The following is a 57,671-nucleotide window of genomic DNA, read 5'->3' as shown; positions in this document are numbered from 1 at the left end:
GCGGTCGGCGCCGTGCCTGGCGTCAACCTGCTGATCAATGCGGCGGGCACCAACCATTTCGCGATGCTTGAACAGCTGTCAGCCAGCGACATCGATTCCATGCTGACCCTTAATGTGCATGCCCCGATCCAGTTGACCAGCCTGATGCTGCCGGTGCTCAAGCAGGCCAGCGAAGCCATGGTGGTCAACGTCGGTTCTACCTACGGCTCCATCGGCCATGCCGGGTATGCCACCTACTGCGCCAGCAAGTTTGCGTTGCGAGGGTTTTCCGAAGCGCTGCGTCGCGAGCTGGCCGACACCCGGGTGGGCGTACTGTACGTCGCCCCGCGCGCCACCCGGACCAGCATGAACAGCGCCGCAGCACAGGCACTGAACGACGCGCTGAGTTCGGCAGTCGACGACCCGCAAGACGTCGCCCAAGCGGTGCTCCAGGCCATTGCAGGTAACCGCAGAGAGCTTTACCTGGGGTGGCCGGAGCGTTTTTTCATCAGGCTCAACAGCCTGTTGCCGACCCTCGTGGACTGGGGCCTGCGCAAGCATCTCCCGTTGATCCGCCACCACAGTTCACCCATTGCGCAAGAGAAGCACATACCATGAAAAGAATCGCTTTCGTCGTCATGAGCCTGATCAGCCTGCCGCTCTGGGCACTCGATGCACCCGACCAGCAGCGTCTGGCCGGTATCCAGAAGGAATGGGCGCATATTCAGTACGGCCTGCCCGAGAAGCAGCGTGTCGATGCATTCGAGAAGCTGGCCACGCAAGCCACGGCCTTCACTCAGGATCGTCCTGACGCAGCAGAAGCGTGGATCTGGTCGGGCATCGTCACCAGCAGTTGGGCCGGGGCACAAGGCGGCCTTGGCGCGCTGGGCAAAGCCAAACAGGCAAAGGCCGACCTGGAAAAGGCCATGACCCTGGACGCCAATGCCTTGCAGGGCTCGGCCTACACCAGCCTGGCAGCGCTGTATGACAAGGTTCCGGGTTGGCCGATAGGCTTCGGCGACTCGGCCAAGGCCGGGCAATTGCTGGAGCAAGCGTTGAAAATCAACCCGAACGGCATAGATACGCTATTTTTCTCGGCGCAACATCAGTTCGATCAGGGCAACTATGCTCAAGCACAGCAAGCTTTGAACAAGGCGTTGCAGGCACCACCCCGTCCGGGCCGTGAAGAGGCCGACGCCGGGCGCAGGAAAGACATCCAGTCGCTGCTCACCAGCGTGAACAAGAAGCTCAACTGACGGAGACACCATGCGTCTGCTGCTTATCGAAGACGACGTTGCACTGGGCGAAGGCATTCAGCAGGCACTCAGCCGGGAAGGCTACACCGTTGACTGGATCAAGGACGGCAGCAGCGCCCTGCATGCCCTGCTCAGCGAGAGCTTCGATCTGGCCATTCTCGACGTCGGCCTGCCGACGCTGAGTGGGTTTGAAGTACTGCGTCGACTGCGTCACAGCGGCTCGACGCTGCCGGTCATGATCCTGACCGCACGCGACGCCACCGAAGACCGGATTATCGGCCTGGACAGTGGCGCTGACGATTATCTGGTCAAACCCTTCGATGTGTCCGAGCTCAAAGCCCGCTTGCGCGCCCTGCTACGCCGCAGTGCCGGGCGTGCCAAGGTGCTGATCGAACACAACGGCATCCGCCTGGACCCCAGCACGCAACAGGTCAGCTATCACGATGCCGCAGTTGCCCTGACGCCCAAGGAATACCAATTGCTGTATGAATTGCTCTCGCCGCCAGGCAGGGTCATGACCCGCGAACGGCTGATGCAGCTGCTCTATGGCTGGAACGAAGAGGCCGAAAGCAACACCCTCGAAGTGCACATTCACCATCTGCGCAAAAAGTTTTCCAGCACCCTGATCCGTACCATTCGAGGCGTGGGTTATCTGGTGGAGGAGCGTTCTTGAAGTCGATACGCCGCCGCACACTGACCCTGATCATCGGCCTGCTGTTGAGTGGTCTTCTGGTACTGACGCTGTTCAACGTGCATGACAGCAATCACGAAATCGCGGAAATCTACGATGCCCAACTGGCGCAGAACGCGAGGCTGCTGGAAGGCGTGATGCGCATGCCCATGGAGCGCAAGGAACATGCGCAGCTCTATCAGGCCTTCAATCAGGCCCTCGCCCAGGCCGAACCCCGTGTGGACGGCCACCCTTACGAGGGCAAGATCGCCTTTCAGGTCTGGGACAAGGACAACAACTCGCTGGTACACACTGCCAGCGCCCCGACCTTCACTCATCCGCCACAGAGCACCGGGTTCAGTGATTTCAACGACATGGCCGGCCATCAATGGCGAGCCTTCGTGCTCAGGGACGAGCAGCATGGTCTGCTGGTCTGGGTCGGTGAGCGCGATGACGTGCGCTCGGATCTGGTCAATCGCATTGTGCGTCACACAGTCTTGCCGAACCTGATCGGCAGTCTGGTGCTGATGATCGCCATCTGGCTGGCGATCCGCTGGGGGCTGAGGCCGCTGGCCGATTTCGCCAATACCCTGCGCGGCCGTAACGCCGGTGCTCTGCACCCCCTGCAGCTCAACGCCCTGCCTACCGAACTGGAACCCATGCAGGCCGCCCTGAACCGCCTGCTGGGACAGATTCAGGACCTGCTCAAACGCGAGCGGCGCTTCATTGCCGATGCGGCCCACGAAATGCGCACGCCTCTGGCGGTCCTGCGTGTGCACGCGCAAAACGTACTGGAAGCGCACAACGAAGCGCAGCGGCAACAGTCGCTGGGCTACCTGATCATCGGCGTGGACCGCACCACGCGGCTGGTCAACCAGTTGCTGACCATTGCGCGCCTGGAACCCGGCCCGTCGCCAGCGGGCAAGGTGGCGGTGGATCTGGTCAGCGCTGTGCGCGACAGTCTGGTGCAATTGACCCCGTGGGTGCTGAGCAAGCATCTGGAGTTGTCCTTTGAGTGCAGTGAAGCCAGCCGCGACGTAACGGTGGACTTCCCCGCGCTGGACATCGCCTTGCACAACCTGATCACCAATGCCGTCAACTTCTCACCCGAGGGCGGCCAGGTCACGGTGGGGCTGACGTTCAGTGAGCATTGCTTCCGGCTCAATGTCGACGATCAGGGCCCCGGTATCGATGAGCAGGAGCGCGAACGCTTGTTCGAGCCGTTCTACAGCCGTGGCAACGATCAAGGGGTAGGTCTGGGGCTGGCCATCGTGGAGAAAGTCGCGCTGCTGATGGGCGGCAACGTGAGCCTCGACAATCGTCCGGAGGGCGGGCTCAGGGCCAGTCTGCAGGCGCCGTTGCGCTGAGCATTGAGCAACGCGCCGAGGGACGGCCATCGAGTGCCGTCACGACACCGGCAGCAGCACATCGACCACCAGACCGCCGCCCGGCCGATTGCGTGCGGCGATCTGCCCGCCGTGCATTTCGATAGCCCGCAGGGCGATGGCCAGGCCCAGGCCAAAGCCCTGCGCGGCATTCTCCGGACCGCGCTCGAAGGGCTGGAAAATCCGTTGCAGGCACGCCTCGTCCACACCCGGCCCCTGATCGATGACATTGACCATCAGGCACAGCGGCTGGGCCTGAACGTTGGCGACCACCACCACATCCGTGCCGACCGCCGTGTGGCGAACGGCATTGCGGATCACGTTTTCGAAGGCCCGGTAGAGCAGTTCGCTGTCGACCTGTGCGACGAAAGACCCGGGAGCCTGCAGCCTGACCCGACACTGCTTCAGTCCGGCCTCGAATTCGGCATCCTCGACGATGGCCGCCAGCAGGCTGATGACATCGACCTGGTCGCGGGTCAGGCTTTCGACATCGCTCTGCATGCGCGCCAGGGTCAGCAATTCTTCGATCAGTGAGTCCATGCGCTCCGATTCGCGCTCGATACGCTCGAGCATGTCCAGCTGGGTCGGCTCCTGGCGCAACAGGCCGATGGCGGCACTCATGCGCGTCAGCGGCGAACGCAGCTCATGGGAAATATCATGCAGCAGTTGTTGCTGGGAGTCGGCCATGACCTTGAGCTGATTGGCCATGCGGTCGCAATCCTCGGCAAGGTCGACGATTTCATCGCGCCGCCGGCCCATGTCGGGTTTTACCCGTGTGTCGAAACGGCCTCTGGCGACCTTGCCCATCGCCTCACGCAATTTAATCAGCGGTGCCACCAGATAGCTGCTGAGAAACCAGCTGAACAGCGCACTCATGACCGTGCCGGTGATCAGCGGATTGAGGTGAGAGGGTTGATCGTCATGGTTGGGGCGCTGGGTAGAGCGGATATGCACGAGTGCACCTTCGCGCGTACGCACGGCGAGTTCGAAGCGAGGGTTTTCCAGCGAATCGCCCGCCAGCAGCATCCCCTGGCTGTCGTACAAACCGACCTTGCTGTGACCCTCCGGCTGCCAGGCATCAAGCAACGCCTGCCCTGCGGCAATGCCCGAGCGCTGCAAAATGCGCACTTCGTTGTCGAGCACCGTGCTGAACGAGGGATCGTCCCGCCCTGCCTGGGTGAACATGAACAGACCGGCACCTACCATGAAGGTCAGGCTGGTCGCCAGCCAGAACGCCAGGAACAGCTTCCAGAACAACCGGCTCGGCCTCATGGCGTGATCAACATATAGCCCAGATTGCGCACGCTCTGTATCCAGCTCTGGTTATCGTTGCGCGGGCCGAGCTTGTGGCGAATGCTGCTGATGTGCACGTCGATACTGCGATCGTAGCGAGCCAGCGGCCGTCCCAGCGCGTTCATCGACAGGTTCTGCTTGCTGACCAGTTGCCCGGCATGCCGCGCCAGCTCTTCGAGCAGGCAGAACTCGTTGCCGGTCAGTTCAAGCGTCACGCCCTGCCAGCGCGCTTCACGCTTGCCTGGCCAGAGCATCAGCTCTCCGGCCTGAATCACATCCCTGACCGCATCGACTACCGACACCGCACGCACCCGGCGCATGATCGCCCGCAGACGCGCCACCAGCTCACCCGGCGAGCTGGGCTTGGGCACGTAATCGTCGGCGCCCAGTTCCAGCCCGGAAATACGGTCGATATTGTCGCCGCGGGCGGTCAGCAGAATCACCGGCACCTGGCTTTGCGCGCGGATCCGCCGCAGCACTTCGATCCCGGAGATGCGCGGCATCATGATGTCCAGCACGACAATGTCGTGACGCCCGGACAAGGCTTCAATCTCGCCCTCTTCAGCGCTGTTGGTGCAGGTCACGTCGAAGCTTTCACGGGTCAGGTACTGGCTGAGCATTTCCGTCAGTTCCCGGTCATCGTCGACAAGCAATACGGAAGTCATGGCAGGCCCTTGATTGGTGGTTGCCGATTATCCCGGCGCTGCTGCGGCGTGTCAGCCGGGCTCGATGATCTTTACCTAACCTTACACGGCGTTAACCGTCCCCAACATGCCCTCGCCCTATGCTGCGCAGCCAACAGCGCCCGCCGGACCGGCCCTTTCTGGCGTGTCATCGGCAGCGCTCAAATGCCTTTGTCGCAGCTTTCTGGAAAGGGTTTGATGATTTCTTCGCGTCTGCTTCTATCGTTCTGCCTGTTAATCAGCGTCCCGCTGGCACACGCCGACACTTTTTCCATCTCGGACATCCGCGTCAACGGCCTGCAACGCGTATCAGCCGGCAGCGTATTCGCTGCGCTGCCGCTCAATGTCGGCGACCAGGCCGATGAGCAGCGCCTGGCCGACGCGTCGCGCTCACTGTTCAAGACCGGTTTCTTTCAGGACATCAACGTTGCACGCGATGGCAATGTGCTGGTGATCAATGTAGTCGAACGCCCCTCTATCGCCAGTATCGAGATTGTCGGCAACAAGGTCATCAGCACCGACGACCTGATGAAGGGGCTCAAGCAGTCGGGGCTCAGTGAAGGCGAGATATTCCAGCGCGCCACGCTGGAGGGCGTGCGCAATGAACTGCAACGCCAATATGTCTCTCAGGGCCGCTACAGTGCCTCGGTCGATACCGAGGCGCTGCCTGCACCACGTAACCGCATCGCCCTGAAAATCACCATCGACGAAGGGACGGTGGCGTCGATCCAGCACATCAACGTGGTCGGCAACACCGTGTTCTCCGATGAACAGCTGGCTGATCAGTTTCAGCTCAAAACCAGCAACTGGCTGTCGTTTTTCAAGAACGATGACAAGTACGCCCGCGAAAAACTTTCCGGCGACTTGGAGCGACTGCGCTCCTGGTACCTGGACCGCGGCTACATCAACATGGATATCAACTCGACTCAGGTGTCGCTGACGCCTGACAAGAAAGGCGTGTTCATTACCGTCAATATCACCGAAGGCGACCGGTATACGGTAGGCAGCGTCAAACTGGGCGGCGACCTGAAAGTGCCGAAGGACCAGCTCGAACAACTGATTCTGGTCAAACCGGGCCAGGTGTTTTCACGCAAGGTCATGACTGACAGCAGCAACCTGATCACCCGCCGTCTGGGCAACGATGGCTACACTTTCGCCAACGTCAACGGCTTGCCGAAAGCCAACGATGCCGATCACACCGTTGATATCAGTTTCGTGGTCGACCCCGGCAAGCGCGCCTACGCCAACCGCATCAACTTTCGCGGCAACACCAAGACCGCCGACGAAGTGCTGCGCCGTGAAATGCGCCAGATGGAAGGCGGCTGGGCCTCGACCTACCTGATCGACCAGTCGAAGGTGCGCCTGGAGCGTCTCGGTTTCTTCAAGGAAGTGAACGTCGAAACGCCAGCGGTCCCCGGCACCGACGATCAGGTCGACATCAACTACGCCGTCGAAGAACAGGCCTCGGGCAACATCACCGCCAGCGTGGGCTTTTCGCAAAGCGCCGGGCTGATACTCGGCGGCTCTATCTCGCAGAACAACATTCTCGGCACCGGCAACTTCGCCAGCCTCGGCATGACCCGCTCCGAGTACCAGACCAAGTACAACTTCGCGTTCACCAACCCGTACTTCACGCCTGACGGGGTGAGCCTGGGCTACAACGTTTTCTACAACGCGACCGACTACAGCAAGTATTACGATGACGACGACGAGGTCTCCTACTACTCGCTCAACAGCGTGGGCGCAGGGGTCAACCTCGGCTATCCGATCAGCGAAACATCGCGCCTGACCTACGGGCTGTCGATCCAGCGTGACACCCTCGACGCCGGCAGCTACAGCGCTGACGAGATCTATGACTTCATTGAGCGCGAGGGTGATGCGTTCACCAACCTCAAGGCCAGCGTCGGCTGGTCGGAATCGACCCTCAACAAGGGCGTACTGGCCACCCGCGGGCACTCGCAAAGTCTGACCCTGACCAGCACCGTGCCGGGCAGTGACCTGCAGTTCTACAAACTAGACTACAACGGCCAGACCTTCCTGCCGCTCAGCGACACCACCTCGCTGCGCCTGCATACCAAACTCGGCTACGGCAACGGTTACGGCGATACCGACGGCCTGCCTTTCTACGAAAACTATACGGCGGGCGGCCAGGCCACGGTGCGCGGCTTCAAGGACGGCACGCTGGGGCCGCGCAATACCCCGGCCACCGGCACCTACGCCAGTCAGGGGCAGATCTACTATTCCGACCGCGACACCGAAGCCCTGGGCGGCAACATCCTGATCACCGGCGGCATGGAATACCTGTTCCCGATGCCCTTCGTCAAAGACCAGAAATCCCTGCGCACCTCGCTGTTCTGGGACTTCGGCACGGTTTACGCCGACAAGTGCTACCTGACCACCACGCAGAACTGCGGCAACATCAATATCGACCAGATGGCCAGTTCGGTCGGCGTCGGCGTGACCTGGTACTCGCCGCTCGGCCCCCTGAGCTTCGACCTCGCCGTGCCGATCAAAAAGCCCGAAGACGCCGAGACCCAAGTGTTCCAGTTCTCGCTGGGCCAGACCTTTTGAGGCGGAGCTTTTACAGCATGAACAAGGCGGTCTTTACCCAGCATTACCTGGCCCGGACCGCGCTTTACATCCCGTCGTTGAATACTGCCTGCACTACTCATCAGGTCAGGAGTCGTTACATGAGCCGCGAAGTCAGACAGATCACCCCCGATGTGCAGGAAATCATCCAGCACGCCTTGCGCTCGCTGCTGGGCAAAGGTTTCGTCATCGCGCTGTTCGGCAGCGAGGATGCAACCGGGGCCATGCACTACCATTTGCGTATCGACCACGACGCCACGGGGTTGGGCATCGAGCATCACGACAACGTCGAAGACGGTTTCATCGACGATATCTTCATGCTCGCCACCCGCATGAAAGCCATGCTCAAGCAGCGCGAAACCCTGTCTCGCATGCATGGCGGCAGCCAGGCGACGGGTCAGGTGCGGCTGCTGACCTGGATCACCGAGGACAACAGCCAGACGGTCATGCAAACCGCCGAGGCTGCGGGGCGCGAGTGTTTGAGTGCGTTGCGCGAGCGGCGGCTGCGGGCTTGAATCATGAGCGTCGCACGGCTCAATCAATGGCCGAGACCATCAGTTCTCGCAACCACCTATGAGCCGGATCGCGGTGCAAACGCTCTGGCCACAGCATGAGCATTTCAAACCCCGGAATCGAAAGCGGCGGTTCCTGAACCACGAGCGTCGGCTGGCCGCGCACCAGCCGTTCAGGCACCACGGCAACCAGATCGCTGCTGGTCAATGCCGACACCAGCGAGCCGAAATGCGGCGCCGACAATACGACCCGCCGACTTAAACCCAGCGCCGCCAAGGCCTGGTCGGTGCTTCCGGCAAAGCCGCCGCCGTTGGGAGACATGACCGCATGCTCCAGCTCACAGAAACGTGTCAGCGACACGGGTCGTGCAAGGTCCGGATGATCATGCCGGGCAGCAAGCACATAACGCTCATGAATCAACGACCGCTGGCGCAGCTTGGGCGGCGCCTCCTCGCGGGTGTGCAACGCCAGATCCAGCCGACCGTTTTCAAGATCCGCGGCCAGGCTGACAGGGTGCTTGTTCAACATGGCCAGGCGCGTACCCGGCGCACTGCTGCGCAACCTGCCGAGCGACGGCCATATCAATGCGATGGTCGCGTAGTCGCTGGCAGCGACGCGCCAGGTGTGATCGGCCGTTGCCGGATCGAAATCCCGGCCGGGCAGTAACGCAGACTCCAGCGCTGCAAGTGCCTGACGGAGTGGTTCGCGCAGTTCTTCAGCCCGCGCGGTCGGGGTCATGCCCCGCGGCCCCGGCAACAACAACGGATCTTCCAGCACCTGCCTCAGCCTGCCCAATTGCAGGCTGACGGTGGGCTGGGTCAGGTTCAGCCGATGCGCCGCGCGGGTGACGTTCTGCTCCGAGAGCAATGCATCCAGCGTGACCAGCAGATTGAGGTCGATACGCCGCAAGGTATTGTTCATGCACATACCAAGTGTTTGGGAGATTGATTTCCAGCATACCCGATCGAGTCTGTAGCGTTGCCTCATGACAGACAAACCGGAGTCCCTCATGAACATACTTATTGTCTACGCCCACCCAGAACCGCGCTCGCTGAACGGGTCGTTGAAAGACTTCGCAGTCGATCATCTGCAGAACAACGGCCATCAGGTGCAAGTGTCCGACCTTTACCAGATGGGCTGGAAGGCGATCATCGACGCCAACGATGCACCCGGTCTTGAGAACAACCGCCGCTTTGACCCTGCCCTTGAGTCGCAACGCGTGTTTGCCGCCGGTATTCAGCCGCCGGACATCGAGGCCGAACAGGCCAAACTACTCTGGGCAGACGCCGTCATATTTCAGTTTCCACTCTGGTGGTTTTCGATGCCCGCGATCATGAAAGGCTGGATAGAGCGGGTGTACGCCTGTGGTTTCGCCTACGGCGTGGGCGAGCACAGCGACCAGCACTGGGGTGATCGATACGGTGAAGGAACGCTGGCAGGCAAGCGCGCCATGCTGACGGTGACCATGGGCGGCTGGGAGTCCCACTACAGCGAGCGTGGCGTAAACGGGGCGCTGAACGACGTGCTCTTTCCTATCCAGCACGGCATCCTGTTCTATCCAGGTTTCGATGTGCTCGCGCCCTTCCCTGTGTACCGGGCAGGCAAAGTGGACAGCGCAACCTTTGCGCAGATTTGCGCCGACTACGGCGACCGCCTGGATAACCTGTTCACCCTTGAGCCCTTGCCCTTTCGCAGGCAGAACGACGGCGACTACGAGATCCCGGCACTGACATTGCGAGCGGATCTTGCACCGGGTCGGCAGGGGCTGGACATTCACCTGCGCGATCAGTGACTGATAACGAAAAGACCCTGCTTGTGCAGGGCCTTTTCATACGCGTTGTCTTCCGGCGGATTACTTCAGGTTGTTCTTGAAAAACTCGCCCAGCTTGTCGAACGGGATCAGATCGACCCGATCGTAAAGATCCACATGCCCGGCCTCCGGCACGATGATCAGTTGCTTGGGCTGGCCGGCCAGTTTGTACGCTTCCTCGCTGAACTCCAGAGAGTGCGCCTTTGAGCCGGCGATGAACAACATCGGGCGTGGCGAGATGGTCGCGATGTCGTTGAACGGATAGAAGTTCATGAACTTGACGTTGCTGGTCAGCGTCGGGTGAGTGGTCAACTCGGGGGACTGGCCTTCGGGCGTGAACTCGCCCCGTGGCGTGCGATAGAAATCGTAGAACTCGCGTTCGATCGGGCCGGATTTTTCAGTCAGTTTGTGTACGGTGCCGCTGGTATACGCGGTGTCGCCGCCGCTGTATTCCACGTCGCGCTGCAGTGCCGCCTGCTCGATGATCGTCTTGCGCTGAGCCAGCGTCTGCGAGTGTTTCAGGCCGTTACGGTTGGCGGCGCCCATGTCATACATGCTCACCGTGGCAATGGCTTTCATGCGCGGATCGATCTTCGCGGCACTGATGACAAAGCTGCCACTGCCGCAAATCCCCAGCACGCCGATTCGTTTTTTGTCCACGAAGGTCTGAGTGCCCAGGAAGTCCACTGCGGCACTGAAGTCTTCGGCGTAGAGATCGGGTGAAACGGCGTTACGCGGCTGGCCTTCGCTCCCGCCCCAGAACGACAAATCCAGCGACAAGGTCACAAACCCCTGCTCGGCCAGTTTCTGCGCGTACAGATTGGCACTTTGCTCCTTCACCGCCCCCATCGGATGGCCAACGATAATTGCCGGAGCTTTAACGTTCGGGTTCGAGCCTTTGGGTATAAACAGATTGCCCGCGACTTTCATCTTGTACTGGTTGTTGAACAGTACTTTTTGCGCAACGACCTTGTCGCTTATGTAGAAATTATCGGCACCGTGAGACATGTCTGCTCCTGTCGCAGCGTATGAGCTGATTAAAAGCCCAAGCATCAAAAGAATCTTTTTCATGGCGTGTTACCTCGTTGAGAAATTGACCCGCGTTTACCTGCCCGGCCCTGACCGGTGTTGCTTTCCTGCAGGGACGCGTTGTCGCGTGCCGTCCAGGCCAGCGCGGCCGAACACGCCAGTAACACGCCACCGAATGCGAACGGGCTCCACCAACCGAGGCTGTCGAACAGCACGCCGCCGATGCCGGCCCCGGCGGTGATCGCCAATTGAATGGTCGCCACCATCAGGCCGCCGCCCGCCTCGGCATCGTCGGGCAGCGTGCGGCTCAACCAGAGGCCCCAGGCGACTGGTGCCGGCGTGGCAATCAGGCCCCAGACGGCAAGCACAATGGCGACGGACTGTGGCGAATGCCCCAGGCCGGTGAGCGCCACGGCCAGCACCGCCATCAGCAGCGGAATGGCGATCAGGCAGGCATACAGGCCTTTGTGCAGCAGCCTGCCGATCAGGTAGGTGCCGACCAGCCCGCTGGCCCCCAGCGCCAAAAGCATCAGGGACAACGTGTTGACGCTGACCCCGGTGATCTCTTCCAGAAACGGGCGCAGGTAGGTGAAGACGGCGAACTGGCCCATGAACAGCAACAGGATCGCGCTCATGCCGACGGCCACTTGCGGGTTACGCAGCAGGCGGAACGGATTGCGTGCCCGGTTGTTCGGCTGGCTGCGCATGGCCGGCAGGCTCAGCCACTGCCAGGCAAACGCCAGCGCGGCGAGCGGGATGACCAGGAAAAACGCGCCGCGCCAGCCGATGTACTGGCCCATGAAGCTGCCCAATGGCGCGGCGACCGTTGCAGCCAGCGCATTGCCACCGTTGATCAGTGCCAGGCCCTTGGCGACCGATTGCTTCGGCACCAGCTTCATCACGGTAGCGGTCGACATCGACCAGAAGCCACCAATGGCGATCCCGAGCAGTGCACGGCCTGTCATGAACAACCAGCCGTTGGAGGCCAGCGTAACGATCACGCCAGACACCAGCAGCAACAGGCTGAAGCCCAGCAGCACAGGCTTGCGATCAAGATGCCCGGTCAGTGGCGTGTTCAGCAGGCTGGTCAGCACGGCAAAAAAACCGGAGATCGAAATCGCCTGCCCTGCCTGCCCCTGACTGATGCCCAGGTCCTGCGCGATGGGTGTCAGCAGGCTGACCGGCATGAACTCCGACGCAATCAGCACCACCACACACAGCGCCATCGAAAACACGGCGCCCCAGGCTGGCGGATGTGCGGTCGTCTCAGCCCCATTTAGCGTTGAATCGAATGCTTGCATGCGTCCTGACCTGGCGATGTTGAAAATAGTCGGCACAGGTTAGGGCAAAGGCATTAGGATGATTAGACACCACAATTTAAACGCGCTTGTGAGGAGGATTCAGCAATGAGCACACCCAAACTCAATGATCTGCAAGCCTTTCTGCAGGTAGCACGCGATCAGAGCTTTACCAAGGCGGCCACCAAGCTGGGCGTTACGCCTTCAGCCCTGAGCCACACCCTTCGTGGCCTTGAAGAGCGCATGGGCCTGCGCCTGCTGGCGAGAACCACCCGCAACGTGGCCCCGACCGAAGCAGGCGAACGGCTGATGCGCTCGATCGGGCCGCTGCTGGACCAGATTGCCGCAGAAGTCGAAGTGCTGGGCGAACTGCGCGACAAGCCCGCCGGCACCATTCGCGTCACCTGCTCCGATGACGCCGCAGAAGGCATCATCCGCCCGATGCTTGCAGGGTTTCTCGCGCAGTACCCGGATATCCAGATCGAGATCTGCATCGACTACGGCTTCACCAATATTGTCAGCGAACGCTTCGATGCAGGCATTCGCCTGGGGGAGTCCATCAGCAAGGACATGATTGCCGTGCGCCTGGGCCCTGACTGGCGCTTGTCAGTGGTCGGCTCGCCGGCCTACTTCGAGCGACACCCCGTCCCGCTGCAACCTCAGGACCTGACCCAACATACCTGCATCAACATCCGCCACTCGCCGAACGGCAGCTGCTACGCCTGGGAGTTCGAGAAGGGCAGCCGCAAGCTCAACATACGGGTCAATGGGCAATTCACGTCGAACAGCATGATCCATGTGCTCAACGCCGCACTGGACGGCGTGGGCCTGGCCTACGTGCCGGACTCCATGGCCGAACCGCACATCGCCAGCGGCCGCCTGAAAGAAGTGCTGGTCGACTGGAGCCCGTATTTCGAAGGCTTTCACTTGTACTACCCGAACCGGCGACAGGCGTCGCCGGCGTTCAGTGCGTTTGTCGAGGCGGTGAGGTATCGGGGCTAGCCCCCCGCCGCCTGATTACTGCGCGGCTTTCAACGCATCCGCGACCTTGTTCAGCGAACCTTGAGCGGGTTCGGCCAGCAGCTTCAGCTCGGTGGTTTTGCCACGCACCACCACTTGCATGGCGGTGGGCGCACCCTTTGCGTCACCCACGATCCGGTAAACGGTGTCGCCGCGCACGAAGCTCAATACGTGACTGGTAGCGTCGTACTTCAGTTGCTCACCGTCAGCCTGGGGAAACAGCAGCCCGACCTGATTCTTGCTGTCCACGGCCGCGTAGAAGACCGGGCTTGCGTCCCCTGAGCGGAACAACACAATGCGCTTGCCGGACGGCGCGAGCCTGAACGACAAGAGAATCTCACGCTGCTGGTCTTCCTCCCAGACGATGCTGGTGGTGTGCGTCATCTTGCCATTCTGATTGCGACTGACTGTTTCAGTCGGCAGTCCCGACCCACCGGTATGGTCAAGGACCGTCTGCGTTTCCAGAACCGGCTCGCCATTACGGATGCTATACGTAGACGTCTGGTGCCAGCAGCAACCGTCCTTGGTCATGGTCTCGATCTTGCGGGCTTTCTCATTCACGCTGAACAGGCCGCAGTTGTTTTGCGCCAGTTGGGTAAACGAATCGCTGTGCCGGAAACCATCGGCCGTGCCGAGAAAGACCTGATACGAGGGGCCGTGATAGCAGCTGTTTTGCCCGTCCATCAAGGCCAGGTCCTTGATGCCATCGAAGTTGAAATCCTGATAGATCAGTACGCTTTGTTCGCCATAGGGCAACTCGTGCACGTTGGTTTTGACCTTGCCGGTTTTGGGGTCAGTGCCAAGCACCAGTTCGTCGGACTGCACGCGGATCAAGGCCGCACCGCTGGCCTTGTCGTACACGTTGATCACGCCGGGACGAAATACATCTTCCTTGGCGGAAATATCCAGCGTCGCACGGTATTTATCGGAAAAGTCCTGCAGGGCGTAGTTCTCCCGGGGCGAGCCCGCGAACCCTGCTGCGTCCATTTCACCGTAGGTCGGTAACGCACCGGCGGCACTGACCAGTGTCGAAGAGGCCAGGCCGACCAGTACCCACAAGGCCTGCAACCCGAGACGTGACGCACAGCGTTGAACGATGGATAGGTGCAAGACGCAACTCCTTTGATAATGAGCGATGAGTTTACTTCAGCAATTGATACAATTTGAAATCATTGCCCGACGTGCACTTCGTGCTCACAGGCCGCCCCGTACGACCCGGTAAATGTTCTAATCACGCCCCCTCTTCGCTCAACGGGCCCGATGCTTTTATGGATATTCACTCGCTTTGGCTCAAGACCCAGGAAATCTGGGACATGCTCGATCAGCACCCGTGGATACGTACCGGGCTGGCGCTGATCCTGTTGCTGACCGCCGCACTGGTGCTTGGCCGCGTGGCGCGCTTTCTAGTGCTGTATGCCGTGAGGATGCTGGGCCGTCAGGCATCGCTGCACTGGATCAACGACTTTCGCCACAACAAGGTTTTCCATCGCCTGGCGCAAATGGTGCCGTCGCTGGTCATTCAATTCGGCCTGAACCTGGTCCCCGGGCTGAGCGCCACAGGCAAGAACGTCATCGGCAACCTGGCGATGGCCTTCACCATCCTGTTCATGACCCTGGCCATCGGCGCCCTGCTCAACGCCCTGCTGGACATCTATGCGCGCACCGAGCACGCCCGCACGCGCTCCATCAAGGGTTACGTGCAGCTGTCGAAGATGATCCTGTACGTCTTCGCCGGGATCATCATCGTCGCCACCCTGATCGACCGTTCGCCCCTGCTACTGCTGTCCGGCCTCGGCGCCATGTCGGCGGTCATCCTGTTGGTCTACAAAGATACCCTGCTCTCCTTCGTCGCCAGTGTGCAACTGACCAGCAACGACATGCTGCGCGTCGGCGACTGGATCGAAATGCCGCAGGTCGGCGCGGACGGCGACGTGGTGGACATCACCCTGCACACCGTCAAGGTGCAGAACTTCGACAAAACCATCGTCTCCATCCCGACCTGGCGCCTGATGTCAGAGTCGTTCCGCAACTGGCGCGGCATGCAGCAATCCGGCGGACGGCGCATCAAGCGCAGCCTGTTCATCGACGCCAGCGGCGTGCGCTTCGTCCGTGACGATGAAGAACAGCAGCTCATGCAAATCCACCTGCTCACCGACTACATCGGCCGCAAACAGGCCGAATTGCTGGCCTGGAACCAGGCGCAAGGCAACGTCGCACAAATGTCCGCCAACCGCCGGCGCATGACCAACATCGGCACCTTCCGCGCCTACGCCCTGGCGTACCTGAAAAGCCACGTCGACATCAACCCGAACATGACCTGCATGGTTCGCCAGCTCGAACCCACCTCGCAGGGCATCCCGCTGGAAATCTACTGCTTCACCCGCACCACAGTGTGGGTGGATTACGAGCGGATACAGGGGGATATTTTCGATTATCTGATTACGGTGATGCCGGAGTTCGGGTTGAGTTTGTATCAGCAGCCTAGTGGGGCGGATATGCGGGTGGGGTTGAGGGGGGAGCCGGCGCGGGTGGGGGCTACACCGCTGGTAGAGCCGTTTCCTACAGAACATTCAGGCTGAACGGCGCAGACAATGCGCAACTGAAGGCCTAAGATAGATCCACCGCCAACAGGAGCTTGATCATGAGCGCTCGAATTTCTCCAATCGTGTCGGAGTTTGAAACCGAGGAACAGGCCGCCAGCTACGACAAGTGGTTTCGTGCGCAGGTCCAGGCGTCAATCAATGATCCGGCACCCAATATTTCACACGATCAGGTCATGGCCGAGATGCGTGCGCTTCTAGAGTCTAAGCAGCCCCCGTCAGATGCTAGTTGAGTGGCGGCCGGCAGCACGAATGAACCTGAAGCAAATACTTTCCTACATCGCAGACAGAAATATACGAGCAGCCAGCGAACTGGGAATGGCAATAGAAGTAGCCACTTCAGCCCTACCTCAACATCCTTACTTGTATCGCCATGGGCGAGTGCCTGGAACAAGGGAAATCGTTGTCCACCCTAATTATCTCGTTGTTTACAAAGTGACAGATCGGATCGAAGTTCTCGCTGTACTTCACGCCAGGCAAGCCTACCCTACCGACGCTGGGTAGATCTTCGATTGAGGTGTTGGTGCTTATGTCGAATCAGAAAAGGCAATCGATTCTGCGGCAATAGCTACCTAACCAGTCCAGAAATACCGAACCGCCATCTGACTTTGCAGAAAACAACCCATGCTGGAGTTGGTAATGTGTGCTCTCGGAACGCTGACGAATTCATGATAACCGGGCTACCTGCAGGCTATGCTTGAGGCCTTTTGATCTGTACAAGCATTGCTATCAGAGCATCAAAAGCCATCCATAAAAAAAATGACAAATTGGGGGTAAGGATGAATCGCCTATTTCATGCTGCAGCGTTTGCAAGCGCCATGATGATCGTTGCAGCACCCGCCCAAGCCCGTATCACACAATTGGAGATCCTGCGGACCGAACCCGCTTTCGGAGGCGAAAGCTTAGGGAATACAGGGGCTTACGAACGCGTCTTTGCGCGCGCTCATGGTGAATTAGACCCAGGAGCGCCTGAAAACAAGATTATTCAAGACATCGAACTTGCACCCCGTAACGGTCGTGGGATGGTTGAATACACGACTGATGTTGCAATCCTGCGTCCCGCTGACGTGGCCAAATCGAATGACATTCTTCTATTCGACGTGCCAAATCGAGGCTCTAAGCGCGCGATGTTATTGTTCAACGCTGATATGCAGGGTAGTCCAGCAGCGTCCAACAACTTCGAAGTCGCTGGGGACGGTTTTCTACAGCGCCAGGGTACGACGCTGATCGCGTTTGCCTGGCAGGGGGACGTTGCCCCGGGCGACAACCGCATGATGGTGCAATTGCCGACGGCCATAAATACTGATGGGTCGCCGGTAACAGGTGTGGTGCGCAGTGAGTTGACCACGCTCTCACCGACCGTCAGCCTTAACCTGTCTGCAGGTTGGTTCACCTCCACGCCGCCTCACACGAGCTACAAATCGGTTGAAACCGACAATACCAAAGTGCTCGCGGATGGCTTTCGTCCGACGTTGACGGTGCGTTCGCGAGCAAATGCGCCCCGCCAGGAAATTCCAGTAAATGACTGGAAGTTTGGCGATTGCAATACGCCGAGCGAAACCCAGATATGCCTACCCGCTGGTTTTCAGCCCGGTAAGCTTTACGAGCTGATTTACCGGGCCAAGGAGCCGGCGGTAATGGGTATTGGTTTTGCGATCGCACGGGATGTTGGTGCGTTTTTCCAGCAGGCTGAGCATGACGATACCGGTGTGCCCAACCCTGTAGTGCATGGGCCTAAGGTCAAGTCGATTATCACTGGCTCATCACAAGCCGGGCGATTCATTCGCAGCATGATCGCGCTGGGGTTCAACCGCAGCGAGGCAGGTCATCGGGTCTATGATGGTGCGATGCCGCATATTGGAGGCGGCCTGATGCCGCTCAACATCCGATTTGCTCAACCTGGTCGGGCGTGGGGTCAGCAGGTCGATCATGACTCCCCTGCTTACGATTTTCCGTTTACCTATGGCCGGGAAACCGATCCTGTTACCGGACGCTCGCAGGGTTTGCTGGATCGCTGCAACGATAACAACACTTGCCCTCTGATATTCCACATGGCAACAGCCCTTGAGCTTTGGGAGGGACGCCAGTCGCTTGGCCTTACCGATCCACTCGGCTTGCGCGATACACCTGAACCGGAAAACGTCCGCACTTTTATTATGGCAAGTACGCAGCATGCCCCGCCGTCTTTGCCACTCCCGGCTAAACCACCCTTTGGGCTTTGCCAGGTGCAATCAAATCCAAACCCACACACCTGGACAATGCGCGCAGCGTTCATCAACCTCGTCGGCTGGGTTCGTGATGAGACAACACCGCCGGCTTCGATAAAACCTTCTGTAGCGGACGGCACCCTCGTGCCGGCGGACAGGGTCAGTTTCCCGCTCATCCCCGCGACCAATTATGGTGGCGTTTCGCGCCCCGAGCTCCGCTACACCGGTGCCGTCAACAGCCTGCAAGTGCTTGATTTTGGACCTGGTTTTCGTCCCGAAGACAGCTCTGGCATTCTCACAAACGAGCCGCCGAAACCGGGGGTTGGCAGTTACGGCCTTCTGGTACCTCAAGTGGATGCAGACGGAATTGATGTGGGTGGCGTTCGGGATGTGTATCTGGGTGCTCCCATCGGGACTTACACGGGTTGGAACACCTTCCGCCCCGAGTTTTTTGATGGTGGCTTTTGTAACTTCCAAGGCAGCTTCCTCCCGTTTGCCGCGACGAAGAAAGAGCGAATCGTGGCCGGAGACCCTCGCCTTTCCCTGGAGGAACGCTACCCCACGAAGGAGGATTATGTGTCTGCAGTGAGTAAAGCTGCAGACTCGCTGGTTGAGGCGCGGATGCTGCTTCCTGAAGACCGTGAGCGGCTTGTAAAAGAAGCACAGGAGACAGGTGTGCGTGCAGGGCCTTGAGCAGGGGTAAACAGGCGACCACTACAAAGGAGTAATACATGGATTTTCGGTTTCAGATTGCTTCTGATGTGATCAGGGATGGTCTCGGGATTGAACTCATCGACGCAAATGGGCAGGTATGTGCGGAGGTGTTCCGATGTGATGCTGCACCGTGGCTTTTTTCTTTTGGTAGAGAAGTTTGCCAATCGCCTCCCAGTCCCTCTGCGCCAATAACGTAAACCAATGCTCTGTCTTCCATGGCCGCGCTCCACGCGTGATGCCGAACGTCGGGGCAGAATAGAGCTTAGGCTGAAGCGGTTGCGACGACAGGACGCACAGGGCTGTCGCCTTAGCCAGTCTAAACGAGGTGTCCAGACTTTTAAGCAGACCACTACAATCGTCGACGTTCCACGCTTGGCTTATTCATAGCGCTCATCACCTCAAAGAGTACAAATGCTCTCTTTGCGAGCTTAGCGAGATACACTGAATGCATCGACAGTATCCCAACACATCCCTACCAGGACGGGAACAAGAAACTCGGGGCATTGCTGCTCGGACGCCTCATAAAGCACGGATCACCCACGCTACGCATTCAATGCAAACAGATATCTGCTTTCCAGCACCTTGAGCCATAGACCACTACATTCGTGCGAATTGCCCTGCTGGAGCACAACGCAAAGCGGGCGTAAGAAACTCAAGAGCGACAGCACTTCTTATATTTTTTCCCGCTACCGCATGGGCATGCTTCGTTGCGGCCCGGCTCCACGTGCCTCATGCCTCTCTCGAACATTTTCATCGCTATGTTCATGCCTACGGGCTTTTGCATGCCCTTAGTCAGCTCGTCCATCGCGTCGGACTGAGCCCAAGGTAGGTTGTACATCATGCCGAATTGAATATTTCCCTGCGTACTCACGGATACACCGAACCATGTGGCAGCTCGCTCTGCGTATTTGCGTTTTTCACAATGCAGTTTCAGGTGTTCGATCGCATGGGGATCTGGATCTGGGTAGCAATGGAACGTAATCCCCACTTCTCCTCCATCAATGGCAAAGGTGAAATCGTGAGGGCGCCCATCTCTAACGGCCATACCCGTGATACCGGCTATGCCCTGGTGGATTTGCTGACATGCTCTGCCATCCAGCGAAAGCAGCACAAAACCGAGTTCAAGCATTGCAGGATCTGTTGCTCGCTCAATCTGAGCAATCAAACGCTCATACTGAGTACCTAGCATGTGCGTTAGAATACCTGGCGGTGTTCTTTTACCTGGGAAACCTTCCCTACGCACCGTCATCGCGACATCCACGTCACCCGCGAACGAGTCGTCCACCGATGCCATGCTGTAGGTTGGGTCGAGCCAGAGATTTCGATTCAGGTGATAGCCCAGCGCTGTCAACTCGTGGCTAACTCTGAGCTTGTCGCGTGCGATCGCCCTCAATCGTACGTAGCTAAGAAAGCGAAGGGGGAAGTCCAGCATTTCCGCCAAAACGTCCAGTAGGAAAACGTCCATCACCAACGGGGCCCGGACGATGTCCGTGGTTTCGAATTCAAGGTATTGGCTCGCTTGGAGCGCTAGAGCAGGATAATGGTCAGACACCACACAGAACGGGAAAATCTCTTTGATCGAATCTGGCATGGCAATCTCGCGCCCCGCATCATCGATCATCCGGCACCTACCCGAGAGAATCGCCTCAGCGCAGTCCCACGCTTGATCAGATGCCTTCTGAATAGCCGCAGCGAAGTCAGCCTTGAGCTGACCGTCGTTCCCCTTCCGTGCCGCCAGAGTCAGCTTCTTCGCTTTAGCCTGAACGATGATCACCCGATCACCGAAGATCACCAGTACGTCAGCCTCTCCGGCCCTGTTCTTACCATCAAGAATGTTGACGTTGGTGAAAACGTTGGCTCTTCCGAAGACCGCAGCTAATCGTTTGTGAGCGAAACGCTCAACAAAAGCGCCTCGGTTGTCAGAGGCCTGTCGGCGATAGACAGGGTCGTCTTTCATCCAAAAGAACGGTGACTCGTAGAGTGCTTCGTAAATTGCATAGTGCATGAAGAGAAGCACCGACCCGCGATCAGTCGGCAACAGCGGCGTTGCGACGACGCTATTGAAATCTCCCAGCTCCCGGAATTCCGCGCTCTGACCAGTGAACGTCAATGCCTCAAATACAGCCTGTACGACGGCAATGTCCAGCCCCGTTTTTCGAGCGACGTCCTCAGTGGTGAACTCGAAGTGAGCCAGACGTGAAACGACGGCATCCAGTGCCTTTTTCCCATCCTGGTGTAGCTGGGTTGCACGCGAGTCCATGAGCGAACACATCGCACGGGCGACTGTTTGTGCCTGACGACTCGTGAAGCCCTTATTCTGCTGAAGCCAAGCGTCATCGCCGCTGTGCTTATCGACGAAAAAATCTCGGTACTGGAAACTGTAAGCGGACTCTGGTCCGTAGAAGATTGGCTCCCTCAGCGCCGCCCCTTCCCAAATAGACATGCGATCTGTCGCGCTGGCAGATCTGCGCTTCAGCGCCTCGAAGATGACGCCGTTCATTGAGCCGTGGAGTTCAGCCATAAACTCATCGGTTTGCGCTACATAAGCTTGGATTTGAGTAGATTCCGGGAGTGTCAGATCCAACGGCTGGCGCATCATCAGCCCCAGCAGAGTGTTGATCTCTGTTCTGAGAAGTCGGCCAGGATCGTAAAGCTCACTCAAATCGGAAGCTGTGTACTCATCTTGAAAGGCCACCATATTATCGCGATGGCAGATGTATGCGATCGCGTGAACGTAACCCGGTTTGGCGGTGAGCACGCCAAGGTCGGCAAATACCTCGGACTCACTACGTCCTGTAATACGCATACTTCCCTCCTTCGGGCAACTAGCGAAAAACGGCTCCACTCAGTAAATATGTCGCACTTTGGTGCAGTTGATCGGCAGGCTTGGGTTATCAATCCTCGGCTGTGAGATGCGATCGCGCCCTAGATCCAAGCAGACGGAATCAATACAGACGACGGGTCAGCTTTGGCTGTCGAGTTCCCTGGTGTTTTGGCTTGTCGGGATTGTATTTGCAGCGAGGAAAGCCCGAGCAGAATTTGAAATCGCCGAACTTACAGGTGCGCTGAAGCACGAACCCATACTGACAGGCTGAGCATCGTTCCTCTTGTATCGGATGACCCTTAATGCCCGCAACCATGACCACACCGTATTTAGCCAGCTCGGCCAAGAGCGGAGAATTTCTGGCAGTCACGGTGAACATGGCCACCGACCTGCGCGCCCGAGTCAAACGTAGAAAGGCCGACACTCCTCTCCATGCAGATAAGTGTCAACCACACCGCAAAAAACAGGGAGTTTATCAGAGGCCGAATGTCATTAGGTTCCGCCACACCGCTTTAATCCCACACACATTGAGCCCACGAGAGGGTTAGGCGGATGTAGAGGACCGAGTGGCGGCCAGCGGTGCGGGGCGAGATAGGTGCTATCGGAAACCAGTCAGCGCAAAACTTTCTCGAACACGGCCCCATCTTGATGACATAGAACCAAGCGTTGTGGAGATGGACAGCGGCTCCGTATGAGGAGCACAGCTTCCATGCTTCCATGCTTGCAGGCTAGCCCTCAATCGGTACACTGATGGCCTATGGCTAGAAACTAGGACTCTAGAGCTGTCCGTAATATCTGGAGCGCAACCGTATCGGCTACCATGCAGTCGTCGGCAGAATTACTGTGGCTTCATGCTCGATATGAGGATTGGGTTTAATCCACCTTTGATATGGAGGGTTTGCATGGGCATCAAAATGGATCACGCCTTCGACCAGAATGGCGATCGCTGGGAAGCTGCCACATACACAAAGGGAACCGGCGCCGAACCCCTGCTTTGCAAGTGTGGCACTCCAGTCACCCATAACCCGCCATACAGCCGGGAAATGTATGACAAGTCTGTTCTCGTCAAGGGCTATTTTCGTCTCTATCCCAAAGGTGCTCACGCCGCGAATTGTCGTTTCGGAGTGGACGAGGAGATTAACGAGATCGCAAGCACATCCGAAGATCTGATCGAAAGTATCCAGCACAATCGTTACCGGATGCGTCTGGTCATGATCAAGGAAGCCCTGGAAAAAGGTGTTCGTAATTTCGAGGATGATGGGGGAACTCGGGCTACAGCGGGTCGGACTTACACCCACAATCCAAATCTTCTTCCTGCGTACATCAACTCAGCAAAGCGAGCCCTGAAGCTCCGCGCACTCTGTGACAAAGACCAAGACATCGAACAGCATCTGGAACTGGTTTTCGAGGGCAATGTGAAGGTCGCCTGGAATCAGTTCTATTTCGAGCCGGAGCGCCACGCTGAAGCGTATTACGCAGTGTCGCACAACGCCGTTCAACACCCCATCGCGATTCAGGGTGCAGTGAGCAGTATTAGGACTGAGCTCAGGGGTGAAAAAACCAAGAACGTCATCAACCTGCAAATGAACAAGTTCCGAGTCGATCCGGATGACGCCGAAAATGGCATTGGCCTGGAAGTGAGCATTTGGGCCAAGGATCAAGCGTGGCTCAAAGGCATTGAAAAGGACGATGAGATCGTAGTCCTGGGCATGTGGAAGCACTCTACTACTGCACCCGAGAAAGCCCCTAGGCAAGGACGCTTCAAAACCCTTACCAAACGCAGATTGACATTGACCTTAGTCCTGAAAGCCCAAGTCTCCAAAGTTGATCGATTGCCCGTTAGGCGATCGACTGTAAATCTCTAGCTGCCCAGTTGAGCATCCACCATCTCCTGTAGACGGTATGTCGTTAGCCATAGGTTTGACCTCGCAGTGGTGTGGCATTAGTTCTTCTTTTCTAGTGTACCTCATCGCTATGACAGGGCCTGTACACTCGGGTGAGTACGATACTGGCAATCGAAGCGCCAGGCTGAGCACACTTTTGAATGATCTGGGCCTTGAAGGGACTTGGAATCGTAACGGCGTGTTAGCTGCACTACGTACGACGCTGAACAGCTTGTACGTCGTAGCCAGTTTGAAGCGTCAGTTGGGCAAGCCGACGTTCAAGAAATTGGATGCCTTTGAACACTTGAAGACTTGCGTCGTCTGATCGCCCTTTCGTAAGCGTCTGCCCAACACATCTTGCTCAATGTTCAGCGTTTGTCTGGGAGTAGGAAATATACCTCGTAGATACCCCGTGCCGCACGGATGGTCACAGGGTGTATGACTGGCCTTATGTCACTCAACTCCCATTCGAGCCAGCCATCTTAAAAACAGTTTGCACAGGCCACTTGCATATCAGCGAGGATGAAGGGACGCAGGGCTTTCACGCGCACAATTGCCACCGCAATACCGTTATCGTCTTCGTCCCCATCGTTATGGAGAAATCGCTCGTTTTCCACAATCAGGAGATCCTCGGAAATATCTAAGTCTGGAAGCCAACGACGGACTTCGAGGATTTTCTCGCCAGAAGCGATTCGGCCGCCACTGCCTCCCCCGCCCACTTTTCACCAACGCTAAGATGCATCGCATGCGATGCCCGAATCAGGGATGCTTTTCATCAAGCCAAACTCTAAAAGACAGAAAGCACAATAGTGGAGTGCTACTCTATCAATAGAGTACACCACCGCGCGATACGGGAAGAAAGTTCAGCGTTTCTGGCATAAAAGGTCTAGACAGATGCAGATGCCCAGGTTAAATACGAAGTCGATACGGTACATCCACTGTCAGCTTTTGGTCGATTCTGTTGAAAACAGTCGGCCGTGGTTTCCAGGGCAGAAAAGTACGCGCTTGAGATTGAAATCGTTACTTTGAGCAGAAAATTCCGGGCTCAGATTTGGCGTAGCGGCTTACCAAAAAGGTGTTTTCAGCGATTATTACTCGAGCGGTCTGGAGGAACCGTTTTTTTCAACAGAATCGGTCGAAAGCAGCCAAAGAATAACCGCAATCAGACCAATGATCACCGTTGCCCAGGCACTCGGGCTGTTGCGTGTACGGGCTAAGTCAGATCTAACCGTCCGGGATAACACTCCGGATTAGCATTATGGGCGTGAAACTGATCTACGTATCAGCGAACACTCGAGCATCCGCCATCATGCCGCTGTCTGTATAAGCGCGCAGTCACAACAGCCTATTCGAATTGAAGATACCTGTTCGATCTGCGTCATATGCCCGTAAAGCACCTTCCCGAACGAAGATAGCGTGCGAGGCAAGATAGGGTATATTGTCAGGATCACACCGAAAATAGTAGACCGGAAGAGGCTAGGGAATAAATTCATGCAGTACATACAAAGGGATGTTCCGGTACCTGCAATTTTGACAGGCAGCGCGGCAAACGAGCACAGAGAGTTTTTGGTTCGATTCATGGCACAGAGCGAAGAGCAACTGTCGCAGAAATATCCGCCTGCGTCGTCTCTAAATCTTTCAGATCAAAGCATGAGTGCTGCATTAAAAAGGCTTTTTATAGGCCGCTGCGCCTTTTGCGAAGCTTGGGCAGACCTGATGCCGTATCGTTTTAGACCGAAGTCTCAGTCACTGCCTTACGAGCCCAGCAAATTTGCACATTTCTATTACAGCTGGCTAGATATTGCATGGCAGAATATCTATCCCATATGCCATTCATGCATGCCTGCAGATGGAGAATACTTCCCCGTGCTCGGCAAGCGCGCTCCGTTACCCGATATGGTTCTTTACCAGCAGTACGCTCAAGAAAATACCGGCATGTGGCCTGCTTACCCGCTCAGGGAGAAACCAATACTCCTCGACCCCTGTTTTGATCAGGCGCTATATAAAGAGCTCGGCACCCGATCCGACGGTAGTCTGGTGGGGTTATCAGAGCGAGGCAGACTCACGATAGAACATTTCAATCTTAATACCGCTGTGCGCACTGCTGAGCGCTTTGCCAGTCATCAAGACTATTTGCGGCAGTTGGTGCAGTGGGTTAGGGAGGTCAATGCAAAAGAATCCATCAAAATCTTTGATTTTAAACAGCTGGAATTCGGAGGCAGTTGGTATTTGCTGCTGCGCCGATTGGCAGTCTTCGTGGGAGCCGAGACAAGTAGTCGCCCTGTATTGTCAATGGCAGGGATCGCCCGCGTATTCGCCAAGCTTCGCAAGATTGCGGACGGGCGTTCGCGTCTTGAACAGTGCATCCAGCAACTTGCCGATAACGAGCCCCAAGAGTTTTCGAGCGAGGACACCATCATGTATCTCAAGCGCCCGAGTACAGCCAGTGTCACTCGCCTTCGCTTAGAGAACTTCAAGTCTATCGAGAATCTAGACATCAATCTGCAACCCCAAACTCCGACTACTCCGCTCGAGGGCACTCGGCAATTTCCTGCACTTCTCATCATTGGTGAGAACTCAGCAGGCAAAAGCACTATTTTGGAGGCGCTCGCCCTCGGGCTTTCATCAACCCAAGCGTTTGTTAGCTTGGGGTTGACCACGAAAAACTTCATCCTCGCCCCGGAGTTTCTAGGCGCCGCACAGCCACGAGCGGTTTCTGAGGCTCTGATCGAAATCGATATCTCGAACGGGTCCAAACGTACTTTGCTCATCGAACAAGGCGGTATCAATATCCCTGACGAGATGCAGCAGGAAAATATCCCGGTATTCGCCTATGGCGCGTTTCGCCAGTATCAGCACCAGGGCCCAAGCTCCAAACCCAAGCCGGATGCCTTTGTACACAATCTTTTTGACGGCCGTATGCTGCCCAACCCCGAACGATGGCTGCTCAAGCTGAGTAATGCCCGCTTCGCAATGGTGATCCGAGCCTTGCGTGAAATTCTATCCATCGACGGACGTTTCGATGTCATCCGTCGAGACATTGCTAGCAAGCAATGCTATGTCGTAACAGGTATTCGCGACGACGGCAGCCCTCTGTCTCAAAGCTCGTTGAAAGTTGCTTCTTCCGGCTTTCGCTCCATCCTGGCCATGGCTTGCGACGTGATGCGCGGTCTGATGAACCCCAGCATCTACCCGGACTTTGAGAGCCTTCAGACCGCCAGAGCGGTAGTGCTCATTGACGAGGTCGAGGCCCATCTGCACCCACGCTGGAAGATGCGCATTATGCGTGGGCTGCGGGAGGCGCTACCCAATGTCACTTTTATCGCGACGACTCACGACCCGTTATGCATCCGGGGCATGAACGACGGCGAAATCGTGGTGCTGCGACGGGTCCAACTCAGACAAGGCACCACCGATGCGGGGCTGCAATCCCAGGTTGAGGCGCAGACCGACTTGCCGCCATTGTCTGAGCTGAGGATCGAACAATTACTAACCTCGGATCTGTTCCAGCTGCACTCCACAGACGATCCCGAAATGGATCAGCAATTCGCGCATATCGCCGATCTGCTGGCCATGCCGTCGGAACAACTTGAGCCGGAACAACTACGGACGCTGAAACGATTCAACGACGATGTAGCATCCGCGCTGCCCGTCGGCACGTCCGAAGCCCATCGAGTGGTGCAGGATGCCGTTGCTGAATACCTGCAAATCCGTGCACGTACATCTGTGCAGCGAGTAGCGGACGCCAAGGCCAGTGTTAAGGCCAAGATCATCCAAGCGCTGGAGGGAATTCTTTAATGCGCCGTGTAGAACGCATTGGAAGCGTACCGTCTAATCTCGAATCGGCCAACAAAGGTGGCAAAACCGAGCGCGACCGTGCCCGCGATCACCAGCTCGATACCAACCCGAAAAAAGGCAGTTTTACCTACGCGGGATATAAACATGACGACGTCAAACGCAAACTCGCAGCGCTGTTCCACAATAAATGCGCCTACTGCGAGACTTTCTTCTCGGCGTCCGCCCCAGTGGACATCGAGCACTATCGCCCAAAAGGTTCGGTTGCAGATGACCCTGCCCACCCAGGCTACTGGTGGCTAGCTATGAGCTGGGACAACTTGCTGCCTAGTTGCATCGACTGCAACCGAAAACGCAAACAATACTTGCCCGATGCATCGACCAGTCTTAAGGCGCTTTACGACAGTAGCACCAACGCAGGCATGAACTTGGGCAAAGGCGGAAAACAGGATAGTTTTCCGATCCGGGATTCCGGAAAACGGCTCGCCGCCGAGAGTTATGCGTACATCGACGAGGAGCCGCTTCTGCTGGACCCGACACGTGATGATCCTCGCGAGCACCTGCGCTTTAGCGTCGACCGCACATCCCCGGTAAGCTTGGTCTTGGCGGGTAGTGCGCCCGGACGAGCAAGCGATCGAGGTGCGATGTCGATACAGACTTACGGTCTGAATCGCCTCGGGCTGGTGCAGGATAGGACCCGGTTGCTGCGGCGCCTGGAGTTTCTAGGTGAGATGATTCTTGAGTTAGGGATTACCGTCGACGAGCTCAAAGCACTGCCCGCCCAAGCCGCTCTGGACAACGCCATCAAACGCTTGGAGGTCATGCAAGGCCGTATGCTGGTGGAAATTAAGGCGATGGCTGCGCCCATGGAACCGTACTCAGAGATGGTAGGCGCCTGGCTCAACAATTATATAGAACAGTTAAAAGCTTGATTCTTCGCGCACCCGGCCTTGAAAACTGGCTGGTCACAAGGTGTTGTGTCATCCACTGGACAGCCGCTATTCTTGGTCGGTTGTGGCCTGTCGCTACCGGCCGCCTTCGACCCAAAGCTACCTCTGGCGACAGACGGAAGTCGGCTAATAGCTACCTCTTGATAACAATTACTGGTAGGGCTCTACCCTCGGCCGGCAAACACTCTGTACCATATATAAATTATTTCAAAGGCATACGTACGATACCAATACGGCTTACATTACGTAGCGACTATTCTTTACTCGTCAACAGTATTCGATCGCTGAAGAGTGTGTGTAGGATGTCGCCCCACCTGAAGCTTGTAGAGAAGAAATAGGCCTTCTGGCATCGGCAGACCATCTTCGTAGTCTCGCCAGCGATCTTCGGTAACAAACACAAGCGCTGCGGCTTGGGCCGGAGTCTGCTCCATTGCCTCGCGCAGCGAGATAATCTCTTCAACCTTCGCTTCACGATGCGTACGGCGGGGCCAAAGCCTTGGAAGGCTGCTGTTCTTATTGACAAGCCTAAGTCTGACGTCATCCCAGTCCAGCAATAGAGCGATATCTGCGCTAGTGTCTCCAACGAGTCGAGCACCGAGGCCGATGATTGACTCTGCACCAGCCTCCTCATACTCGCATATTGCCAGTTCAATTGCCGACCGAGCTCTCGCTACCTCGTCTTTGGACAATTTGCGGAGAGCAAGATGCACCTTTCCTACCGCTTCCACACTTCGTCGCGCACGTCGCCGAATATCAATTTTCTGAGGTTGCTCATCCAGAACTCGGGGCTTGAAGTCTCTATCGGCGCTAAGACTCACTTTGTTTGCATAAAATTTTACTGTCTCGACCCAGCCGTTAGCATCTCTCATCCCGTCATCGTTTGCTACAAAACCATGCACGGCAGTAGCTTTATGCTGAACGTGGTTCCTTAGACTGCACATAAATCGATAATCCAAGCTTCGGGAAAATGCCTCATTTAGTTCCGACTTCGCAACTTGGCTGAAGCTAGGAACTAGTTCCAAGCATTTGAAGTCCTGCACCACCTGGTCTGCATAGGCTCGCATGGCCGTAAGCAAATTCACGATATGGCGATTTGCTGTTTCTAGGATTTCCGCTGAATTCATGTAACGATGTTGAGGCTCCACTTTGGCACGCAAGCAGATTTCCGTGAAAGCCAGTTCCATCGTCAGAAAATTGCCAAGCAGCAGTTCGTAGCGTTGCTCGAAAGCCAGTGCCTCGGACAACAAGCTTCGTGCATGTGCAAGCTCCTTGTAGCGTCCCTCGGAGATGCTCAGCTGCAAGCGCGGGCCAATAATGAATTGTTCAAGAATGTACTCAGCAGGCACTTTCCTACTCCTCGTATTCGACTTGACTGAGCATAGCTTCACTGGCAAACCGGTGCTAGGCTCTACTCGCAGCGACTACTCAAATGACCGTCCGCTTTTGGCCGATTCTGTTGAAGAAGACGGCCGTGGTTTCCAAGGTAGAAAAGTACGCATTTGAGATTAAAATCGTTACTTTTAGCAGAAGATTCCGGGCTCAGATTTGGCGTAGCGGCTTACAAAAAGGTGTTTTCAGCGGTCAGTACTCGAGTGGTCTGGAGGAACCGACTTTTTCAACAGAATCGACTAATAGCGGCCTGTTTAGCGGTGCTTTGAGTGCTGGGGTCAGGGTCATGGGGGCCTCGACGCTGATCACTAGCATTGGCAAACATTTCCTGCGTAATCGCTGATACACTGCTTTAAAACATACGCCTGCTGGCCGCCAATTCACTGGGTCGTGAGATGGACATCAAAGAATTTTGCCTCGCTCATGGATTTGATATGAGCAAATGTGGAGTCGCGTTAGGCGGTGGTAGTTTTGGAATGACAGAGTTGAAAACCTCACCTGTCGATTTTTTGACCTTGGCGGAAGACGATTTTGAACGGGGCGGTTTCGGGGCGCTCGTCAATGCAACGACCAATGCAAAACGTGCCATTGTCTGTCAGCTTGATCAGTTGTTGATCTCTTTTGGTTACCCGTCACTTCGATGGAACGTGCCAAAGAAGATCGAGCGGCTAAGGGCACTTGGATTATTAGCGCCTAGTTTATTGCGTAAAGTCGTCGATATAAGAAATATTCTTGAGCATGATTACGCGATTCCTGAGCTTGAAAAAGTTAAAGAGACGTTAGACATCGCGAGTCTATTTGTTATGTCCGCTTCAGCTGCATTCATCCCATTTGATGATGTTTTGGAGTTTTTACTCCCTGACTTGGAGGTAAAAGAGCGTTCTGTCAATCGTGTCTCGGCAGGACTGAATCGCGAGCCGGGCAGGGTTTTTTATACCGTCTACGCTTATGAATCTTGTAAGTATGCCGGGCGCTGTGTCAGTCAGTGTGAGATTCAATCAGGGCATATCCTGTTCGAGGCAATGGTAAAGCTTTCCGCTTCGCTGATGTTTCGATACAAGGTAAACCAAGCCCTCAGTGATTCTGAAGCTGCATATGCCAAGCTATGAATCGTTGAATTAGAGTTGGGGCTTGAAGAGGCTGAAATCGGCGAAAGGCAGACCTTCCTTAAATCTTAAAACAGGTTTACAAACTAGATATCGGCATGAGTTTAGGCGAGATGGCATGACACTTTCCAAGGGCAATATTATAAGGCTTATCAATATTGACCGAGCAACGTTAGTGCTCTCTGATCGGTTGAGCTCTCAGGAGGCGGTTCCTGGAGATATCGCCGAGGTGGAAGAGATTTCAGTGGGTGAGGCTGGATGTATCGTTCGCTTGCTGTGCGAGCCAAATGCAGGATTTCTCGAATGGAGAGCCCCATATTTTGAGGGTGGGTTGACCTGTGAGGTACTTCGTAGCTATCCCAATGACGTCCTCTCTTGGATGTCTGCCTAGGGTCCAGAGCGTGTCAATCCCCTTTAGCAGCTTCCATCCCAAATGCTTTGCCCTACTCAGCCCAGGCCAGACACCGGCTGCTCAGATTCAGTATAAAATTCCGGTGATCAGCAGGCATGCCGACAGCGAGGGCTAGAGGCTAGAAATCTGGGGGTTGAGTGATTGCAGACAACGGTTCATATCTTTGTCCAGTTTGTGGATACGCCGGGCTTGAAGAGCCTCCATACGACGACGTTGGGTGCTCTTCGTTTGGCATCTGCCCGTCCTGTGGTACGCAGTTTGGCTACGATGACGCGATACGTGCCCATGCTGATTTACGGAGATTATGGATATCTAAAGGAATGCTTTGGTGGAGCAAAGCTCAAGCGTCGCCGAGTGGTTGAGACCCTGAAAGGCAACTTCAGGCTGTCGAAAAAGGCACTAATATCTGAACATAACGCCGCCTATGTGGACAGGGCTTCAGGAGTAATAACCCCACCCACTACCCCACACAAACCAACGCCATTTCCTACAAACAATTAAGGCCTGAAGGCGCAGACAATAAACAGACTAACGCCTACGATAAACCCATCCACACTGGATACGATCAAGTTACTACTGAAGCACGCACCTCGCTTAATAACGAGATAACAAGTAACACAAATCTTGCTACACACTAGATAGCCATATGCAACAAACTAGCGGACTTGTGAAACAAGCTCGCTCGGCCTAACTGCGTAAAAATCCTACACATACGCTTATATACACATCAAGAATTAAATCAATTTAAGGAATATCATGAAAAAATTATTGATCGGCGTCGCAATTGCTACCTCCCTGCTGGGACTGTCCATGACCTCTCAAGCAGCGGAAAACTGCCCTGCTGTCTCGAAGATCGAGCAGGTCTCGCCCGGTGTTTACCGGGCGAGCGGCAATGACGGCGAGTGGACCGGCGTGCTGCAAGGCGTTGTGACAAAGAAAATGCCTGTGCAGTCCTTTGATCTGGCTATCGCTATTCAAGAGGGTGCAGACGCACCTCAGATGTTGCAACACTGCACCTACAACATCGGTGGGCGCGAGGCGCTGGACATGCGTTTCATCGCTAAAAACAATAAGGATTTCACTATAAAAACTGCAGGCAATGCCTGGAAGAAAGAAGATGGGCCTTTTGGTCTTGTCTATAACGTGTGTGAAAAAACATCACCTGAAAACTGCAAGTTCACTGTCGTTCAGTAACACAAAATAACCTTGTCGCTCTTCAGCGAGCCTGTAATGGCTCGCTGAAGAGTCACTCACGTCAGATCATGCAAATCCTTACCCAGTGCAGGCATGACCTCGAAATGAGAGAACACCACTTCCAGCCCTCCCCGTTCCGGACTGCAGCACATTGGGCCTACGGCATAAGACTCACTCACGGGAAATGGTGCCAGGCGCAGCAGCGGCCAGCGTAGGCCGTCGCTGGACTGCTGAATGCGCAGGACGCCCTTGGCGACGGTGACTCGCAGCCAGAGGCCGGATGATGAATCATCAAACGCCCCCGTGGCCCAATCGGATTGTCCGCAGGTTAAAACGCTGCCCAGCATCAGGGCTCCGTCGCTGACTTCAACACCGGTTTTGACCCAGTTGCGCTCGTCAATGCGGACCATCAAGCCCGCCTGATCGTAAAGTGTCTTGAAATCACCCTGCACATGCACTTGCGCAGTGAAATCACCGGTCACCGAAACACCCAGAAAATGACCGGTGTCGCGGCAGAAACCGTAGTGCGTCTGCTGCCAGAAATCGGTTTGCGGGTCTGTGGTGACTGTCAGACGCTCGTCCGTCACGCTGCAATGCCGGGGTGGGTTCAGCCAGATGCCTTTGTCGAACATGTCGCCTCCTGTGTGGGGTTGTCGAGGTTGATGGACCGGAGGCTCGGTGGCCTGACCCCATCTACTCCATATGGATGGGCGCGTTCCGATGATAAACATCAACCAGCAGCACAACATCTGACCACAACGCAAAACCTCACGCACCTTACCCACCCCAAAAAAACGACATTTCCTACGCCCGAAACCCACGCCCACACCCTTGCCACCCCATCCCCACCACGCTAACCTCCCCGCCGCTCGCTGCAAAATCAGCGGCTGGGTTTGGCGACCCAAAGAAAAGACAAAAATACGCTCCATCGCGAAACAGCAGATCCTGTCGGCCTGCATGTCGCGCTATGGCGGCTGTGCGCGGGAGATCTTCGGGTCTGCCGGGGTTTGTCTTTTTGCCCGGTTCGCCAACCTGCACACAGCTGCCACCCAATGTTTGGCGACAATCCGTGGCGGCTCTCGATAACCAAAAAGAGCGTCACCCATGCAAAATATCGTTCTCAGAAACACCCATACACCCCATTTCGAAGCCACCCTCTTCCTCCGCCACAGCCGCACCCTTCGCGCCATTTTCACCGAATCTCAAGCCTGGTTCTGCCTGGCAGACCTTGCCCGTCTGATGGGCAGGCCGCTGGATGAGCGCGCCACGCTCAAGCTCGATGCGGATCAGCGTCGTGAGGTCTGGCTGGAAGCTCATGGCGAGTGCCAGCGGCAGTTGATGATCAGCGAGTCCGGCGTGCTGGCGCTGCTGGTTCATCATTACGTGCCGGAGAACCGCGCGCTGCGTCAGTGGCTGACGCATGAGGTGCTGACGACCTTGCATGATCAACAGAACGTCACGCTCGATAACCCGAGAATGAGCCAGCTGCAATGGCCCGGCACATCGCTGAGCGTGCTGCACTGGCGCAGCGAAACCTGGGTTCGCTTGCGCGACATGCCAAATGTGGTGGCCGAGGCAGCTCCCCGTCCGAAGCGGCCGTTATGGCGCAGGGTGTTGAAGCGCATCAACACAATGCGCACTGCCGCCTGACCGGTACTGTCTGAACCCCGTTGACACTCCAACCACCAAAAAACATGATGCATCCACTCTAAAAACCGGAACGCACTCATGAGCGACAAGAAAAAGCTTTTGCTGACTGGCGCAAGCCGGGGTATCGGTCATGCCACGGTCAAGCATTTCAATGCCGCTGGCTGGGAGGTGTTTACCGCGTCGCGGCAGAACTGGGTCGCTGACTGCCCGTGGGCTGAAGGTCTGCTCAACCACATTCACCTGGACCTGGAAAACATCGACAGCGTCAGCGAGAGCATGGCGGCGATCAAGGACAAGCTCGGCGGGCGGCTCGATGCGCTGGTCAACAATGCCGGCGTTTCACCGAAGACCGAGGACGGCGGGCGCATGGGTGTGCTGGAGTCGGATTACAGCACCTGGATCAAGGTGTTCAACGTCAATCTGTTCTCCACCGCGCTGCTGGGTCGGGGTTTGTTTGACGAGTTGAAGGCAGCCAAGGGCAGCATCATCAATGTCACCTCGATCGCCGGCTCGAAGGTCCACCCGTTTGCGGGGGTCGCCTACGCCACGTCCAAGGCGGCACTGTCGGCGCTGACCCGGGAAATGGCCTTCGATTTCGGTCCGCACGGGATACGGGTCAATGCCATTGCGCCGGGTGAAATCGATACGTCGATTCTGTCACCCGGCACCGCCGAGATTGTCGAGCGGCTGGTGCCGATGCACCGGCTGGGCAAGCCCGAGGAAGTCGCCTCGCTGATCTACTTCCTGTGTACGGCTGGCGCGTCCTACGTGAACGGTGCGGAGATTCACGTCAACGGCGGCCAGCACGTCTGACTCAACGTGTGCCGGAAACGCTCTCCGGCACGCGTCGCACGCCCAGGCGACTGATCCACACCGACGCCACGATCACCCCGCCGCCGATCAGCAGGCGGGTGAAGTCCTCATGCTGGTTCCAGATCAGCAGATTGATCAACAGCCCCAGCGGCACATGCAGGTTATTCATCACCGCCAGGGTGCCGCCGTTGACCATGCACGCGCCTTTATTCCACCAATACATGCCCAGCGCCGTCGAACACAGGCCGAGGAATAGCAGCACAATCCATTGGGTCGGCGCTTCGGGCAGGTGTTGCGGGTTGCCGAACATCAGGAACGCCGGCAGAACCACGGCCAGTGCGCCGAGGTAGAAGTAGCCGAAGCGTCGGTAATGCGGCAGGTCGCTCGGGTAGCGCGCCACCAGATGCTTGTACAGCACCTGCCCGGCGGCGTAGGTGAAGTTGGCCAGTTGCAGCAGCAGAAAGCCGCCAAGGAAGTCGCCGTCCAGGCCATCGTAACGAATCACGCCAGCGCCCAGCACCGCGACCACTGCCGCCAGCAATGCCCAAGGGTTGAAGCGTCGGTTAAGCGCATCTTCGATCAACGTCACGTGCAGCGGCGTGAGGATGGTGAACAGCAGCACTTCCGGCACCGTCAGCACCCTGAAGCTCAGGTACAGGCAGACATAGGTCACGCCGAATTGCAGCGCGCCGATCAGCAGCATGCTGCGCATGAAGCGGGGTTCGACCTGACGCCAGCGGGTCAGCGGAATGAATACCAGACCGGCCAGCACCACGCGGACCAGCACCGCGAAATAGCTGTCGACGTGCCCGGCCAGATAGACACCGATCAGGCTGAACGAGAACGCCTGAATCAGTGTGACGAAAAGTAGATAACCCATGCCCGCCCCCATTTTTGAAGGGCGCGACCATAGCGGTTGCGTCACTCACTGTCCACTCGAAGGCCGCCACTTTTTGACGCCAAGCCGTCGCCGCGCTCCGCGTTACCCGTCACAAATATGACAGTCGCATTATTGACGTACATGTCGTCGGTTTCGACGAAAATATAGCCTATATCGGCAACTTTTCCACAGAAAAAGGTCTTATCATCCCGACGCTGCAATATTGACTAAATTCATCCACATTCGTCGTCGCCTGGAGTAACACCATGATATTCAACACAAAAGACTTCGGAGCACTGGGCGACGGCGTCACTGACGATACGGCAGCCATTCAGGCCGCAATCGACGCAGCTGCTGCGGCAGGCGGCGGTGAAGTGGTGATGGGGGCCGGAACGTACGTCGTGTCCGGTGGCGAGGAGCCTTCGGATGGCTGCCTGATGCTCAAGAGCAACGTCACCCTGTCGGGCGCAGGCATGGGCGAGACGATCATCAAGCTCGCGGATGGCTCGGACACCAAGGTGACCGGCATCGTGCGCTCGGCCTACGGCGAAGAAACCCACGACTTCGGCATGAAGAACCTGACGCTGGACGGTAACCGCGACGCCACCACCGGCAAGGTGGACGGCTGGTTCAACGGTTACATTCCAGGCTCTGACGGCAAGGATTCGAACGTCACCCTCGACAGCGTCGAGATCAAGGATTGCTCGGGCTACGGCTTCGACCCGCACGAGCAGACCGTCAACATGGTGATCAAGAACAGCGTGTCGCATGGCAACGGCCTGGATGGCTTCGTAGCCGATTACCTGAGCGACAGCGTGTTTGAAAACAATGTCGCCTATGACAACGATCGTCACGGCTTCAACGTGGTCACCAGCACCCACGACTTCACCCTGAGCAACAACGTTGCCTATGGCAATGGCAGCACCGGCATCGTGGTGCAGCGCGGCAGCGAGAACATCCCCTCGCCCGCCAACATCACCATCACCGGCGGCGCGGTGTATGGCAACGCGGCAGAAGGCGTACTGATCAAGCTGTCCAGCCAGGTTTCGGTCAGCGGCGTGGACATCCACGACAATGGCAACGCCGGCGTGCGCATTTATGGCAGTTCCGGGGTGGATATCTTCGATAACACCCTGAGCAACAACGCGCTGGGTTCAGCGGTTCCGGAAATCATCATTCAGTCCTACGACGACACCACAGGCGTGTCCGGCAAGTTCTTCAGCGGCAGCGACAACCTGATCCGTGGCAACACGATCACCGGCAGTGACAACTCCACCTACGGCATCGCCGAGCGCAACGAAGACGGCACCGACCGCAACAGCATCGTCGGCAACACCATCAGCCACACCAGCAAGGGGCTGACCCTGGTGTATGGAGATGGCAGCTTTGCAGGTGATGCGTTCCCGCTGGTGACCGTCAATGGCACCGAGGGCAACGACGTCATCACCGGTGGCGCGGCCCACGAGCAAATCTTCGGACTGGCCGGCAAGGACACCCTGAACGGCGGGTCGGGTGACGACATCCTGGTCGGCGGTGCCGGGGCCGACAAGCTCACCGGCGGCGCGGGGGCCGACACCTTTCGCTTCGATCAGTTGACCGACAGCTACCGTACGGCGACCACCAGTTCCACCGACCTGGTCACCGACTTCGACATCAGCCAGGACCGCATCGACCTGACCAGCCTGGGCTTCACCGGGCTGGGCAGCGGCAAGGGCGGTACGCTGAACATCAGCTACAACGCCACACTGGACCGCACCTACGTCAAATCACTCGACGCCGATGCCAGCGGCAACCGCTTCGAGCTGGGCTTGAGCGGCAACCTGAAAGACACGCTCAATGCCAGCCACTTCATCTTCCAGCATGTCGTGGAAGGCACGGCGGGCGGCGATACCCTCACCGGCACCGACGGCAATGACGTGCTCAACGGCAATGCCGGTACGGACCGCATCGACGGCGGCGCGGGCGCCGACACGATCACTGGCGGAGCCGATGCCGACACCCTGACCGGTGGCGCAGGCGCGGACCTGTTCATCTACAACTCGCGCCTGGACAGCTATCGCAATTACACCGCCAGCGGCACCAAGCAGAGCGACACGATTACCGACTTCAACCCGGCCGAAGACCGCATCGACCTGTCCAGCATCGGCCTGCGCGGCCTGGGCGATGGCAGCGCCAACACCATTTACCTGTCCGTCAATGCCGACGGCAGCAAGACCTACATCAAGACCGATGCGGTCGACAGCACAGGCAATCGCTTCGAGATCGCCTTGCAAGGCAACCTGGCCGAAAAACTGGGTGCGTCCAACTTCATCTTCTCCACCGCAGCCGCCGCCAATCAGGCGCCAGTCCTCAATACGCCGCTGATGGACCAGAACATCACCGAGCTAAAGGCGTTCTCCTACGCCGTGCAACCCGGCAGCTTCAGCGACCCGGACAGCAACACGCTGACCTACAGCGCCACCCTGGCCGATAACAGCGCCCTGCCCGACTGGTTGAAGTTCGACAGCAAGACCCTGACCTTCAGCGGCACACCGGGCGGCACGGCATCGGGGCTTTACTCGGTATTGCTGACCGCTAGCGACGCGACCGGTGCTTCGGTGGCCGACAGTTTTGCCATCAATGTGGGCAACGTTACGCCGGGGATCCTCACCGGCACCGAGAACGCCGAAGCGCTGTACGGCACCGAAGGCAACGACACGATTCTGGGCCTGGGCGGTGATGACACGCTGCGTGGCGATACCGGCACCGACATCATCAACGGTGGCGCAGGACGCGATGCCCTGTACGGTGGCGCCGATGGCGACACGTTCGTCTACAGCGCACTGACCGACAGCTACCGCGATTACGACGCTGGCGGACTGACCGCCACCGACACGATCTATGACTTCACCCCCGGCCAGGACAAGATAGACGTCTCCGCCCTGGGCTTTCTGGGGCTGGGCAACGGCGAAGATCACACGCTGTACATGACCCTCAACGAAACCGGCGACAAGACCTACATCAAGTCCGCCACAGCGGATGCCGACGGCAATCGCTTCGAAATCGCCCTGAGCGGCAACCTGATCGATACCCTGACCGATGCGGACTTCGTCTTCGGCCAGCGTGAGGCGCAGGAGATTCTCTACCTGCCGACCCTGGGCCAGTCCAATGCGCGCCTGCTGCGCATGACTGAAGACGATAACCAGTCCGGCACCTCGGAAATGGTCAAGGACCTGACCCGCTACACCGATTACGACGTGCGCAGCCAGTTCACCGACGCCAATGGTGATGGCATCGACCTCGCCGTGGGCGGCAGCACCGTGGTCGGCTACTCGACCGGCACTCAGGATGAACAGCGTGTTTCCTGGTGGCTGGTTGACACCGATGAGCCGGGCCCTGCGCTGTTGCGCGCCACCGAGTTGCTCAAGTCGCAACTGGCGTCGCTGACCGCCATAGACAAAGTGACCACCGGGATCATCTGGGGTCAGGGCGAAGAAGCCGCTCAGGAAATCGCCCGCGCCACTGACAAGCAGGCGGCGGCCGACCTGTACAAGGCCTCGACCCTGAAAGTGTTCGACTACTTGCACGCGCAGATCGGCGATTTCACCGTGTACATCGCCGAAACCGGGCACTACCAGGCCGACGCCGCCAAGGCGCGCGGTTACACCGAAGAAAAGATCAACGCCATTGTCGAAGGCGCCGGGTACGTCAGAAGCGTTCAGGAAGCCATTGCCACCGAGCGCGCCGACGTCAAGCTGGCGGTTGACTACACCGACCTGCCCCTGCGTTACGAGGTCAACCCGCTGGTTTACCCCGATGACGTCTGGCACCTGCATGAAGAATCCGCCGAGATCGTCGGCCAGCGTCTGGCCGATTTCATCGCCGATGACCTGGGCTTTCATGGCAACGCCGCTGACAACAACGACCCGGCGGCCATTTTCGAGAGTGGCCAGAACGAAGGCGGCCACATCTTCGGCACCAGTGACGACGACACTCTGGTCGGCAGTTCCGGCAATGACGTGCTGGACGGCGATCAGGGCGCGGATGACATGAGCGGCGGCGATGGCAACGATATCTACGTGGTTGACAACGCTTTCGATACCGTCACCGAAAGCAACGACTCGCCCTCGCAGGTGGACACCGTGGTGTCGTCTGTCAGCTGGACGCTGGGCGCAAACCTGGAAAACCTGCTGCTTACCGGCGTGTCTGCCATCAATGGCACCGGCAACGCCGTGAAAAACGTCATCATCGGCAATGCCAGCAACAACATTCTCGACGGCGCTGCAGGTGCCGACATGCTGACCGGCGGCGATGGGTCGGACAGTTATTATGTCGACGATGCCGCCGACCGGGTGGTCGAGACCAATGCCGATGCAAAAGCGGGCGGCGTGGATACGGTGTACAGCTCGCTGGCCAGCTACACGCTGGGGGCCAATCTGGAAAACATCGTCATCAACAGCAGCGGGGCCGCCAATGCCACCGGCAATGCTCTGGATAACCTGATTTATGCGGGCGCTGGCGACAACGTCATGGACGGGCGTGGCGGCAATGACACCGTGTCGTATCTGTTCGCCACTGCCGGCGTCACCGTTGCGCTGAACACCAGCGCTCAGCAAGCCACCGGCGGTTCGGGCCTGGACACACTGAAGGGCACTGAAAACCTGATCGGCAGCCAGTTTGCCGACACCTTGACCGGCAACAAGAACGCCAACACCCTGAGTGGAGGCGCTGGTAATGACACCTTGTCCGGCGGCGCGGGCGACGACGTGCTGATCGGCGGATCAGGCGCGGATACGCTGATCGGCGGCACCGGTGCAGACCACTACGTGTTCAACGGCAGCAGCGATACGGGCCTGGGCGGACTGCGCGACATCATCAATGGCTTCAAGACAGTCGAAGGCGACAAGCTGGACTTCTCCGGCTTCGATGCCCGCCCGCTGACCGATGGCCACGATGCCTTCGTATTCATCGGCAACGCGGCGTTCAGCGCCAACAACAGTGGTGAACTGCGTTTTGCCGACGGCGTGCTGTACGGCAACATCGATGACAACGTCGGCGCGGACTTCGAAATCCAGCTCACGGGCGTGCAGACGCTGCAGGCCGCCGACATCATTGCCTGATCGTCCCAAAGCACATAACTCATAAACAGCCCTGGAAACGGGGCTGCACCCTCAGAACATCTGCAAGAGCGACCGGGGTGAGTGACATCCCCCACAACCCCGGTCCTTCACCAACGCGTTGCACAAAAACGCGAAGCTTCTGTGCCCCTACCCATAAATTTGTCTTATCCATAAGAGCGCTCTACTCTCAGGCGGGCTGACAGCTGAGCCTGATTCGCAGCTTTATGATGCTGCGATTGAATCGGGATGAGACGTCGAGACTCTTGCCTGCGCCGACCTGCACACGTCGGGTGCGCGGTGCCTCCGGCCCGTTGATGAACACCACCGAACATTTGGCGTCTACTTCACCGTAGTTGTTGACGGTGATTGACCCGGTATCGTGATAGACGTCGTGGGCAACATAATCGATCTTCACGTCCTGGTACTGTTTTTCCACCTCAATGGGGTACGCCAGGGCCGTCACCGGCAACATGACCAGCAGCGCACAACACAGTCGATTCATTCGGCAATCTCCGAGTCGGGATTGTCAGAGTAGAACAATAAGCCCGTATTTAAAGAGGAATTACAGCATGAAAGCGCCCCGCGTGACTCTCGACCAGTGGCGCACATTGCAGGCCGTGGTCGATCACGGTGGTTTTGCTCAGGCCGCCGAAGCGTTGCATCGCTCGCAGTCCTCGGTGAGTTACACCGTGGCGCGCATGCAGGAACAGCTCGGCGTGCCGTTGTTGCGTATCGACGGGCGCAAGGCTGTGCTGACCGAAGCCGGTGGCGTACTGCTGCGCCGCTCGCGGCAACTGGTCAAGCAGGCCAGCCAGCTGGAAGACCTCGCGCACCATATGGAACAGGGCTGGGAAGCCGAAGTGCGCCTGGTGATCGACGCGGCGTACCCTTCGGCACGTTTGGTCAAGGCGCTGACCGCATTCATGCCACAGAGCCGCGGCTGCCGGGTGCGACTGCGTGAAGAAGTGCTCTCCGGCGTCGAAGAGGTCTTGCTCGAAGGCGTGGCGGACCTGGCCATCAGCGGCTACAGCATTGCCGGGCATCTGGGCACCGAGATGAGCTCGGTCGAGTTCGTCGCCGTCGCTCACCCGGACCACGCCCTGCATCAGGCCAATCGCGAGCTGACCTTTCAGGACCTGGAAAGCCAGTTGCAGGTCGTCATCCGTGATTCGGGCAGGCAGCAACCCAGGGACTTCGGCTGGCTGGGTGCGGAACAGCGCTGGACCGTCGGCAGCCTGGGCACCGCCGCGACCTTCGTCAGCAACGGCCTGGGCTTCGCCTGGCTGCCGCGGCACATGATCGAGCGCGAACTGCGCGAAGGCTTGCTCAAGCCCCTGCGCCTGGACAAGGGCGGCAGCCGCAACCCGACCTTCTATCTTTACTCCAGCAAGGACCGGCCGCTGGGCCCGGCGACGCAGATTCTGATCGACCTGATCCGCACCTTCGACACGGCCCCGCTCACACCAGCACTCGGCACGCCGCAAAATGCCTGACAGGCGCAGGCACGTGGCGCTCTTCACTGCATGCAGCACTTCAATCGCACGCGGCTGGAATTCATCGCCAGCAACGCAGTCTGAAATCCTGTGCGGTCCATGGACGTGCAGCCTGATCGCCTGAAGTGCTGCAAACCCGCCAATACGCTGGGCAAAAAAAGCCAAACGTGGTTACCTTGCCGGTCACAGTCGATATCTCTCAATGAAGGACGTGTTGCCACATGCTGAAAAAAATCGCTCTCGCCGCCTGCTCCGTGCTGTTCGCCGCCAACCTGATGGCTGCCCCGGATAAAGCCACGCACGTGGTACTCGACACCAGTTTCGGCCAGATTGAAATCGAACTCGCAGACACCAAGGCGCCGGTCAGCACCCAGAACTTTCTGGGTTATGTCGACAGCGGCTTCTACACCAACACCATCTTTCACCGGGTGATTCCGGGCTTCATGGTGCAGGGCGGTGGCTTCACCCCGCAGATGGTTCAGAAGCAGACCAAGGATCCGATCAAGAACGAAGCCCAGAACGGTTTGCATAACGTGCGTGGCACCATTGCCATGGCGCGTACCTCGGACGTGAACTCGGCCACCAGTCAATTCTTCATCAACACCAATGACAATGCCATGCTCGACAACGGCGCGCGCGACTTCGGTTATGCGGTGTTCGGTAAAGTCGTCAAGGGTATGGACGTCGTCGACAACATCGTCAACGCCCGCACCACTACTCAGAAAGGCATGCAAAACGTGCCAATCGACCCGATCCTGATCAAGTCCGCCAAACGCGTCAACTGATCGGGAAACCTGCACCGCATGAACCCTTGGGCTTCGTGCGGTCCGGACGGGAGAGCCTCCACTTATCAAGGAGAACCCACGTCGCGTGGGTGTGATAGCCAATGCTTTATCGTCGTTTCGAAAAACTGATCGATATCTTCAAAGACGCTCCTACCGCAGCCCCGCCCAATACCGTCTTCGCGTTTTACCTCTACTACCTGCGTCAGGTGTGGCCGACGTTCACTGCGTTGCTGGTGGTCGGCCTGATCGGTGCGTTGATCGAAGTGTCGCTGTTCAGTTACCTGAGCCGCATCATCGACCTGGCGCAAACCACGCCGCCGGAGAATTTCTTCAGCACTCACGCTTCCGAACTGATCTGGATGGTCGTCGTAGCCCTGTTGCTGCGGCCGATTTTCGTCGGCCTGCATGACCTGCTGGTCCACCAGACGATCAGCCCCGGCATGACCAACCTGATTCGCTGGCAGAACCACAGTTACGTGCTCAAGCAGAGCGTCAACTTCTTCCAGAACGACTTCGCCGGGCGTATCGCTCAGCGCATCATGCAGACCGGCAACTCGTTACGTGACTCGGCTGTGCAGTCGGTGGATGCGCTGTGGCATGTGCTGATCTACGCGATCAGCGCAATGGTGCTGTTCGCCGAAGCCGACTGGCGCCTGATGATCCCGCTGGGTACCTGGATCGCGGCGTTCATCCTCTCGCTGATGTATTTCGTGCCGAGGGTCAAGCAGCGCTCGGTGGATTCGTCCGATGCCCGCTCAAGACTGATGGGCCGCATCGTCGACGGCTACACCAACATCACCACGCTCAAGCTGTTCGCCCACACCAACCACGAGCAGCAGTACGCTCGCGAAGCGATGCGCGATCAAACCGAAAAAAGTCAGCTGGCTGGCCGCGTGGTCACCTCGATGGACACCACCATCACCACCATGAACGGCATACTGATCGTCACCACGACCGGTCTGGCGCTTTGGCTGTGGACGCAGTCGATGATTTCGGTGGGTGCGATCGCACTGGCCACTGGTCTGGTCATCCGCATCGTCAACATGTCCGGCTGGATCATGTGGGTGGTCAACGGCATCTTCGAGAACATCGGCACCGTGCAGGACGGCCTGGAAAGTATCTCGCAGCCCGTCACGGTCAATGACAAACCTGGCGCCCTGCCGCTGAAGATCGAAAACGGCGGCGTCCGGTTCGACGGCGTCGATTTCCATTACGGCAATGGCAACGGGATCATTCACAACCTCAACCTGGACATCAGACCGGGTGAGAAGATCGGCCTTATCGGACCTTCCGGCGCGGGCAAGTCGACGCTGGTCAACCTGCTGCTGCGCATGTACGACGTGCAAGGCGGGAGGATCCTCATCGACGGCCAGGATATTTCCGAAATCACCCAGGAAAGCCTGCGGGCGCAGATCGGCATGATTACCCAGGACACCTCGCTGCTGCACCGCTCGATTCGCGAGAACCTGCTGTATGGCAATCCGCACGCAACTGATGAACAGCTCTGGGATTCGATTCACAAGGCGCGCGCCGACGAGTTCATCCCGCTGCTGTCGGACTCCGAAGGTCGCACCGGCTTCGACGCCCATGTCGGTGAGCGCGGCGTCAAGCTGTCCGGCGGTCAACGCCAGCGTATCGCGATCACCCGCGTGCTGCTCAAGGACGCGCCGATCCTGATCATGGACGAAGCCACCTCGGCACTCGACTCGGAAGTCGAAGCAGCGATTCAGGAGAGCCTGGAGACGTTAATGCAAGGCAAGACTGTGATCGCCATCGCGCACCGCCTGTCGACCATCGCACGCATGGATCGCCTGGTGGTTCTGGAGAAAGGCCAGATCGCCGAAACCGGCACGCACAGCGAACTGCTGGCGCATGGCGGGCTGTATGCACGGTTGTGGCAGCATCAGACGGGTGGGTTTGTAGGCGTGGATTGATAGGGCGAGGCTGCCGGCCTCTTCGCGAGCAAGCTCGCTCCCACAAGATCTTCACAAGCCATAAAATCTTCAGGGGCAGTGATCTCCCCGCCACCCCGCCTGCCGGTCAGGTGTACACAGCAGTTGTGTGAGCTTGCTCGCGAAGAGGCCCGTGCAGTCGCTGAATGTCTTCTGGATAGCTGCTCACCTGCCGGTCAGGTGTACACCGAACTTGTGGGAGCGAGCTTGCTCGCGAAGAGGCCCGTGCAGTCGCTGAATGTCTTCTGGGTAGCTGCTCGCCTGCCGGTCAGGTGTACACCGCACTTGTGGGAGCTTGCTCACGAAGGTGCCAGTGCTGTCGCTGGATGTCTTCTGCATAGCTACTCACCTGCAGGTCAGGTGTACACCGCACTTGTGGGAGCGAGCTTGCTCGCGAAGAGGCCAGTGCAGTCGCTGAATGTCTTCTGGGTAGCTGCTCACCTGCCGGTCAGGTGTACACCGCACTTGTGGGAGCGAGCTTGCTCGCGAAGAGGCCCTTGCAGTCGCTGGATGTCTTCTGGATAGCTGCTCACCTGTCGGTCAGGTGTACACAGCAGTTGTGTGAGCTTGCTCACGAAGGTGCCAGTGCAGTCGCTGGATGTCTTCTGGGTAGCTACTCACCTGCAGGTCAGGTGTACACCCCACTTGTGGGAGCGAGCTTGCTCGCGAAGAGGTCAGTGCAGTCGCTGGATGTCTTCTGGATAGCTGCTCACCTGTCGGTCAGGTGTACACCGCACTTGTGGGAGCGAGCTTGCTCGCGAAGAGGTCAGTGCAGTCGCTGAATGTCTTCTGGATAGCTGCTCACCTGCCGGTCAGGTGTACACCGCAATTGTGGGAGCGAGCTTGCTCGCGAAGAGGTCAGTGCAGTCGCTGAATATCTTCTGGCGGGTTACTCCGCCTGCCGATACGGCAGCGCGCTGCGCGCATCCTCGGCATAGGCCATTACGCCGACGCGCTCCTGCTCCAGAAACTCGCTGACCGCGTCTTTCAGGCCTGGGTGCATCAGGTAATGCCACGAACGGGTGATCTGCGGTTCGAAACCGCGGATCAGTTTGTGTTCGCCCTGCGCACCGGCGTCGAAGCGTTGCAGGCCGTGGGCGATGGCGTAGTCCATACCCTGGTAAAAACAGGTTTCGAAATGCAGCCGGTCGAACTCAGCCAGGCAGCCCCAGTAACGCCCATAGAAACTGTCGTCACCGATCAGGCTGAAAGCCATCGCCACAGGCCGTGAGCCCTGCAGCGCGATGACCACTCGGATCGACTCAGGCATGCGCTCGGCCAGCAGGCTGAAGAACTCACGCGTCAGGTAAGGCGCCTGCCCGCGCACCTCGTAGGTATTGGAATAGCACGCATACACGAAGTCCCACAGCACTTCGCTCATCTGCGCGCCTTCGAGCCATTCGAACTCGATGCCCTGCCCGGCCACCTGTTCACGCTCCTTGCGCATCTGTTTGCGCTTGCGCGAACTCAATGCGTCGAGAAAATCCTGGAAATCGCGGTAGCCGCGATTCTGCCAATGAAACTGGCAACCAATCCGTTGCAACCAGCCCGGTTGGGTTTCAAGCAGGGCATCGGCCGCCGGATCGGTAAAGTTCACGTGCGCGCTCGACAGCCCCTCACGTTGCAGGTACGCCGGCAGCTCGCCGAGCAACTCGATGCCACCCTGAGGCGTCGCGGACAGAATCCTCGAACCGCCGACCGGGCTGAAAGGCACGGCGACCAGCAGCTTGGGGTAGTAGGCGATGCCAGCGCGACGGCAGGCGTCTGCCCAGGCGTGATCGAACACGTACTCGCCATACGAATGCCACTTTCGGTAGGCCGGCAACGCCGCCACCAACTGATCGTTTTCGTAGTGCAGCACGTGCTCGGCACGCCAGCCTGATCGTGGGCCGAGGCTGCCGCTGTCCTCCAGCGAGCTGAGAAACGCATGCCGCAGGAATGGCTGATTGCCAGGGACCAGCGCATCCCATTGGGCAGGCGTGACGGTGGCGAGGCTGTCGATTACGTGAACAGGCATGCAGGTTCCCCGATAGGCAGACAGGGTGAAGAATATCCCTTATTGAGCCGTGATGTTCACCGCCTCCGCAATCTGCCTGGAAAGAGTGACCGCGAATTCGTTGATCGCTCGCTCACGCTCACGGGAGATCACGCCAATCTGCTCGATGTACTGCTGATCGGATTGCTCGTCAGGCGGCAACTCATCCAGGGCCACCAGGCGCTGATTGAAAGGCTGCTTGACCGGCTCGAACTCCGGGGCGTAACGAATTTCCAGATAACTCATCCAGAACTCCCGGGCAATCATCGACTGAAAAAACTCAGGGGTGGTTTCGCGATCGATGATTTCGTTGTACGCCGTCTGTAAATCCGCTTCGCTCACCCTGGCAATAGCGCGGAACCACATGGTTCGCGGCTGGCCCGGCAGTTCAAGCCGCGCCTGCAGACCGACGCGATAGGCCAGGCGTACTTCGGCCTCATCGACGCTCTCGCCGCTCGCCTGGCGAAACGCAATCTCGCGCAGGGCAATTTTCTCCACCTGGTCCAGACGGTCCAGACTGCGGGTCATCCTGAACAGCTTGCGTGGCTGCGCAGACGCCGGCGTGGATGACATGATCGAGAAGATCTGGACGCGCACTTCCATGTCGCCAAACACCAATGCCAGTCCATCGCCACACGTCTGCGGGTGCGCAGCAACATCGAAGAGCTGGGCACGCAGCTCGGCGTTTACCGACGCCGCTTCGATCATCGACCAGACCCGCGCAATCAGCTCATCGCGGTTACTTGAAAAGTCGGCCGAGTGTGTCAGATCGCTTAGCATCTGAAAAAAATCCGTGGAGCCGGCACAAGCGCGCAGGTCTTGCCACAGCCTTGTGCGGGTATTGGCCTGCTCACGATTCAGGCCTAAAAGCCACGGCGCACTGTCAGGTCCGGCCTCAACCGGATTGACACTCTGGCTGACACCCCATCGCGGTCGCAGCCTTCCCTCGCGAAACAGCCTGATGCGCTCCAGCGTGGGTGAATTCAACGGATTGCCGTTCAGATGCAAGTGCAGGCGCGAGGAACTGAGGGAGCGCTCGATGTTATCGAGCTCATCGATGGATATTTCCGAGATGCGATTGTCACGCACATCAATACGAATCAGCTCAGACCGAAGCCAGTTCCATGCCGGCAATCTGCTAATGCCGGAGCCGCGCAGAAACAACAGGCGCAGGGAGTTCAGTGCATTGATGGGGACATCCTCGCCGAGCGAGCAAAAATTGAGGTCCAGAATTTCCAGGCGGTTCAGGTTCTGCAACGTCGCGTTGGCGGACTCTGTCCAGATCAGCGGATTGTGGCTGATGGACAGCTCTGCAAGCTGAGGCATTTGCCCTATCGAAGTCGGCAAGGATCGCAGGTCATTGAAGTCCAGGCTCAGCGAACGCAGTCTATTGAAGTTTTTCAGTAATGCATCCGCTTGTGGATCGGTAAGCTGCATGGCGCGGGCTTTCAGCACCGCCACATGGTCGAAGTTGGCCGTGATATCCGGTAGTTCTCCGATACGCAGATTATCCAGATCGAGCGCGTACCCCAAGAAGTCACCTTGAAAGTTTCGGCACTGAACGCTCAAGCGTTTCCAGCAGTCGTGAATGCGCGTCGCGGCAACCTCCCTCGGCCGGCGCATCGAAGAAAAGGGCGTTTCCGCGACCCAAGTGTCCAGGGTAACCTGGAGCGTTCGCAGTTCATCGGCGAGGCTGCTCAGTCTTTGCCGGACGAAAGTCGACAACTCCCTCGCCAGTCCGGTGTGTTCGGCGCGCAACGCGTTCAGGAAACCGGACACCTCTGCATCGGAAAAATCAGGGTATAAGCTTTTTACCGCAAGCTCCGGCGAGTACCTGGACGCGCCGATGCCCAGACGACGAAAGAAACGTCGCAACCGTCCACTCAGGGGGTAGCCAATACGGCCATGGGGCAAGCGTTGCGGCCATTTGATACCCGGCTTGATCAGTTGTAATTGCAGAACGGCAGCCATGCGCTCGCGTCGTTCGACTGCCGTATCGCGCAACAGGCTGCGCAGTTGCAGCTCATCCGCATCAGCGGGCAGCTGGATGTCGAGCCGCACTTGCTCAGGAAGCGCCAGCAACAACGCCCTGAAAAACTGCTGATCCACTTCACCGAGCGACTCGCCCGACGGCTCAAAGCACTGAACACCCTGCTCGGTATTGACCAGCAGCCGGTGCGATGAGGCCTGATCGCTGTCGAGACTGGCTATTTCGTCGCCCTCCAGCGAATCCTTCAACAGATCGATCGAAACATCACCCCGCCAGCCTGGCACGTACTGCAGCATGCCCAGCCCCGCTGCCCGGGTGTCCGGATTATCGGTTACCGCCCGATAGAAGCCTTCGTTGGCGCGGTTTATCCGCAGTTGCTGCTGATACTCGCGGGCATGCTCGGCGAGCCCTAGAGGAATGCGCTTTTCAGTGGTCATTCGCGCTTTGTCTGCATCGCTCGCCATGCCGATGAGTTCGAGCGCCACGCTGCTCGGCAGGCTTTCGAAGTCGCGCTGTATCAGCTGGACATGCGGGTCGTCGCTGCGACCTTTGAGCGCCTGCACGTCATCTAGCAGGCGCCCGATGTGCGTCTGGGCGTAATCGGCCAGATAGCGTTTGAGGCCACGCAGTTGAACGGCCCTGTCGGCACTGTCGCTTCCGCTCAGACGAGCGGCTTCATCGGCGGACAGATTTTCCAGCAATTGACCCAGCACCTCAGTGAGCTGCCCGGTCGGCCCTGTGACATGGGACGACAGCGTCATCTGCGATCCCGCGTTCCACGCTTCCAGCAGCGCGCCTTGGGCGTCGATCAGTAGCAGGCCGCGGGCCTCATGCCAGCGCGGTGATGACACCAGCAGTTTCAGCCACGGTTCAAGATGAGAAACATGGACATCAGCCACATCGGCGGCCTGAAGAGCGTCGATGCAGGCGTGCAACTGCCGTTCTGTTTCAACGCGCTGAATGGCGTCCTTTAGCAAGGCCGGAGGCTGGAGGTTCTCGACATGGACCTGGCGCAACAACGCCTCTTGGGTGCCGGTGATGCGCAGGACTTTCTGAATGTCTTCTTCCGGGAACGCATGATACGTCGGGTTCAGGCGTCTGAAAGCCGTTACCTCGTCCCAACCCATGGGGTTTTCCCATTCATGGCGCCAGGCGCCGGCACCGTTGTGTTTGAGCTTCGGCGCGTACGAACGCTCATTCACCGGATGCCTGACGCGCCATTGGGTGCCGGCGGCATCGGACTCGACGCGATACAGTTTGCCATCCAGTGGCAACCAGGTCTTGCCCTCGTGCTCATAAAGCCCAAGGGCGTTGCTGCTCAGGTTGTCGGGCAACGAAACCGTATGCGCATAGGCATCAATGCTCGGCTTGCCGAGACGTACGGCCCCGTCGACACGCCGTTGCACCAGGCTTTCGATGAACATCGAGGGTTGCAGCCCGTTCACCGCAGCCACGACGCCGCCTGCCACCAGCATCTGTGCAACATTTTCGCCGATGTCGTAGACATGTTGCATGGCGTCTTCGACTTCATCGTGCTTCCAGTCTTCGTAAGCAACGAACGCTTCGCTGGCGAGCTGATAGAGGGCGACCACGGACATGACTTCACCCAGCACCGGCACAAAGAACCCGGCCACGTTGAGCAGGTTCATACCATTGTTTTCAAGGCTTTCGATCAGTGCATCGTGAGCCTGCTGGTCCACCTGAGCGGAAGGCACCGCGATCGCCTTTGAGTCGTCATAGGTTTTGGCCAGCAAATGGTCGTATAGCCGCTCGAATGGCGGCTTCGAGAATGGCTGTGCCTGCACGACCAGGTCGGCGTCGAGGTTCAGCTTGCGATCCCTGGCCGGATACAGCCGCGCGTCCAGTTTGGTAAAAAATGCCGAAGCCTGGCCGAGGCTGACGAAACGGCTGAAGTAGCGTCGATAGTGTTCGCTGCCCAACGCCGTCACCAGCCAGACATTGAAGGCCCGCAACGATGCGAACTGCTTGATCGGATGCGAGGGCTCGGAAGGCAGGTAGACCAGACAAGGACCGTCATCGGGCCTGGCGCCATCCTGCTGTATCAGCAAAGCACCCTGTAACAGCGAGCCGGGGAACGTGTAGGTGTCGAGCATGTGCAGTTGGCAATAACGCACGCCCTTGCCATCCCATCGCGGCTGGTCAACGGACTTCACCATGTCCAGCAGGGTCTGGTACGCCGCTTCAGTGATATCGCCTTTCATCACAGCGATATGCGCAAGCACCTCGACGGCGGCACGCTCGCTGTCCATGAATGCGCTGGCAACCGCTTGCGCAGCCGGGCCTGGCGGTTTGAACACGCTGTCCAGATGGGTCTGATACTGGCGGCCCAGATCCAGCTCATGGCAAAAATCAGCGAACTGTTCGAGATCGATCGCCTGACGGTCCCGGTATTCCACCTTGTAGCGGCGCTGGGCGCTGTCGATCAGCCAGTAGCGCAGGCCACCTGTGCGCAAGATTGCCGAGTAGGGATCGAAGCGGCTTCTGTTGCTCGGAGCGAAGTTCTGCAAGGCCGCCTGGAGCAGAGTCTGCTCAAGCGGGGCCGGGCTCCAGGTGCTGTCATAGCGCCAGGTCATCAGTTGAAACGCTTCAACGTCGAGGTCGAGCTTGAAACGTTCGACAAACGCTTTCGACAGCAAGGGCGCTGCAAACTGCTGCGCTGATAAAAGCCGGTTGCGCATTGGCTCCAGCGCCTGGGCGCAACGGCGTGCGCTTTGCTGGCCGGCGTGCAGCGCCTGGCGCAGTGCCGTAGGCGCGCCCACATACCAGTCTGGCAAGTTGAGCCTGATGAATTCGGTGTTGGCGTGCTCCGCTTCGAACGGCGCCGCGTCCTGCGGTGGAGGCGTTACAGAGGCGTGTGCAACGGACGATTCTATTGTTTCAAAGGGGTTGTATCTGAGGGTGAACATGGTCGATACCGCTAATGGCTTTGTGAATAGCCAATACGATAAAGACCCAACGGCCTGCACATGACATAACGGGATATGACAGGTAGCGCCCGTCTCAAGAGCGCTACCCGTCGAACGCGATCAGCGCTTGCGCAGAATCACGCTGCCGATCGAGTAACCAGCGCCAAACGAACTGAGTACCGCCAGAGCGCCTTGCGGCAAGTCGTCCTGATAGGTGTGAAACGCAATCACCGAGCCCGCCGAACTGGTATTGCCATAGGTGTCGAGAATCACCGGCGCTTCTTCGACGCTGGCGTCGCGGCCCAGCAGCTTCTTGACGATCAGATGGTTCATGCTCAGGTTGGCCTGGTGCAGCCAGAAGCGTCTGACGTCAGTGATGTTGATGCCGTTGTCCTGCAAATGCGCAGCGACCAGCTCGGCGACCATCGGGCACACCTCGCGGAAGACCTTGCGGCCTTCCTGCACGAACAGCTTGTCCGGCGCACTCTGGCCCTCGTCCGAGGTACGGTTGAGGAAACCGAAATTGTTGCGGATGTTGTTGGAAAACTGGGTCAGCAGCCGGGTGCTGACGATATCGAACTGATAAGGCGACGTGGCAAGATCGGCGCGCTCGATCACCACCGCCGTGGCGCCATCACCAAAGATGAAGTGGCTGTCACGGTCACGGAAATTAAGGTGTGCGGTGCAGATTTCCGGGCTGATCACCAGCAAGGCGCGAGCCTGACCCAGTTGCACGCTGTTGCAGGCCGTCTGAATGCCGAAGGTGGCCGACGAACAGGCCACGTTCATGTCAAACCCGTAACCGGCAACGCCCAGCGCTTGCTGAATCTCGATGGAGATTGCCGGATAGGCGCGTTGCAGGTTGGAGCAGGCAACGATTACACCGTCGATGTCGGCAGCGGTTTTGCCGGCGCGTTGCAGCGCCTGTCTGGCGGCAGCTACACCCATCTCACAGAGGATCGACCATTCGTCATTGCTGCGCTCCGGCAGGTTGGGCTTCATGCGCTGCGGATCGAGAATGCCCTCCTTGTCCATGACGAAGCGGCTTTTGATACCCGAAGCCTTTTCGATGAAAGCGGCGCTGGACTCACTCAGCGTCTGCACGTCGCCACGTTCGATAGCGGCGGCATTATCGCTGTTGAACTGTGCAACATAGGCATTGAAAGACTGCACCAGCTCTTCGTTGGAGATGCTGTTGGCCGGGGTAAACAGGCCTGTGCCGCTGATGACGACGTTGTGCACGGTCGTTCCTCTCTTATTGAGTTGCAGGTAATGACCTGCTCACGCACGGCAACTGAAGGCCCACTGCTTTTTGGGACCTGCGTACCAGTGCGACTGTAAAAGCTGCCCGTAACCGGGAGCAGCATTTCATGACACGGTGAAGACAGGCGCGGAGTGTGCCACAGAGCCCGGTTTTGGCGCTATCGGGCCAATGAATATAGGCACGATAGACGCCTTTTACTTCGTGACAGGAAGCAGCGGATCAGCTCTCCACCTGACTCCACTGCTTGCTCAACCGTTTGTCCGACACGGGCATTTTCGTGCCCAGTTGCTGGGCGAACAGCGAGACGCGGTATTCCTCCATCCACCAACGGTACAGCGCCAGTTCCGGGTCGCGCTTGCCTTCTTGCGCGTGCTTGTCGGCGCGTGCCTGGTATTGCGTCCACAGACCTGCCAGCTCGATGCTCCACACCCGGTCCTTCTGCACCTGAGACGGCAGTTTTTCCAGACGCATCTCGATGGCCTTCAGATAACGCGGCAGCTCCTTGAGCCATACCGCCGGGGTCTCGCGGACGAATCCGGGGTACACCAGCTTGCTCAGTTGCGCCTTGATATCGTTGAGCGCCACCGCCTGGGACAGGTCGATCTTGCCTTTGAAGCGCTTTTGCAGACCGTGCCACAGCTTGAGAATTTCCAGCGTCAGCTTCGCGAGCCGCTCGGCATGCTCGGTCCAGTCGGCGCGCTTGCGCTCAGCCAGCGACAGCAGGCCGGCACCGTCGCGCGGCAACTCGGCTTCACCTTCCAGCACGCAACTGTCGAGGCTGGCCAGCAGGATGTCTTCGATCAACGCATCGATGCGCCCCAGCTCGCGATGAAGCAAGGCCAGTTCGGTCTGCCCCGGCAATTTGTTGCGCAGAAACTTGGCGGGTTCGGCCAACTGCTGCAACAGCAAACGCTGCAAGGCGCGGCGATGCTGATACTCGGCCTCGGCCTGGGTCGAGAAACGGCCTTCCTTGACCGCTCCGCCCTCTTCGACCAGCGCCGGATAAACCGTCATCGACAGCCCGGCGATGTTCTGCTGGGTTTTCTGCGCCACCGCAGCGAAGGCCTTGGCCTGCACGGGCTGCTGGCTTTTTGCGGTTTGCGGCACGGCCAGCGCGGCCTGACTCGCCTCGGCAAAGCGCGCCGTCAGCTCGGCCAGATCGCGCCCCTCACCGAGAAACTTGCCGCTGCCATCGACGATTTCCAGATTCATCTTCAGATGACCTTCAAGCTGCTGTGCCGCCTCGGCCCAGGCTTCGTCACTGACCCTTACACCAGTCATGCGCAGCAGTTCACGGCCCAGCGCCTGAGGCAATGAACCCTCGCCGAAGGTAATGCGCTGCAACGCCGCCTTGATGAAATCCGGGACCGGCACGAAGTTCTTGCGCACCGCCTTGGGCAGGTTGCGGACCAGCGCAATGCACTTGGTCTCGAGTAACCCCGGCACCAGCCATTCAAGACGCTCGGCAGGCAGCGACAGCAACAACGGCGCGGGAACGCGTAAAGTCACGCCGTCACGCGGGTGATTGGGTTCGAAGTGGTAGCTCAGCGACAGGCTCAGGTCGCCCAGCCGCAGGGTGTCCGGATATTGCGCGGCGGTGACTTCGCTGGCCTCGCGCGCCAGTACGTCCTCTTCGCGCATGATCAACAGCTGTGGATTCTTCTGGCTTTCGGTTTTGTACCAGCTGTCGAAGGTGGCCGTCTGATGAATCTCGGCCGGAATGCGTGCTTCGTAGAAGCTGTACAGGGTGTCTTCGTCAGCCAGAATATCGCGGCGTCGAGCCTTGGCTTCCAGCTCGTCGAGCTGTTCCAGCAAGCGGGTATTGGCGCTCAGGCACTTGGCCCGTGACAGGATATCGCCACGCACCAGGCCTTCACGAATGAACAGCTCGCGCGAAACCACCGGGTCGATAGGTCCGAAATGCACCGGGCGACGGCCCACCACGATCAGGCCAAACAGCGTGATCTGTTCGAACGCCACGACCTGCCCGCGCTTCTTCTCCCAGTGCGGCTCGAAGTGGTTTTTCTTGATCAGGTGGCCGGCCAGCGGCTCGATCCAGTCCGAATCGATCTTGGCGACCATGCGCGCGTACAGTTTGGTGGTTTCCACCAGTTCGGCGGTCATCAACCACTGTGGACGCTTCTTGCCCAATCCGGAGGAAGGGTGAATCCAGAAGCGCCGCTGTCGTGCGCCGAGGTAATCGCCCTCGTCGGCCTTTTGCCCGATCTGACTCAGCAGACCGGAAAGAATGGCCTTGTGAAACTTAGGGTAATCGGCCGGCTCTTTGTTGACCGTCAGTTGCAGGTCGCGACAGATCAGGCTCAATTGCCGATGGGAATCGCGCCATTCACGCAGGCGCAGGTAATTCAGGAAATTGCGCCGGCACCAGTTACGCAACGGGCTGGCAGTCAGGGTCTGGCGCTGCTCTTCGAAGCCGCGCCACAGATTGACCATCCCGGCGAAGTCCGAGTCGGCGTCCTTCCATTGCGCGTGAGCCTGATCCGCAGCCTGCTGACGCTCGGGCGGGCGCTCGCGCACGTCCTGTACTGACATGGCGCTGGCGACGATCAGCACTTCCTGCAGGCTGCCCTGCTTCGCCGCTTCCAGCAGCATGCGGCCCATGCGCGGGTCCACCGGCAGACGCGCCAGTTGGCGGCCCAGCGGGGTCAGCTGATTCTCGCGGTTGACCGCCGAGAGCTCCTGCAACAGGTTGAAACCGTCGCTGATCGCCTTGCCGTCCGGCGGCTCGATGAACGGGAAGTCGGTGATCTCGCCCAGGCGCAGGTGCAGCATCTGCAGGATGACCGCGGCCAGGTTGGTGCGCAGGATCTCGGGGTCGGTGAATTCCGGCCGACCGTTGAAATCCTCTTCACTGTACAGACGCACGCACAGGCCGGGCTCGACCCGTCCGCAACGGCCTTTGCGCTGGTTGGCACTGGCCTGGGACACCGCCTCGATCGGCAGGCGCTGGACCTTGGCGCGATAGCTGTAGCGACTGATGCGCGCCGTACCGGTGTCGATCACGTAACGGATGCCCGGCACAGTCAGCGAGGTTTCAGCGACGTTGGTAGCCAGTACAACGCGACGACCAGGGTGCGATTGAAAGATACGCTGCTGCTCGGCCGGCGAGAGGCGCGCGTAAAGCGGCAGAATCTCGGTGTGCCTGAGCTGCGCCTTGCGCAGCACCTCGGCGGCATCGCGGATCTCGCGCTCGCCAGGCAGGAACACCAACACATCGCCTGGGCTCTTGCGCTCGCTGCGCTCGAAGGCCGCCAGTTCGTCCAGCGTGGCCAGAATCGCCTGATCGACGGTCAGGTCATCTTCAACGCTGTTGCCGTCTTCGTCCTGCTCGCTGGTCAGCGGGCGATACCAGACGTCCACGGGGAAGGTACGCCCGGACACTTCGATCACCGGCGCATCGTTGAAGTGCTCGGAAAAGCGCTGCAGGTCGATGGTCGCGGAAGTGATGATGACCTTAAGGTCCGGACGACGCGGCAGCAGGGTCTTCAGATAACCCAGCAGGAAATCGATGTTCAGGCTGCGTTCGTGGGCTTCGTCGACGATGATCGTGTCATAGCGCTCGAGAAAGCGGTCGTGCTGGGTTTCGGCCAGCAGAATACCGTCGGTCATCAGCTTGATCAGGGTGTTGCTGTCGCTCTGGTCCTCGAAACGCACCTGATAGCCGACCAGCGCACCGAGCGGCGTACCGATTTCCTCGGCAACCCGGCTGGCCACGCTGCGGGCGGCGATCCGGCGCGGCTGGGTATGACCGATCAGACCGTGCTGACCGCGACCGATTTCAAGGCAGATCTTCGGCAACTGGGTGGTCTTCCCGGAGCCAGTCTCGCCGGCAATGATCAGCACCTGGTGCTTGAGCAGCGCATCCTTGATCTCGTCACGCTTGGCCGCGATGGGCAGGTTATCGTCGTAACGAATCGCCGGCACACTTTCACGCCGCGCAGTGACCTGCGCACAGGATGCCTGCACGCGCGCAACCCACTGCGCCAGCTTCGCCTCGTCGGGCTTTTTGCGCAGGTCGTGCAACTGACGGCGCAGACGATGACGTTCGCTGATCATCGCTTGGTCGAGGTTTTTCAGAAGTTGGTCGATAGAGGGCGATTCGTCGGTCATCAGGCGCGCAGGGTCTTTTTTCAAATGGCAGATGCGGATTGTCGCAGATTGCG

General features: G+C 58.3%; 39 protein-coding genes (1 of these 39 running past the window's edge). 24 read left to right on the top strand and 15 right to left on the bottom strand.

From position 1 onward, the window contains the following. The 4 genes in view from JOE29_RS05970 to JOE29_RS05955 are tightly spaced (at most 10 nt apart) and all read left to right on the top strand, a layout consistent with a single transcriptional unit that may run on beyond the window. Positions 1-597: the 3' portion of an SDR family oxidoreductase gene (locus JOE29_RS05970; protein ID WP_003418319.1), read on the top strand. 213 nt of this gene lie to the left of the window's left edge; only the last 597 of its 810 coding nucleotides appear in the window; the start codon falls outside the window, past its left edge; the stop codon is at positions 595-597. After that, the gene (locus JOE29_RS05965; RefSeq protein WP_003393294.1) at positions 594-1,235 is read left to right on the top strand and encodes a tetratricopeptide repeat protein; all 642 of its coding nucleotides are present in this window, start codon (positions 594-596) and stop codon (positions 1,233-1,235) included. The genes JOE29_RS05970 and JOE29_RS05965 overlap by 4 nt, the downstream gene beginning before the upstream one ends. A gap of 10 nt (positions 1,236-1,245) precedes the next feature. Continuing rightward, positions 1,246-1,908, top strand: coding sequence for a response regulator (locus JOE29_RS05960; RefSeq protein ID WP_003393295.1), 663 nt, complete (start codon positions 1,246-1,248; stop codon positions 1,906-1,908). Further along, the gene (locus tag JOE29_RS05955; protein ID WP_100073588.1) at positions 1,905-3,272 is read left to right on the top strand and encodes an ATP-binding protein; all 1,368 of its coding nucleotides are present in this window, start codon (positions 1,905-1,907) and stop codon (positions 3,270-3,272) included. Before JOE29_RS05960 ends, JOE29_RS05955 begins: the two co-directional genes overlap by 4 nt. Positions 3,273-3,311: 39 nt before the next feature. Here JOE29_RS05955 and JOE29_RS05950 read toward each other — a convergent pair whose 3' ends face one another. Then, complete coding sequence (locus JOE29_RS05950; RefSeq protein WP_046271341.1) at positions 3,312-4,547, bottom strand: ATP-binding protein; 1,236 nt, start codon at positions 4,545-4,547, stop codon at positions 3,312-3,314. An 11-nt stretch (positions 4,548-4,558) separates the two neighbouring features. After that, positions 4,559-5,248: a response regulator transcription factor gene (locus JOE29_RS05945; RefSeq protein WP_003412780.1), complete on the bottom strand. Its 690-nt coding sequence runs from the start codon at positions 5,246-5,248 to the stop codon at positions 4,559-4,561. Positions 5,249-5,464: 216 nt separating this feature from the next. On the opposite strand from JOE29_RS05945, the gene bamA reads away from it, so the two are divergent. After that, positions 5,465-7,837: an outer membrane protein assembly factor BamA gene (gene bamA, locus JOE29_RS05940; RefSeq protein WP_057406334.1), complete on the top strand. Its 2,373-nt coding sequence runs from the start codon at positions 5,465-5,467 to the stop codon at positions 7,835-7,837. Positions 7,838-7,956: 119 nt separating this feature from the next. Next, positions 7,957-8,370: a hypothetical protein gene (locus tag JOE29_RS05935; protein ID WP_003393300.1), complete on the top strand. Its 414-nt coding sequence runs from the start codon at positions 7,957-7,959 to the stop codon at positions 8,368-8,370. Positions 8,371-8,389: 19 nt separating this feature from the next. On the opposite strand, the gene JOE29_RS05930 is transcribed toward JOE29_RS05935, so the two are convergent. Further along, entirely contained in the window at positions 8,390-9,289 is a 900-nt protein-coding gene (locus tag JOE29_RS05930; protein WP_103363416.1) for a LysR family transcriptional regulator, read from the bottom strand. Between the two features lie 88 nt (positions 9,290-9,377). On the opposite strand from JOE29_RS05930, the gene JOE29_RS05925 reads away from it, so the two are divergent. Beyond that, positions 9,378-10,160: an NAD(P)H-dependent oxidoreductase gene (locus JOE29_RS05925; protein WP_074997070.1), complete on the top strand. Its 783-nt coding sequence runs from the start codon at positions 9,378-9,380 to the stop codon at positions 10,158-10,160. Between the two features lie 60 nt (positions 10,161-10,220). Here the strand turns inward: JOE29_RS05925 and JOE29_RS05920 are convergent, their stop codons facing one another. Both JOE29_RS05920 and JOE29_RS05915 read right to left on the bottom strand, forming a co-directional pair. After that, complete coding sequence (locus JOE29_RS05920) at positions 10,221-11,249, bottom strand: alpha/beta hydrolase (protein WP_210079017.1); 1,029 nt, start codon at positions 11,247-11,249, stop codon at positions 10,221-10,223. Then, complete coding sequence (locus JOE29_RS05915) at positions 11,246-12,508, bottom strand: MFS transporter (protein WP_210079015.1); 1,263 nt, start codon at positions 12,506-12,508, stop codon at positions 11,246-11,248. Before JOE29_RS05915 ends, JOE29_RS05920 begins: the two co-directional genes overlap by 4 nt. Positions 12,509-12,613: 105 nt before the next feature. Here JOE29_RS05915 and JOE29_RS05910 point away from each other — a divergent pair, with 105 nt between their 5' ends. Next, positions 12,614-13,507 carry a LysR family transcriptional regulator gene (locus JOE29_RS05910; protein ID WP_210079013.1) on the top strand — a complete coding sequence of 298 codons (894 nt, stop codon included), beginning with the start codon at positions 12,614-12,616 and terminating at the stop codon, positions 13,505-13,507. A gap of 15 nt (positions 13,508-13,522) precedes the next feature. Here JOE29_RS05910 and JOE29_RS05905 read toward each other — a convergent pair whose 3' ends face one another. Next, positions 13,523-14,635: a hypothetical protein gene (locus tag JOE29_RS05905; RefSeq protein WP_074997073.1), complete on the bottom strand. Its 1,113-nt coding sequence runs from the start codon at positions 14,633-14,635 to the stop codon at positions 13,523-13,525. 158 nt (positions 14,636-14,793) lie between these two features. Between JOE29_RS05905 and JOE29_RS05900 the strand changes: the two genes are divergently transcribed. The 4 genes from JOE29_RS05900 (at position 14,794) to JOE29_RS05885 (ending at position 19,025) form a co-directional block, all read left to right on the top strand. Continuing rightward, positions 14,794-16,104: a mechanosensitive ion channel family protein gene (locus JOE29_RS05900; protein WP_210079010.1), complete on the top strand. Its 1,311-nt coding sequence runs from the start codon at positions 14,794-14,796 to the stop codon at positions 16,102-16,104. A 62-nt stretch (positions 16,105-16,166) separates the two neighbouring features. Next, complete coding sequence (locus JOE29_RS05895) at positions 16,167-16,358, top strand: hypothetical protein (protein ID WP_003319671.1); 192 nt, start codon at positions 16,167-16,169, stop codon at positions 16,356-16,358. Further along, positions 16,348-16,629, top strand: coding sequence for a type II toxin-antitoxin system RelE/ParE family toxin (locus tag JOE29_RS05890; protein ID WP_003319672.1), 282 nt, complete (start codon positions 16,348-16,350; stop codon positions 16,627-16,629). The genes JOE29_RS05895 and JOE29_RS05890 overlap by 11 nt, the downstream gene beginning before the upstream one ends. 275 nt (positions 16,630-16,904) lie before the next feature. Next, positions 16,905-19,025, top strand: coding sequence for an alpha/beta hydrolase domain-containing protein (locus JOE29_RS05885; RefSeq protein WP_210079008.1), 2,121 nt, complete (start codon positions 16,905-16,907; stop codon positions 19,023-19,025). A gap of 673 nt (positions 19,026-19,698) precedes the next feature. On the opposite strand, the gene JOE29_RS05880 is transcribed toward JOE29_RS05885, so the two are convergent. Then, positions 19,699-21,852 carry a nuclease-related domain-containing protein gene (locus tag JOE29_RS05880; protein ID WP_198721726.1) on the bottom strand — a complete coding sequence of 718 codons (2,154 nt, stop codon included), beginning with the start codon at positions 21,850-21,852 and terminating at the stop codon, positions 19,699-19,701. Positions 21,853-22,772: 920 nt separating this feature from the next. Between JOE29_RS05880 and JOE29_RS05875 the strand changes: the two genes are divergently transcribed. The 3 genes from JOE29_RS05875 (at position 22,773) to JOE29_RS05865 (ending at position 28,480) form a co-directional block, all read left to right on the top strand. After that, entirely contained in the window at positions 22,773-23,735 is a 963-nt protein-coding gene (locus tag JOE29_RS05875; RefSeq protein ID WP_210079006.1) for a hypothetical protein, read from the top strand. 1,509 nt (positions 23,736-25,244) lie between these two features. Next, on the top strand, positions 25,245-27,551 hold the full coding sequence (locus JOE29_RS05870; protein WP_198721724.1) for an AAA family ATPase: 2,307 nt from the start codon (positions 25,245-25,247) through the stop codon (positions 27,549-27,551). After that, positions 27,551-28,480: an HNH endonuclease gene (locus JOE29_RS05865; RefSeq protein ID WP_198721723.1), complete on the top strand. Its 930-nt coding sequence runs from the start codon at positions 27,551-27,553 to the stop codon at positions 28,478-28,480. Before JOE29_RS05870 ends, JOE29_RS05865 begins: the two co-directional genes overlap by 1 nt. Positions 28,481-28,758: 278 nt before the next feature. On the opposite strand, the gene JOE29_RS05860 is transcribed toward JOE29_RS05865, so the two are convergent. After that, positions 28,759-29,844, bottom strand: a complete 1,086-nt coding sequence (locus JOE29_RS05860) for a hypothetical protein (RefSeq protein WP_210079004.1) — start codon at positions 29,842-29,844, stop codon at positions 28,759-28,761. Positions 29,845-29,927: 83 nt separating this feature from the next. On the opposite strand from JOE29_RS05860, the gene JOE29_RS05855 reads away from it, so the two are divergent. From JOE29_RS05855 to JOE29_RS05845, 3 genes are all read left to right on the top strand, one after another. Next, the gene (locus JOE29_RS05855; RefSeq protein ID WP_198721721.1) at positions 29,928-30,230 is read left to right on the top strand and encodes a hypothetical protein; all 303 of its coding nucleotides are present in this window, start codon (positions 29,928-29,930) and stop codon (positions 30,228-30,230) included. 52 nt (positions 30,231-30,282) lie between these two features. Further along, on the top strand, positions 30,283-30,996 hold the full coding sequence (locus tag JOE29_RS05850; protein WP_210079001.1) for a hypothetical protein: 714 nt from the start codon (positions 30,283-30,285) through the stop codon (positions 30,994-30,996). 1,165 nt (positions 30,997-32,161) lie between these two features. Next, entirely contained in the window at positions 32,162-32,599 is a 438-nt protein-coding gene (locus tag JOE29_RS05845) for a DUF3757 domain-containing protein (protein ID WP_192874399.1), read from the top strand. A gap of 56 nt (positions 32,600-32,655) precedes the next feature. Here the strand turns inward: JOE29_RS05845 and JOE29_RS05840 are convergent, their stop codons facing one another. Next, positions 32,656-33,231 (bottom strand): DUF1349 domain-containing protein, encoded by a 576-nt coding sequence (locus tag JOE29_RS05840; RefSeq protein ID WP_210078999.1) that lies wholly within the window; start codon positions 33,229-33,231, stop codon positions 32,656-32,658. A gap of 472 nt (positions 33,232-33,703) precedes the next feature. Between JOE29_RS05840 and JOE29_RS05835 the strand changes: the two genes are divergently transcribed. Further along, positions 33,704-34,249 (top strand): Bro-N domain-containing protein, encoded by a 546-nt coding sequence (locus JOE29_RS05835; RefSeq protein WP_024650286.1) that lies wholly within the window; start codon positions 33,704-33,706, stop codon positions 34,247-34,249. A 78-nt stretch (positions 34,250-34,327) separates the two neighbouring features. Beyond that, positions 34,328-35,062 carry an SDR family oxidoreductase gene (locus tag JOE29_RS05830; RefSeq protein ID WP_003314465.1) on the top strand — a complete coding sequence of 245 codons (735 nt, stop codon included), beginning with the start codon at positions 34,328-34,330 and terminating at the stop codon, positions 35,060-35,062. 1 nt (position 35,063) lies between these two features. On the opposite strand, the gene JOE29_RS05825 is transcribed toward JOE29_RS05830, so the two are convergent. After that, complete coding sequence (locus JOE29_RS05825; RefSeq protein ID WP_003418418.1) at positions 35,064-35,942, bottom strand: carboxylate/amino acid/amine transporter; 879 nt, start codon at positions 35,940-35,942, stop codon at positions 35,064-35,066. A 266-nt stretch (positions 35,943-36,208) separates the two neighbouring features. On the opposite strand from JOE29_RS05825, the gene JOE29_RS25645 reads away from it, so the two are divergent. After that, positions 36,209-41,041 (top strand): glycosyl hydrolase family 28-related protein, encoded by a 4,833-nt coding sequence (locus JOE29_RS25645; protein ID WP_210078997.1) that lies wholly within the window; start codon positions 36,209-36,211, stop codon positions 41,039-41,041. 187 nt (positions 41,042-41,228) lie between these two features. Here the strand turns inward: JOE29_RS25645 and JOE29_RS05815 are convergent, their stop codons facing one another. Continuing rightward, positions 41,229-41,543, bottom strand: a complete 315-nt coding sequence (locus JOE29_RS05815) for a hypothetical protein (RefSeq protein WP_003314461.1) — start codon at positions 41,541-41,543, stop codon at positions 41,229-41,231. Between the two features lie 67 nt (positions 41,544-41,610). Between JOE29_RS05815 and JOE29_RS05810 the strand changes: the two genes are divergently transcribed. The 3 genes from JOE29_RS05810 (at position 41,611) to JOE29_RS05800 (ending at position 45,253) form a co-directional block, all read left to right on the top strand. After that, positions 41,611-42,534: a LysR family transcriptional regulator gene (locus tag JOE29_RS05810; protein ID WP_003425560.1), complete on the top strand. Its 924-nt coding sequence runs from the start codon at positions 41,611-41,613 to the stop codon at positions 42,532-42,534. A gap of 221 nt (positions 42,535-42,755) precedes the next feature. Then, positions 42,756-43,319, top strand: a complete 564-nt coding sequence (locus JOE29_RS05805) for a peptidylprolyl isomerase (protein WP_003314459.1) — start codon at positions 42,756-42,758, stop codon at positions 43,317-43,319. Between the two features lie 101 nt (positions 43,320-43,420). Next, positions 43,421-45,253: an ABC transporter ATP-binding protein gene (locus JOE29_RS05800; RefSeq protein WP_210078994.1), complete on the top strand. Its 1,833-nt coding sequence runs from the start codon at positions 43,421-43,423 to the stop codon at positions 45,251-45,253. A gap of 907 nt (positions 45,254-46,160) precedes the next feature. Here JOE29_RS05800 and JOE29_RS05795 read toward each other — a convergent pair. From JOE29_RS05795 to hrpA, 4 genes are all read right to left on the bottom strand, one after another. Continuing rightward, entirely contained in the window at positions 46,161-47,288 is a 1,128-nt protein-coding gene (locus JOE29_RS05795) for a GNAT family N-acetyltransferase (RefSeq protein ID WP_016568774.1), read from the bottom strand. A gap of 39 nt (positions 47,289-47,327) precedes the next feature. Next, complete coding sequence (locus JOE29_RS05790; RefSeq protein ID WP_210078992.1) at positions 47,328-52,223, bottom strand: NEL-type E3 ubiquitin ligase domain-containing protein; 4,896 nt, start codon at positions 52,221-52,223, stop codon at positions 47,328-47,330. Positions 52,224-52,343: 120 nt separating this feature from the next. Further along, positions 52,344-53,465: a beta-ketoacyl-ACP synthase III gene (locus JOE29_RS05785; protein ID WP_044312049.1), complete on the bottom strand. Its 1,122-nt coding sequence runs from the start codon at positions 53,463-53,465 to the stop codon at positions 52,344-52,346. A gap of 241 nt (positions 53,466-53,706) precedes the next feature. Further along, on the bottom strand, positions 53,707-57,618 hold the full coding sequence (hrpA, locus tag JOE29_RS05780; protein WP_210080000.1) for an ATP-dependent RNA helicase HrpA: 3,912 nt from the start codon (positions 57,616-57,618) through the stop codon (positions 53,707-53,709). Positions 57,619-57,671: the final 53 nt, after the last annotated feature.

It is taken from the genome of Pseudomonas sp. PvP009 (assembly GCF_017832995.1).
Lineage (GTDB): Bacteria > Pseudomonadota > Gammaproteobacteria > Pseudomonadales > Pseudomonadaceae > Aquipseudomonas > Aquipseudomonas syringae.
This window is presented reverse-complemented; position numbering and strand designations above follow the sequence as displayed.

What these genes read in the sequence shown, in the direction of transcription:
- JOE29_RS05805 (WP_003314459.1), top strand. Translation starts at nt 42,756, where the DNA reads ATGCTGAAAAAAATCGCTCTCGCCGCCTGCTCCGTGCTGTTCGCCGCC.
- JOE29_RS05930 (WP_103363416.1), bottom strand. Translation starts at nt 9,289, where the DNA reads ATGAACAATACCTTGCGGCGTATCGACCTCAATCTGCTGGTCACGCTG.
- JOE29_RS05815 (WP_003314461.1), bottom strand. Translation starts at nt 41,543, where the DNA reads ATGAATCGACTGTGTTGTGCGCTGCTGGTCATGTTGCCGGTGACGGCC.
- JOE29_RS25645 (WP_210078997.1), top strand. Translation starts at nt 36,209, where the DNA reads ATGATATTCAACACAAAAGACTTCGGAGCACTGGGCGACGGCGTCACT.
- JOE29_RS05875 (WP_210079006.1), top strand. Translation starts at nt 22,773, where the DNA reads ATGGGCATCAAAATGGATCACGCCTTCGACCAGAATGGCGATCGCTGG.
- JOE29_RS05935 (WP_003393300.1), top strand. Translation starts at nt 7,957, where the DNA reads ATGAGCCGCGAAGTCAGACAGATCACCCCCGATGTGCAGGAAATCATC.
- JOE29_RS05865 (WP_198721723.1), top strand. Translation starts at nt 27,551, where the DNA reads ATGCGCCGTGTAGAACGCATTGGAAGCGTACCGTCTAATCTCGAATCG.
- JOE29_RS05855 (WP_198721721.1), top strand. Translation starts at nt 29,928, where the DNA reads ATGACCGTCCGCTTTTGGCCGATTCTGTTGAAGAAGACGGCCGTGGTT.
- bamA (WP_057406334.1), top strand. Translation starts at nt 5,465, where the DNA reads ATGATTTCTTCGCGTCTGCTTCTATCGTTCTGCCTGTTAATCAGCGTC.
- JOE29_RS05880 (WP_198721726.1), bottom strand. Translation starts at nt 21,852, where the DNA reads ATGCGTATTACAGGACGTAGTGAGTCCGAGGTATTTGCCGACCTTGGC.
- JOE29_RS05895 (WP_003319671.1), top strand. Translation starts at nt 16,167, where the DNA reads ATGAGCGCTCGAATTTCTCCAATCGTGTCGGAGTTTGAAACCGAGGAA.
- JOE29_RS05870 (WP_198721724.1), top strand. Translation starts at nt 25,245, where the DNA reads ATGCAGTACATACAAAGGGATGTTCCGGTACCTGCAATTTTGACAGGC.
- JOE29_RS05790 (WP_210078992.1), bottom strand. Translation starts at nt 52,223, where the DNA reads ATGTTCACCCTCAGATACAACCCCTTTGAAACAATAGAATCGTCCGTT.
- JOE29_RS05925 (WP_074997070.1), top strand. Translation starts at nt 9,378, where the DNA reads ATGAACATACTTATTGTCTACGCCCACCCAGAACCGCGCTCGCTGAAC.
- JOE29_RS05915 (WP_210079015.1), bottom strand. Translation starts at nt 12,508, where the DNA reads ATGCAAGCATTCGATTCAACGCTAAATGGGGCTGAGACGACCGCACAT.
- JOE29_RS05960 (WP_003393295.1), top strand. Translation starts at nt 1,246, where the DNA reads ATGCGTCTGCTGCTTATCGAAGACGACGTTGCACTGGGCGAAGGCATT.
- JOE29_RS05810 (WP_003425560.1), top strand. Translation starts at nt 41,611, where the DNA reads ATGAAAGCGCCCCGCGTGACTCTCGACCAGTGGCGCACATTGCAGGCC.
- JOE29_RS05900 (WP_210079010.1), top strand. Translation starts at nt 14,794, where the DNA reads ATGGATATTCACTCGCTTTGGCTCAAGACCCAGGAAATCTGGGACATG.
- JOE29_RS05795 (WP_016568774.1), bottom strand. Translation starts at nt 47,288, where the DNA reads ATGCCTGTTCACGTAATCGACAGCCTCGCCACCGTCACGCCTGCCCAA.
- JOE29_RS05910 (WP_210079013.1), top strand. Translation starts at nt 12,614, where the DNA reads ATGAGCACACCCAAACTCAATGATCTGCAAGCCTTTCTGCAGGTAGCA.
- JOE29_RS05885 (WP_210079008.1), top strand. Translation starts at nt 16,905, where the DNA reads ATGAATCGCCTATTTCATGCTGCAGCGTTTGCAAGCGCCATGATGATC.
- JOE29_RS05850 (WP_210079001.1), top strand. Translation starts at nt 30,283, where the DNA reads ATGGACATCAAAGAATTTTGCCTCGCTCATGGATTTGATATGAGCAAA.
- JOE29_RS05835 (WP_024650286.1), top strand. Translation starts at nt 33,704, where the DNA reads ATGCAAAATATCGTTCTCAGAAACACCCATACACCCCATTTCGAAGCC.
- JOE29_RS05920 (WP_210079017.1), bottom strand. Translation starts at nt 11,249, where the DNA reads ATGAAAAAGATTCTTTTGATGCTTGGGCTTTTAATCAGCTCATACGCT.
- JOE29_RS05825 (WP_003418418.1), bottom strand. Translation starts at nt 35,942, where the DNA reads ATGGGTTATCTACTTTTCGTCACACTGATTCAGGCGTTCTCGTTCAGC.
- JOE29_RS05800 (WP_210078994.1), top strand. Translation starts at nt 43,421, where the DNA reads ATGCTTTATCGTCGTTTCGAAAAACTGATCGATATCTTCAAAGACGCT.
- JOE29_RS05890 (WP_003319672.1), top strand. Translation starts at nt 16,348, where the DNA reads ATGCTAGTTGAGTGGCGGCCGGCAGCACGAATGAACCTGAAGCAAATA.
- JOE29_RS05965 (WP_003393294.1), top strand. Translation starts at nt 594, where the DNA reads ATGAAAAGAATCGCTTTCGTCGTCATGAGCCTGATCAGCCTGCCGCTC.
- JOE29_RS05830 (WP_003314465.1), top strand. Translation starts at nt 34,328, where the DNA reads ATGAGCGACAAGAAAAAGCTTTTGCTGACTGGCGCAAGCCGGGGTATC.
- JOE29_RS05840 (WP_210078999.1), bottom strand. Translation starts at nt 33,231, where the DNA reads ATGTTCGACAAAGGCATCTGGCTGAACCCACCCCGGCATTGCAGCGTG.
- JOE29_RS05845 (WP_192874399.1), top strand. Translation starts at nt 32,162, where the DNA reads ATGAAAAAATTATTGATCGGCGTCGCAATTGCTACCTCCCTGCTGGGA.
- hrpA (WP_210080000.1), bottom strand. Translation starts at nt 57,618, where the DNA reads ATGACCGACGAATCGCCCTCTATCGACCAACTTCTGAAAAACCTCGAC.
- JOE29_RS05945 (WP_003412780.1), bottom strand. Translation starts at nt 5,248, where the DNA reads ATGACTTCCGTATTGCTTGTCGACGATGACCGGGAACTGACGGAAATG.